Here is a 57,671-nt window from a genome sequence, read left to right on the forward strand (position 1 = left end):
ATGATAAACATGATGTTATCATTCTTAACTTTGCAAACTGTGATATGGTTGGCCATTCTGGGATGATGGAACCAACAATTAAAGCAGTAGAAGCAACTGACGAATGTTTAGGAAAAGTTGTAGAAGCGATTCTTGCAAAAGATGGTGTAGCACTTATTACTGCTGACCATGGTAATGCTGATCAGGAGTTAACTGCTGATGGTGGACCAATGACAGCTCATACAACTAACCCGGTTCCTTTCATCGTTACAAAAAATGATGTAGAGCTTCGTGAAGGTGGTATTTTAGGAGATATCGCCCCAACAATGCTTACACTTTTAAATGTAGAACAACCGAAAGAAATGACAGGTAAAACAATTATTAAATAATTTGCTTATATAAAAAGGAGAGAATTTATTATGTCAACAATTATTGATGTTTATGCTCGCGAAGTCCTTGACTCTCGTGGTAACCCAACTGTAGAAGTAGAAGTTTACACAGAAAGCGGCGCATTCGGACGCGCTATCGTACCAAGTGGTGCATCTACTGGTGAACACGAAGCAGTAGAATTACGTGACGGTGACAAATCTCGTTACCTTGGTAAAGGTGTTATGAACGCAGTAAACAACGTTAACGAAGCAATCGCTCCAGAAATCGTTGGTTTCGATGTAACTGACCAAGCTGGTATCGACCGTGCTATGATCGAATTAGATGGCACTCCAAACAAAGGTAAACTAGGCGCTAACGCTATCCTTGGTGTATCTATGGCAGTAGCTCACGCAGCAGCTGACTTCGTAGGTCTTCCATTATACCGTTACCTTGGTGGATTCAATGCGAAACAATTACCAACTCCAATGATGAACATCATCAACGGTGGTTCTCACGCTGATAACAATGTTGACTTCCAAGAGTTCATGATCTTACCAGTTGGTGCTCCAACATTCAAAGAATCAATCCGTATGGGTGCTGAAGTATTCCATGCACTTAAAGCTGTATTACATGACAAAGGTCTTAACACTGCAGTAGGTGACGAAGGTGGATTCGCTCCAAACCTTGGTTCTAACCGTGAAGCATTAGAAGTAATCATCGAAGCTATCGAAAAAGCTGGTTACAAAGCTGGAGAGAACGTATTCTTAGGAATGGACGTTGCTTCTTCTGAGTTCTACAACAAAGAAACTGGTAAATATGACCTTGCAGGCGAAGGCCGTACTGGCTTAACTTCTGCAGAAATGGTTGATTTCTACGAAGAGCTTTGCAAAGACTTCCCAATCATCTCTATCGAAGATGGTTTAGACGAAAACGACTGGGATGGTCACAAATTATTAACTGAGCGTATCGGTGATAAAGTACAATTAGTTGGTGACGATTTATTCGTAACTAACACTCAAAAACTTGCTGAAGGTATCGAAAAAGGTATCTCTAACTCAATCTTAATTAAAGTTAACCAAATCGGTACTTTAACTGAGACTTTCGAAGCAATCGAAATGGCTAAACGTGCTGGTTACACAGCAGTTGTATCTCACCGTTCTGGTGAAACTGAAGATGCTACAATCGCTGACATCGCAGTTGCAACTAACGCTGGCCAAATCAAAACTGGTTCTATGAGCCGTACTGACCGTATTGCTAAGTACAACCAATTATTACGCATCGAAGACGAACTAGGCGAAATCGCTGTTTACGATGGTTTAAAATCTTTCTACAATATCAAACGATAATTGTAGAAAATAACGACAGACCGTGAGAAATCACGGTCTGTTTTTTTATGCTAAAATTATTCATCTGCCATAAGTGACATGAAGTATTTAAAGAAAAGCTTATAATCAAAATCGATAGCAATGTATTGCGAGGAAGAGGGCCATCGTATCATCGATTCCAGGATCGCAAAAAATGAGAACTTTTTTAGACATATGTTCACCACCTATCCTGTTATATATATGTGTGCTAGGTAGAGGACAGAATATAAACAGAGTGAAGGGTTTTGTTTTATTGAAATAGTAACCGTTAAAATTCAGAAAATATAAACTTTATATATTAGGTCAAGGTTTTTGACGTAAATTAAGTTCAGAAATGCGGTCATATCAAGGGTGTAAGCGTATAACATGGCGGTTTTTTTGTGTCAATTTGATAAATTGCAGCTTTTTACAATTTATACTATGATAAAGATATTAACAGAAGATCGTATAAACATGAGGGATGATGAACATGAAATTTACAAAGATTCTTGTCCAAATTGCAGCTCTTTATGTGTTTTATATGGTTGGAAATTGGGTGCAAAAAATGTTAAATATTCCAATTCCAGGAAGTTTGATTGGGATGTTTTTTTTACTTGTTTTACTTAGCCTAAAAGTACTTCCAGTGAAATGGTTTGATTTAGGAGCAGAAACACTCGTTGCCATTATGCCGTTTTTATTAATTCCGCCAACGCTTGGCCTAATGAATTACGGTGCTTTTTTTATGAGTAAAGGAATTTCTCTTTTCATTACAGTTATAGCGAGTACGTTTTTAATTATTATTGTCGCCGGACATACAGGACAATATCTTGCGAATAGAAAGGAAAAAGAGACACAATGAGCCAAATATTAATCGGAATCGGTTGGGTTCTTTTTACGGTGCTATTATATCAATTATCTAAAAAAATCTATAAATTATTTCCAACACCATTTACCATTCCAATGCTTGTAGCAACAGGATTAATGGCTTTCTTATTTATAGTGCTTGATATACCATATCAAAATTACATGGAAAGCGGTGGTGGCTGGATTGCGAAGCTACTTGGACCAGGTGTTGTAGCATTTGCAATCCCGCTTTATAAACAACGTCATGTTTTGCAAAAATATATTGTACCAATTGCTGGTGGTGTATTAGTAGGTACAACGGTTGCTATTGCAAGTGATTTCGCTATCGCCTCACTTATGGGAACAGATAAAAGCTTAATTTTATCTTCTTTACCAAAATCAGTGACAATGCCAGTTGCAATGAGTGTATCTGAACAAGTTGGTGGTGTCCCGTCCTTAACAGCGGCCTTCGTCGTTATCGCAGGTATTACTGGAACGATTACAGGACCAATTTTATTAAAATGGAGCCGCGTTACAAACTCGGTTGGTAAAGGGATTGGCTTTGGATGTGCTTCTCATATTATGGGTGTTATGAGAGCGATGAAGAATAATGAGCATGAAGGTGTTATTGGATCGGTAACAATGACATTAACAGCAATTTTGACATGTTTGCTCGGACCGTTATTCGCAATGATGTTTATGTAATAGAAGAAAAGCGAGAGCAATTCTATAGCTCTCGCTTTTCTATAGGATTTATGCTACATTTAAAATAACTGAATCTTTGTAGGAGGTACGCCAAGTGCATACGTTATTATCAGTTTTACTTATTATTGTATCGATCTTAATGATTGTTATGGTACTTATGCAGTCTAGTAATAGCTCAGGCCTTTCAGGCGCTATTTCAGGTGGTGCAGAGCAATTGTTTGGTAAGCAAAAGGCACGTGGAATTGAAGCGGTATTAAACCGTATTACAGTTGTTTTAGCTGTATTATTCTTCGTACTAACAATTGGTGTTACGTACTTCAATTTATAGAATTAAAAAGAAGAAGCGTTAGCTGATTTGTGCTAATGGTTCTTCTTTTTTTAATTTGTTATTCGAAAAAAGTTTCTAATTAGATTATAGAATTATAAATATGGTACACTAAGAATAGAAAAAATACGACTAGATTACAGAAGAGAAAGAGGAGAAATACATGATGAAATTAGCATCTCCAAAACCATTTACATTTGAAGGTGGAGACCGCGCGGTTTTATTATTACATGGATTTACAGGGAACTCAGCTGATGTACGTATGCTTGGACGTTTTTTAGAGAAGAAAGGCTATACTTGTCATGCACCAATTTATAAAGGGCACGGTGTACCACCAGAGCAGCTTGTTCATACAGGTCCTGAAGACTGGTGGAAAGATGTAATGAATGCCTACCAGCATTTAAAAGATCAAGGTTACGAGAAAATAGCTGCGGTTGGATTATCATTAGGCGGAGTATTTTCATTAAAACTTGCTTATACATTACCGATTTTAGGTGTTGTACCAATGTGTGCACCGATGTACATTAAGAGTGAAGAAATTATGTATCAAGGTATATTGGCATATGCACGCGAATATAAAAAACGTGAACAAAAATCACCAGAGCAAATTGAACAGGAAATGTTTGAATTTAAACAGACGCCGATGAATACATTAAAAGCATTACAAGAGTTAATTCGTGACGTACGCAATAATGTTGATATGATTTATGCTCCAACATTCGTTGTACAAGCACGCCATGATGAGATGATCAATACAGATAGTGCTAACATTATTTATAACGGTGTAGAATCTACGTTAAAAGACATTAAATGGTATGAAGACTCTACGCATGTCATTACACTTGATAAAGAACGTGATGTGCTACATGAGGATGTATATAACTTCTTGGAGCAACTAGATTGGTAAGATCTAGTTGCCTCTTTTTTTCATAAGGGAATTTTTTATCCTGATTGGCGTGGGCTAATAATCAGTTGAGATGGACAAAATCCCAACTAACAAAAGTTTCACTTTATACATCCCCTATCTTTCGGATACACTAAATAATATAAGGGTTTAAAGGAGGTATTTCTACTTGGAAGAAATCATACAAGAACATATTGATAAGTTGTTATTATTTATGAGAGAAGAAGCGTATAAACCGTTAACGATACAAGAATTAGAAGCTGCATTTGGAATCGAAGGCTCTGAGGGCTTTAAAGATTTCGTAAAGGCACTTGTAATGATGGAAGAGAAGGGGCTTGTTGTTCGTACACGTAGCAACCGCTACGGTCTTCCTGAAAAGATGAATTTAGTACGCGGTAAGTTAATTGGACACGCACGTGGCTTTGCTTTCGTCGTTCCAGAGGAGAAGAAAACGGGAGACGATGATCTTTTCATCCCGCCTACAGAATTAAATGGTGCACTTCATGGTGATACAGTATTAGCGCGTGTTAGCTCGCAATCAAGTGGTTCACGTCAAGAAGGTACAATTATTCGCATTTTAGAGCGTGGAACGAAAGAACTAGTTGGTACATATACAGAATCGAAGAACTTTGGGTTTGTTATACCTGATAATAAGCGCTGGACAAGTGATATTTTCATCTTGAAAAGTGCATCTATGGGCGCTGTAGAAGGTCATAAAGTAGTTGTGAAAATTACGAGCTACCCAGAGAACCGTTTAAGTGCGGAAGGTGAAGTTATTCAAATTCTAGGTCATAAAAATGATCCAGGGGTAGATATTTTATCTGTTATTCATAAACATCATTTACCTTTAGCGTTCCCTGAAGAAGTGATGGAACACGCAAATAGTGTACCAGAAACGATTTCAGAAGAAGATTTAAAAGATCGTCGTGATTTGCGCGATCAAATGATTGTTACAATTGACGGTGCAGATGCAAAAGATTTAGATGATGCTGTTACAGTAACGAAGCTTGAGAACGGTAACTATAAGCTTGGCGTTCATATCGCGGATGTAAGTCATTACGTTCAAGAAGGTTCTCCAATTGATGTGGAAGCAGCTGAAAGAGCGACAAGTGTATATCTTGTTGACCGTGTAATCCCAATGATTCCACATCGTTTATCTAACGGTATTTGTTCATTAAATCCGAAAGTAGATCGTCTTACACTATCATGTGAAATGGAAATCAACAATTTAGGTGATGTTGTAAAACACGAGATTTTCCAAAGTGTTATTAAAACGACAGAGCGTATGACGTATGCTGATGTAAGAAGCATTTTAGAAGATGAGGACGAAGAGTTAATCAAACGCTATGAGCCGTTAGTACCGATGTTTAAAGAGATGGGCCAATTGGCACAAATTTTACGTGAAAAGCGTATGCGCCGCGGTGCAATCGACTTTGACTTTAAAGAAGCAAAAGTGCTAGTAGATGAAGAAGGAAAACCGACTGATGTTGTCATGCGTGATCGTTCTGTATCAGAGAAGTTAATTGAAGAGTTTATGCTTGTTGCGAACGAAACAGTAGCAGAGCATTTCCACTGGATGAACGTACCGTTTATGTACCGTGTCCATGAAGATCCGAAAGAAGACAAGTTAGAGCGTTTCTTCGAGTTTGTAACAAACTTCGGATATGCGGTAAAAGGACGTGCGAATGAAATACATCCTCGTGCATTGCAGCAAATTCTTGAAATGGTTCAAGGGCAGCCTGAAGAAGTAGTAATTTCAACAGTTATGCTTCGTTCTATGAAGCAAGCACGTTACGATGCGGAAAGCTTAGGACACTTCGGTTTATCAACGGAGTTCTACACGCATTTCACATCACCAATTCGTCGTTACCCAGATACGATTGTTCATAGATTGATTCGTGAATATATCATTAACGGTAAAGTCGACAACGAAACGCAAGCGAAATGGCGTGAAAACTTACCTGAGATTGCAGAGCATTCATCTAATATGGAACGCCGTGCTGTTGAAGCAGAGCGTGAAACAGACGAACTGAAAAAAGCAGAATATATGCTTGATAAGATCGGTGAAGAGTATGACGGTATGATTAGCTCTGTAACAAACTTCGGTTTATTCGTAGAGCTGCCAAATACAATTGAAGGTCTTGTACACGTTAGCTACTTAACGGATGATTACTACCGTTATGACGAGCAGCATTTCGCAATGATCGGAGAACGTACAGGTAACGTATTCCGCATTGGTGACGAAATTACAATTCGTGTTATTAACGTAAATAAAGACGAGCGTGCAATCGACTTTGAAATCGTTGGCATGAAAGGTACACCTCGTCGTAAGTTCAAAGATCGCCCAGTCGTGATTGAACAACCAAGAACAGGTAGAAAGAAACGCGGTAGCCGTAGCGAGCGTAGTAATGAGCGCGGCGGTGAACGCGGCACAGGAAGAAAGTTTGATCGTGGTGGCAAAGGAAAAGGAAGAGGATCAGCATCCGCGTCCGCTAGTCAGCCAGGGAAAAAAGATGGTAATGGCAAGAAGAAAAAAGCATTCTTCGAAAATGTACCAGGATTTAAGAAGAAAAAGAAAAAGCGTAAGTAAGAAAAGAGTGGCTTCGCTTCGATGAAAAGCGGAGCCGTTTTTCTTTTTTGTTGGAATCCAGCTACAGTGGCTAGAATCTATTGGTCATTTCGCTCCCTCGTATGAAGCAAAAAGCGCTGCTCTGTCGGGAGCTAGGGTGTCCAAAGATTCTGAGCGAGCCACTTTCGCTTTTTGTTCACATTTGTTACAATAGTAAAAATAGAGGAGGGACGTTATATGCCAAAAGGTACAGGTAAGGTTATTGCACAAAATAAAAAAGCATTTCATGATTATTTCATCGAAGAAACATACGAAGCAGGGCTTGTCCTTCAAGGAACGGAAATTAAGTCGATTCGCGCTGGACGCGTGAACTTGAAAGATGCGTTTGCACGTATACATAATGGTGAAGTATGGGTTCATAATATGCATATTAGTACGTATGAACAAGGGAATCGTTTCAATCATGATCCGCTACGTACAAGAAAATTACTTCTTCATAAAAAAGAAATTGATAAGCTGGCAGGAGCTGTAAAAGAAACAGGTTACGCATTAGTTCCACTTAGAATCTATTTGAAAAATGGATTTGCAAAAATGGCACTTGGTTTAGCAAAAGGTAAGAAGCAATATGATAAGCGTCACGATTTAAAAGAGAAAGAAGCAAAACGTGAAATTGCACGCGCGTTCCGTGATCGTCAAAAGATGTAATACAAATATTTACATTTGTAAAACGGCGCGCGTATGATATAATAACTTATGTAAGATTGTTGCACATTGAAAAACAGCTCTTAGTAGCTATCACGATATTTCTTCGTATGCTCCATTTCTATCATGGGGACGTTACGGATTCGACAGGGATAGTTCGAGCTTAAGTTGCGAGTCGAGGGGATCGGCCTCGTTAAAACGTCAAAGCCTATAATTGGCAAACAAAACAATCTTTCTTTAGCTGCTTAATTGCACTAAAGGTTCCTCCCTCCATCGTCCATGTGGTAGGGTAAGGGACTCAAACTAAGTGGACTACGCCGGAGTTCGCCGTCTGAGGACAAAGGAAGAGAACAACCAGACTAGCAACTTGGAAGCCTGTCGATAGGCCGAAGAGTTCGCGAAATGCTAATATATCGACTACACTCGTAGAAGCTTAAGTGCCGATATTTTTGGACGTGGGTTCGACTCCCACCGTCTCCACCAATACATATTTGGTGGTTTTTTTATTTTGTGTGTAACAAGAAGCATAAGATGGCCGTTTTGGTCAACTTATGCTTCTTTTAGTTTACGGCCAACTTATGCTTCCAGGATTTGAAGAATATTTTTAATGTCGCCTTTAAATAAAGTCGCGACTTTTAGGGATAGCATCACATTGCCATCAATCTAAGAATAGCAAATACCCCAAAACGAAAAAAATGGCATTTCTAGGTGAAAATGTACATTTTTTTCGTTTTTGGGGCGCTATAAAATTCTCAAGTCGATAGACATATGGCGGCTCATTTTTAGAATTGTTTTCATGTGTCAATGATAGAAATATATTTTTTATTATGGCTACTTTTCAACTAGTACGATATCATCAAGATAGACATCGCCGTATTTACCTGGAGATCCAGCAATTTGTAAGTAGAATGGAAATGGATGAGTATTATTTAGAATAGTAAATTCGACCGATTGTTGTTCATACTGTGAGGAAGTAAAATCCAAATAAGGTGTGCCTATTACAGAAGGAGGAAATACCTGTACCCCTACCTGTGCACGTTTACGAGGAGTCGTTACTTTTCCAGATGCGGACAGTATGTATGTAGTATTAGGCTTCAAAGTTACCCTCTCCATAAGTCCACCGCCTGTTCCATTTAAATGAAGTCCTTTAGAATTATTTACTCCTGCATGCTCTTCAATATTGTAATTTATAGTACCAAATGGTTGAAAAGTTTCTAAACTTGAATTGTGGTCAAAATCAATATTAATAATATAAGATTTCTCCTTTTCCTTTAATTGTACATTATCAAACTTAACCCTCCCATTTGCTGTAGAAGCAAGTTTGACACATCTTCCCCTGTTTTAAACTTCATCTCATGATGTTCGGGCTTAAATCCTGTATACTGCTTCTTTGTTAATGGAACGATTTCTTGATTGGCATTCAGATTACCTACTGTTACTTCTGATGGGGAAACTATACTTCCCGCTATATCAAATGTTAATGTATATTCTGTATTCGGCTTTACAGTAACAAGCTGATAGGCTGTGTCTGCATGTATTAATTTCAGATAATGATTGCCTGGTTCAGAAGTGCCGATATTCTCGGTAGAAGAATTAGGATTAGATAAAATCCAGTTATTTAGCCCATCCTCAAAATCTCCATTCTTAACTTGTTCATTTGCAGATGGACTATCTGCTGATACAATACCTGAAAAACCTATACTGGCACTTAATACAATTGCTGTAGAAAATACTCCTATACCGAATTTTTTAAACAATTTCTTCATCTCCTTTGGTCAGATTAAAATTTATTTTTTCATACTTTCTATATATATTTGGATAAACCTGCCAAAGAACATCTTTATTAATAAATGATTTATAGGTTATTTTCATTTGAAAAATCTTCAACATATACAAGGGCACCTTGCTCAAATTGAACGGGTAAAGAAAGCATATCAAGAGAGCAAAGTGACCTATTAACTAACGAAAGTGTCAGTTCCACTTGCTCGTTTATTAAGGTTATGAGTATCAATTTGACCAAACATTATTCCAAAGCTACATTAATAAAACACATGGCAAGCTTATGGGTTAATAATTAACACACGGCCAACTTATGCTTCCAATATAAAAGTGGCCTTTTAATCAAAGTTTTTAAAAACTAAATGCAGGCTTAACATCACCTTTATAAGGTTCATGCTCAACGAATACAGTTATGTCCTTACCAGCTTGGTCTTTACCAGTTCTTTTATACGTAAATTTATTATTATTAAGTTCGGTAAGTTCAAGAGCGGCACCATATTTATTATTACCAATTGATACATGAGCTCTTATTTTATTTTCATGTAAAACATCGAAGTAGCCATAGTCACCGCGGCTTTGACCTGTTTCAGCATTGAAGAACTCGTATTTATTAGACTTGTCATCAAATTTTGCTAGACTTATAAAATTCGAATTAAACTGTGTTACATCATTACCAGCTTCATCTAATACCTTTGTTCCGTGCCAAAGGGTGCCGCCTAAAATTTTATCTCCATCAACGTTTTTAACAATATCCCCTGTAGTAGTGTTCAGCTGCTTGTCCGGATCAGTGAAAGAAAGTTCTTTTTCTTTATACGGAACATGCTCAACGAAGACTTCTACATCTTTACCGTTAGCATCTTTCCCCATTCTTTTATAAGTAAATACATTTTTATTTAGCTTTGTCATGTCAACAACAGCTTGATACTTCATTGATTCTGAAATTAATATTCTCTTCTTCCCATCATTTGTTACAAAGAAAGTTCCTTTATCGCCACGGCTTTCACCTGTCTTAGCATCAAAAAATTCATATCTTCCTGACTTCGCATCATACTTTGCAAGGCCGATGAAGTTTGCATTCTCTTTTGTTAAGTCATTTTTATCTTTGTCATACACTCTTGTACCCTGCCAGTTTGTATCGCTAAGAATGTTAGCCATTTTTTGTCCTTTAGTTAACTTATTTTCCTTTTTTGTCTCTTTAGCAGCTTGTTCTTGTTTTTGTTTACTATGAGTTTCTTCGGCTTTAGTACCAGCACACCCTGTTAATGCTAATGTGAATCCGAGCAGTATTGATGATAGTGCTTTAGTTTTTTTGTTCATTTTTTATCGTCTCCTCATTTTATGATTTTTGTGTTATTCACATGGTTTAAAGTAGTACGGTTTGCGATTATAGTAGCAGTTCGTCTTTCTGATTTTTTGTTATAAGCTATATATGACAAGACTCAGATTGAATCAATGAACTTAATTACTACGTTTATTATGTTAATCCCTGAGTATAAACTCCCTCTAAATAAATCATTAAAAAAAGATAAACTAATTCCTAAAATTTTTTCATATTTATAAAAAATAAAAAGAAACTAGTATTTTTATCTAGTTTCTTTTTATATAGATGAATGTATAAAAACGATGAAATTGGTATGGTAACAATAATTAAAAAGAGAAATATGAATATTATCTTTTTAATCCACTATTAAATCCATCAAATACTCCTTTTTATAAATAAGTATATAAATGCTTTACTCTTTCCAAAACTGTTCCAGTAGAATGACAATCATGGTACCCACGAGTAATCCATTACTTAAAACATATTGTAAGGAAGAAAGAATTCCGCTAAATGCACTTTCTGGAAGAAACATTATTCCCAGACTGATTAATAATGTAATTCCTAATATAGTTAATCGACGTTGATTTAATTCTTCACGTAAAATCGATTGAAATGAAATTCCTATCATTTGGACAAATGTTGCTAGAAGTGCGGCATTAGCAATAGGGCCTGGTAGCAAGGATATAAAGTTTACAATTGAGGGAATAAAAGAAATCCCTGCTAATATGAGGCTTGCTATAAGGAACGACTTTACTTTTCTTTGTCCTGTTAGTTGAATAAATCCTGCTGATGCAGGTAATGGTACAATTCCAATTGTAGAGAACAATGACGAGATAATATGTGATATACCTCCGACCCATACGCCACGGTTCAGTGTTTGCTTTTCATTTTCTTTAGATAACGGAGCCACTTGTTTTACAGCCGAAATAGCAGCAATCGTATTTGCAACTAAAAGAAATGTAAATAAAGTTGCAGTTAGAGTCATTCCAATATCGAATTTAGGTGTGCCCCAAGCAAATAGCTCTGCTAACTTAACTAACGATGTATGAGAAGGCATATGAGACGATTTTCCTAATAAAGCATACAAAAGCCAACCGCATGAAATCCCAAGTAACACAGCGTAACTTTTCATCCATCCTTTCCCTTTAATTGATAAGAAAGTAATAATGAAAAAAACAAAGAGTGCAATAGTAGCTGTTGTATAATCAGGATGATTTGCAGTTCCTTGTAATCCCATCATTCCTTTTAGTAACACACCACTAAGTTGAAGAGCTAAAATTAAAAGAAAAGTTCCAGTAACCAAAGGTGTAAATAAACGTAGAATTCGATGCACAAGTCCTGTTATACCAAGAACGAAGAGTAATATACCTGCAATAATTAATCCACCTTCTAAAAGTTGTAACACATTTTTTGCACTTTGCCCTTGATGCATAGCTACTTGTCCCAGTATGACAAATATACTTACCCATGAACCAGCTGGACCATCCGCAATGGGATAGCGATGCCCAAACCATGCTTGTATAAATGAACTTACTCCCACAACTAAAAAAGTTCGCTGCATTAATGTTGATATATCTTCTATTGATAAATGGAATATGCCACCAATAATGATAGGCAATGCAATTGCATTTGCTAATAAAAACACAAACCACTGTAGAATACTAAAGCTCGTATCGAAGTATTTTTTATTCATATTATTCTCCCTTGTATAAAAAGAATCTCATAGTAAAAATCCATCCTTGTTATACAGTTAGATTAAAAAGGATGGATTTTTTAGGTCTATAAAATTATTTTAATTATATAGATAGATTTTTAATTAATTACCATGTACGGAAGGGTAAGAATTTCCCATTAAGTGTAATAACGATACGAGGATCGCCACCTTTTGGATCTTCTTGTGTGTCCACACCTAGATTGAAGTTAATTGCACTCATTACACCTTCGCCAGCTTTTTCTAAGATTAATTCTCTAAGAGTTGGTGCGTATTGTAACATCATTTCATATAATCGATATAAGATTGGGTCAGTAGGAGGCATTTGTATTACTTGACCTCTAAGTGGAACTACTGTTAATGCTTGAACTACTTCTTCATCTAATTCTAATAGTTTACCGATTTTTTCTGCTTCTGAACGTGTCATTGTAGCTTGTCCTAATAACGCTGTTACAACCCAAGTCTCAGAGTTTTTACTTACTTTTGAAATTTCTTCCCATGTTAAACCTTTTTTAATTTTTGCTTCCATAATTTTTTGCGTAGCTTCTTGTCTATTCATATCTAATAACTTCCTTCCATTTAAGTAATAATAATTAATTTTTCATACCATTTAATGTTTTATATCCATCAACTACTAAATCTAATTTACCTGTGTGAGGATCAATAACTAAACCATGTACAGGAACATCTTTTGGAATAAGAGGATGATTTCTTACTAAATCAACATTAGCTTGAGTTGAATGACAGACATCATCGAATCCAAATAACCATTTTTCAAGGTCAACACCAGCATATTCAATCGCTGATAAAATTTCTGGTGAAGCTACTCCACGGTCTAATATTTTTTGAAGTGTTCCTTTTGGATTAGTTTGACTCGCACCACATCTATGGTGTCCGATAAGGAAGATTTCATCTGCATTTAAATCATATACTGATGCTACAACACTTTGCATAACACTATCGAAAGGAGAAGCAATTTTACCACCTGTATTTCTGATAACTTTTGCATCACCATCGTGTATATCTAAAGCTTTTGGAAGTAGCTCAATTAAACGAGCATCCATGCAAGAAACAACAACCATACGTTTTTTAGGTATTTTTGTCGCTTCACGAGGAGCGTATTCCTTATTTTCTACAAATTGTTCATTGAACGATAAAATATCTTGTAATAACATATTTGTAACCTCCTTTAAATCTAGATGTATTTTTTTGTTGCGTCCTCTATGTTATAAGTAAATATAACTGATAAATAATGTGATGTAAGAGGATAAACTAAGTATAGTGAACTGTATCGATAAGCAGAATAAGTTGGCGAAACACTTTCTGGCTTTCTACTTTCACGGTGAAAGGATTGGTTTATATCATTGATCAAACAGATTTTGAGATACTGAAATTATTAGGAGAAAACTCAAGAATACAATGGAAAGAACTTGGCCAAAGAATACATATGACGGGGCAGGCTGTAGGAAATCGAATTCGAAGATTAGAGGATTTAGGGATTATTGAACAATATACAATCGCAATAAACCGAATCAAATTAGGACAAGTAGTGACTGCATTTGTTACTTTATTCGTAACAACAGCTAATCATCAAGAGTTTATGAATTTCTTTCAAAAAGAAGAAGGAATTTCTGAAGTACACCGTATAAGTGGTGAGGGGTGTTATTTATTAAAAACACATTTTGCTTCTAATGAAGACTTGGATAACTTTCTAGGACGACTATTAAAGTACGGGAATTATCGTGTTAACCTATCAATAGGAAAGCTAAAATAAGGTTGACGGTTATAGTAACATTATTTGCTAACCTCTATTTGTATAGAGATAATAAAGTAGTTTAATTTTTATCCCGCATTAACGGTGAAGAAAAAAACCACTGATTAAAGTTTCACTTTATTTTACATAGTCAGAGCCTTACTACAATTTGTGTGTAGTAAGGCTTTTTAAAGTTGTTTAAAAGATGCGAGTCATCCTATTCAACAATCGGGCTGAATTGTTGAGGGAAACATGAGACGATTTTTCAAGGGAATCATAAATAATTTTGCTATAATGAACAAGTACTTATACGAAGGGGAGTTTAAAGAGAAAATGAAATCATTTAACATCGATCATTTTATTGCGAGTGTTTTACAGTGGATATTAAATACTGCTCTAATCATATTATCCATTGTCTTATCCATCTTTTTAATTAATGAGACGATTACTTTTATTCAATACATATTTTCGGCGAAGAAGTATACATCTTATAAATTAGTTGAAAGTATTATCGTCTACTTCTTATACTTTGAGTTTATCGCATTAATTATTAAGTATTTCAAATCGAATTATCATTTCCCGTTACGTTATTTTATTTATATCGGAATTACGGCATTAATTCGATTAATTATTGTATCTCATGATGAACCGTTTGAGACGTTATTATATGCAGGATCCATTCTTGTTTTAGTCATTGCTTTATACATATCAAATTTGAGAGATTTAAGAAAAGAGTAGTAGTGCAGACATAAGTTTGCACTACTTTTTTACGTCTTGACCTTCAAGTAACTTGAAGGTTTACAATGTAATTAGGGCGTTTGAAATCGAAAAAAATAGAGAAATTAAGTGAAGAGGTTTCTTTTACTTGGGGGTTATAGGAATGAGTCAGGAATTGAAGTTACGTCCATTAGAACGAGAAGATTTAAAGTTTGTACACGAACTTAATAATAACGCACATATTATGTCTTATTGGTTTGAAGAGCCGTATGAGGCATTTGTGGAGCTGCAGGATTTATATGATAAACATATACATGATCAAAGTGAACGCCGGTTTATCGTTGAGAAAGATAATGAGATGGTTGGATTGGTCGAATTAGTAGAAATTGATTATATTCACCGTAGAACTGAATTCCAAATTATTATTGATCCTAATTATCAAGGGCACGGTTATGCAGCTGATGCAACGCGTTTAGCGATGGATTACGCTTTTTCTGTATTAAATATGCATAAAATATATTTAGTTGTCGATAAAGAGAATGAAAAGGCTGTACATGTGTATAAAAAGGTTGGATTTATGGTGGAAGGTGAGTTACAAGACGAGTTTTTCGTTGATGGCACTTACCATAATGCGATAAGAATGTGTATGTTCCAAAAGGCATACTTAGGAGCAAAATGATTGAGTGATAAGGCTATAGACAATGATTTGTCTATAGCCTTATTATTATGTTAAACAACAACTATTTATCGTTTTACGATAAATAGTTGTTGACTTATAATGTGGGTGGATTTATTATGATGGTAGCAAGCATAGTGAAAAGGAGAGTATATTATGAAAAGTAAATATTTAGTATCTATAGCTTTAATGCTTTTAGGGGCTACTTGTTTAACAATTCATGCGACAACTAGTAAAGTAGCAGCAAATGGTTTGCTTGTAGAACCATTCTTTTTTCTAGTACCAATAAGTTATTTACTGTTCTTTAGTGGTATTGGAGTGTCGCTATTTGGAATTATTACTTCAAAGTTGAAAAAACAGTAATAGATACACACTGTTAGTTCAGGAGGTTATTTTGTGAAACAAAAAGAATTGTCATTATGGCTAAAGTTGATTATCGTACTTTGTGGATGTTTTGGTTTATTGTTCTGTATATATATTGGGCCAGAAACGGGAAGAGCGGTATTGTTAGCTTCAGAAAGTTTGAAGGGGCTATATAAGCCATTCGTAATATTCATTTGGATCACAGGAATTCCATTTTTCAGCGCTTTATTTTTAGGATGGAAAATATGTTCAGATATTGGTTCAGACAAAGCCTTTACTGTAAAAAATGCGAATAGATTAAAGATAATTAGCATCTTATCGATGACTGAAGGTGTTTTATATATCGGAGCATTATTATATATTTTCGTAGCTGGAAGTTATCATACGAGCGTTTTAGTTATTCTGTTACTTATTTTGTTCTTCTCGGTCGTTATATCTATTTTTACTTCCTTACTTTCTCATTTGGTTAGAAAAGCAAGTGAAATAAAAGATGATAATGACTTAACGATTTGAGGTGTTCTGTTATGGCGATTGTAGTAAATCTCGATGTAATGTTAGCGAAAAGAAAAATGAGCGTGACAGAGCTATCTGAGAAATTAGGAATTACAATGGCGAATGTCTCGATATTAAAAAATGGAAAAGCAAAAGCAATTAAATTCTCAAGTTTAGAGAAAATATGTGAAGTTTTAGAGTGTCAGCCAGGTGATATTTTAGAGTATGAAAAGGAGAAATTATGATGAAGAAAAAGTATTTATTAGCGTCTAGTCCGATATTTTTAGGAGTGCTATGTATAATTATGTTTAATATAATTGGTTCGGAAGTGAAGCCGGATGGAACTTTAGTGGAACCATTTTTCTTAATTCCATTAGCTTATTTATTTGTTTTAATTGGAATTATTACGATTTTGTTCGTAGCTATTTTCTCGATGTTTAGAAAAAAACAGGTATAATTTTATCACGCATTAATGGGCAGCCCGATTGATGAGGGCTAATAATCAGTGGGGATGAACAAAATTCCCACTGATTAAATTTTCACTTTATATGTAATTGAAAAGACCGTATTTTTACGGTCTTTTATGTTTTTTTACTTTAGTATGGAGTAGGAAGCGGGGATCCTGGTGGTCTCCACCAAGATTCAACGGTTTTCCAAGCGGTATTATAATCGTAACCTCTTCCAAGTAAGTAGCCGATAGCAACAGCTTCGGTTAATGCGTGTTGATAGCCGAGATGAGCAGCTTCACGTAATCCGTGAGAAACAGCAGGACCAATTATAGCGATTGTTTGGTGCTTTAATGGATTCTGGGGATGCCAATGTTGATCTCGATAATAGTTATCTTGAGTAAAAGGCTGTTGTTCGTAGAAACTCATATTTTCACGCCCTTTCATATATTGGTGGGCATTTATATACTCTATGAAGGTGTTTTATGTAAATTTAAAACACTCACATCGTATGTAAACATAACATGTAAAAGGAATTTACTCTGTATATAAAGTGAGCTGAATAATGATGAACCATTATTTTTACACTGGAAGACAAGCAGGGCCGGCTATTACACTGGCCGGGGCACAGGAGACAATTCAAGCAGTACATCAGGCTATTCAAATGCAACAACAAGCACAGATGGGGCACATGATGCAGAGTCAGTATATGCCGTATACACAGCCTCCGATGCAAATCGTGCATTATAATGTGTATCCAGCTGGTTTATTTTCAATTCCTTATGGTGCAACATACTTTTTATGAAAGAAAGCGACTGATAAGAGTCGCTTTCTTTTTTATATTCCGCCTAACTTCATCCCAAGGAATGCGAATGTGATACCGATTATATAAGCAGCACTTAAATATAAAAAGAAGGTGCAAAAGTTTTTACGATTAAGTAGCTGGATGGACTCTAATTTAAATGTGGAAAATGTAGTGAAGGCGCCCATGAACCCTGTGCCTAATAATAATTGCCAACTTGTAGTTATCCCTTTGCCAATTATATATCCGAGTAAAAATGCTCCCGTTATATTAATGAGAAATGTAGCAATTGGAAATGAAGTTTTGTTTCTTTCTTTAAACCAATTGCTAATCGCAAATCGTGTGATGGCACCGAAGAATCCGCCGACTGCTACTAATAAAGTACTAATCATGATTTTCCACCTTCCCCAAGGCGTTTTTGTAGTGAAAGGTTGCCAAGTTGATAGCCGAGTCCAGACATAATTAGACCACCTAGCATGCTGCATAATACATATAAAAAGGCGATACCTAACTCAGAATGATTGATTAGTTTTACAGTTTCGACGCTAAATGTTGAAAACGTCGTAAATGAACCGATAAAGCCGGTTCCAATCCCTGTGATAACTTCGGAAGGTAAGATGTTTAACCGAGCAATATAAGTGGTCAACCAAGCTAGTAAGAAACAGCCAATTAAGTTAATCGTTAATGTAGCGAATGGTAATGAATGATGCCAAAACATATCGATAGTAAGGCCTAAATAATAACGGGAAAGGGCGCCTAATACACCAGCTATGCCAACAATAATATATATCAATTTCTTCACCTCTCTAATAGTTTACTCAAAAAAAATAGACTCCTACCAGTGTACATACTGGTAGGAGTCATTAGCTATGCAGCGGTTATGGCGAACTCCATCGCCTATAAGTTCTATTTATAGTGTACTAAATATTATTTTGGATTGCCAATAAATATGTTAATGTTAAGTTTTTCTTATGGTAAAATATTTCTTGTGTTTTTAATGTGCTTTCATTTAACTAAAAATGCAGAAAAGCAAAATATTATTTCGTGAATAAAGGAGTCATATGTTTTGAAGAAATTTTTAAAAATAGTATTAATATTTATTTTAATAGTGGCTTGTATTCTAGGTGGATTTTTAGCGTATATGACACTTACAAAAGAGCGGCCGGCGGACGTTATAGACGTAAAGGTTGAAAATAATAAAGAGCGCGTATTACAGCCAGGAAATGAATTTAAAGTTACAACATTTAATATTGGATATGCTGGATTAGATAAGGATCAAGATTTCTTTATGGACGGGGGAAAAGGTTCGGGTTCGAGTAGTAAGGAGCAAACCGAGACTAATTTAAAAAATATACTTTCGTTTTTACAAAGTGAGAATAGTGATTTTACATTGTTACAAGAAGTTGATAAAAAATCTCTTCGCTCATTTGATATAAATGAGCATGAATTTTTGAAACAAGGATTATCAGATTATGCTACAACGTTTGGGAAGAATTATGATACCAAGTGGATTCCTGTACCGGTCACAAAACCGATGGGATATGCTGAGGGAGGACTAAGTACATTTTCTAAATACACAGTTCAAAAAACAACGCGATTCCAGCTGCCAGGAATGGAGCCTTGGCCGAAGCGTTTATTCGATTTAGATCGGGCAATTGTCGAACATAAAATCCCAGTTAATAATGGTAAGTATGTTAGGCTCGTAAACGTACATTTATCTGCTTATGATGAAGGCGGAAAAATTAGAAAGCAACAAGTAGAATATTTAAAAGAATATATGAACAAGTGTTATCAAAATGGTGATTACGTAATATTAGGTGGAGATTGGAACCAGTTACTTTCTAATGTCCAATTAAGTGATCCTAAGTTTGTAAAAGAGCGTCCCGAATGGTTAGTAGAGTTGCCAAAAGACTTTGCGGACGGAGGATTTCAATGGGCTGTAGATCCTTCTGTTATGACGGTAAGGGATGATGTGAAGAAATATGTGGAGGGTGAAAATTTCGTCACTATTATTGATGGTTTTATCGTTTCGCCTAATGTCGAAATTGTAAATGTACAAGGCAAAGATTTAAAGTTTGAAAATAGTGATCATAACCCAGTGAGTGCAGTATTTAAACTGAAGTAATCGAAACGTATAAGTGTAGGAACAGAGTAGCATAAAGGATGTTACATATGGTTAATCAGCAAGTGGAGTCGTTAGAAAATATTTTAGAAAAACAATTTCACTTTAAAAGAGCACAAATGATGTGCTCTTTTGCATTTAAACGAATACTTGGTAGGAATTTAATTGCTTTTCTCTTCGTTTTCTGCCAAGCTTAAGGAGATAAAATACTTCAAAGAAAGAATTATATAGGTGACGAATATGATTGAAGTTAAGACTTCTGAACTTAGTGATGGAGAATTTAATAGAGGTGTATTTGCAACTCGTGATATTAAAAAGGGTGAGTTGATACACGCAGCACCAGTTATCTCTTATCCGAATGAACAGCATGAACATATTGAGAAAACATTACTTGCTGACTACGCATTTGAGTATGGGATAAATCATACGGCAATCCTTTTAGGATACGGTATGTTATTTAATCATTCATATACGCCGAATGCAACGTATGATATTGTTTTCGAGAATCATACGTTTAACTTCTTCGCTTATAAAGATATAAAAGCGGGAGAAGAGATTCTAATCAATTATAATGGTGAAGTTGATAACGATGAACTGTTATGGTTTGATAAAGAAAAAGAAGAGAACGAAAAGTAAATTAAAGAGTATAGAAAGAGTGCATTCTGTTGGATGTACTCTTTTTTGTTGATGAAAATAAAGTAAAGATTACAAAAAAATACCACTTTTCTTTCGTGTGGTATAGTAAGATACTGAAGGATAGTGCTTTGAAAAACCTATATATTTTACAAATTGTTGTCTATATGGTTACATGTCAAGTTTAGTAGCCCATTTGGGTTGCTTTATTATGCGATATATATTTTAATATGAGTGGAACCTCTTATAATTTAAGAGGTTCATAGGTGTGTTTTATGTACACTTTATCTACCACTTGAGCTTTTTATTTGTAGTGCGTTTTTTATGTGGGGATATTATGGGCCCGTAGATAGCGGGATAAAAAGATTATAGAAATAGAGGAATCGTAAAATGAATATGCAAGAGGTTTATAAATATTTAAGTACAGTATTGCCTGAAGGTCATGTGAAGCAAGATGAAATGTTAAAGAATCATACGCATATTAAAGTAGGAGGAAAAGCGGATGTGTTCGTTGTTCCTACGAATTATGATGAAATTCAAGAAGTTATAAAGTATGCAAATCAATACAATATTCCAGTTACGTTTTTAGGAAATGGCTCTAACGTTATTATTAAAGATGGCGGTATTCGTGGTATTACAGTAAGTTTAATTCATATTACAGATGTTACTGTGACAGGAACAACAATTGTTGCGCAATGTGGTGCGGCGATTATTGATGTATCACGTATTGCATTAGACCACTGTTTAACAGGACTTGAGTTTGCTTGTGGTATTCCAGGTTCAGTTGGTGGGGCGTTATATATGAATGCTGGTGCGTACGGCGGTGAAGTAGCGTTTGTATTAACAGAAGCTGTCGTAATGACGGGTGATGGAGACTTACGTACTTTAACGAAAGATGAATTTGAATTTGGCTATCGTAAGAGTGTGTTTGCGAACAATCATTACATTATTCTTGAAGCGAAGTTTGAACTTGAAGAAGGTGTACGTGAAGAAATTAAAGGAAAAATGGATGATTTAACGTTTAAGCGTGAATCAAAACAACCGTTAGAGTATCCTTCATGTGGTAGTGTATTTAAGCGTCCACCAAATAACTTTGCTGGCAAGCTTATTCAGGAATCAGGATTGCAAGGTAAGCGAATTGGCGGTGTAGAGGTTTCTCTAAAACACGCTGGATTTATGGTGAATGTGGATAACGGAACTGCACAAGATTACATCGATCTAATTCATTTTGTACAAAAAACAGTTGAAGAGAAATTCGGTGTGAAATTAGAGAGAGAAGTAAGGATTATTGGAGAAGATATATAATAATCTTTGAACTAAAAACGTATGAACTATTTTAAAATAACATTTGGGTATTGTTGACAATTTGTTTTTAATTGAATATAATGGCTAATAATTTAACATATGAAATACGTTGAAAGAGCCCAGTAGCAGTTTGTCACTGTTATCGAGAGAGCTAGGGGTTGCTGGAACCTAGCACAAACAAACTTGTGAATTACACTCTGGAGTATCTTAGGTAATGCTAAGCGGAGTAGCAATCGATATTATTGCTAAGAGTGGTATGAATAGCTATGCTATTTATGCAAACTGGGTGGTAACACGGTGAATAATCGTCCCTATGTCTATCGTAGACATAGGGGCTTTTTTGTTTTTAAAAAATAAAGGGGATGGCAAGAGATGAATATTATTGATGAATTAGAATGGCGCGGTGCTGTTAATCAACAGACGGATGCAGAAGGATTACGTAAGCTAGTAGAAGAGAAAGAGATTTCGTTATACTGTGGGGTAGATCCGACCGGTGATAGTATGCATATCGGACATTTGATTCCTTTTATGATGATGAAAAGATTTCAATTAGCTGGACATCATCCGGTTATTTTAATTGGTGGGGCAACAGGAACAATTGGTGATCCGAGTGGACGCCAATCAGAGCGTCAATTGCAAACTTTAGAAGTGGTGCAGCATAACGTAGATGCGTTAACAGCGCAAATGAAAAAGCTATTTGATTTCGGCGGGAATAGCGAAGTGAAGATGGTAAATAACTACGACTGGACACATGAAATAAACATTATCGAGTTTTTACGTGATTACGGCAAAAACTTTAGTATCAATAGTATGTTAGCGAAGGACATTGTAGCAAGTCGTTTAGATACAGGAATTTCTTTCACAGAATTTACGTACCAAATCTTGCAAGCGATGGACTTCCATCATTTATACACAAAAGAAGATGTTCAATTACAAATTGGCGGTAGTGACCAATGGGGAAATATTACGAGCGGTTTAGATTTAATTCGTAAGTTAGAAGGTCATGAAGCGAAAGTATTCGGATTAACGATTCCGTTATTATTGAAATCAGATGGTACGAAATTTGGTAAATCGGCAGGTGGTGCAGTTTGGCTCGATCCTGAAAAAACAACACCGTTTGAATTTTACCAGTTTTGGGTGAATACAGATGACCGTGACGTAATTAAATACTTGAAATACTTTACGTTCTTAACGAAAGAGCGCATTGATGAATTGGCAGTGAAGGTGGAAACAGAACCACATAAACGTGAGGCGCAAAAAGTATTAGCGGAAGAAATGACGAAATTCGTTCACGGAGAAGAGGCATTTTTACAAGCTGTGAAAATTACATCGGCATTATTTAGCGGAGATATTAAATCGTTAACAGCTGATGAAATTGAACAAGGATTTAAAGAGATGCCGACATTCCAATCTTCAAAAGAGACGAAAAATGTTGTAGAGTGGCTAGTTGATTTAGGAATTGAATCATCTAGAAGACAAGCACGTGAGGATATTAATAATGGTGCTATATCTATGAACGGTGAAAAAGTAACGGATGTCAGCACGGATGTTACTGTAGAAAATTCTTTTGATGGAAGATTTATTATTATTCGTAAAGGGAAGAAGAACTACAGCTTAGTGAAACTGGGATAATAGTTTTTGTGGAAGAGTGGAAGTAAGGAAGATACTTTCACTCTTTCCTATACACAATTTCGACGCGAAAAAGTCAGTATATTTAGATAACTAAAGAGGGTTATAGTATTCCTCTGCCGAATATAAGTAAGTAGCGAAAATTACGGATAAAAATAGCCCGAACCATGCAGGGCATGATTCGGGCTTATATTCAGATTAGTAAGCTAAGCTGAATAGGCCTTTAATGTGTGATAAGTAACGAACGTTACTTGCTTCTTTCATTAATGATGCTGGTAAACCTTTAAGTGGAGTATTGCTTGCTCCAATTGTAGCAACAGCATCTTTACGCCCTAGACTAGCAAGTGTTCCAGAGTTTACAGGTGCGAACTCTTCGAATGCTTTGCCTTCTAGTGCTGCGTATAAGTTGTATCCAATTAACTCACCCATTTGCCAAGCGATTTGTGCAGTTGGTGGGTATGGACGACCGTCTGGAGAGAAGACAACAGCGCTGTCTCCAGCAACGAATACGTCTTTGTGAGAAGTAGATTGTAGGTATGCATCAACTGTTGCACGACCACGGTTTACTTCAAGACCTGATTCACCGATTAATGGGTTACCTTGTACGCCGCCTGTCCAAACGAATGTGTTAGCAACTAGTTTTTGACCGTCTTTTAAGTCGATTTCATTGCCAGCAACGTTTGTTACAGGAAGACCTGTTAAGAATGTAACGCCGCGTGCTTCTAAGCTAGTAGTTGCACGTTCGATTAAGTGGTCTGGTAATACAGGAAGGATTTTTGGACCTGCTTCAACAAGAAGAAGTTTAACTTCTTTTGGATTTACGCCGTGGCTTTTTGCAAGTTTAGGCATGATGTCAGCAAGCTCACCAACTAGCTCAACGCCAGTTAATCCGCCACCACCGATTACGATTGTAGCATCAGCTTCGTTTTTCGTTTTAGCGTATTCACGAATACGGTCTTCAACGTGTTTGTAGATTTTGTTTGCATCAGCAGCAGATTTTAATACCATGCTGTTTTCTTCTAGTCCTGGAATACCGAAGTAAGCAGTTTTACTTCCTAAAGCAACTACAAGTGCATCGTAAGATAAAGTAGTGCCACCAGCTAGTTTGATTTCTTTGCTATCAACTGAGAATGACTCAACTGTTGCAATTTTAAGATCGATGTCTTTGCCTTTGAAAAGCTTTGTAAGTGGCATTGCAACTGCTTGCTCAGCAACGTTACCAGCTGCAAGGCGGTGTAGTTCAGTGATGATTTGGTGTGTTGGGTATTGGTTAATCACTGTAACTTGTGCTTCTGATTTGCTGTAATATTTACGTACGTTTAAAGCGGCAAGAAGACCGCCATAACCAGCGCCTAAGATGACAATTTGTTTTGACATAGTATGATATCCCCCGTCTTTACTAATTGTTGTTATAAGTTAAATTATTTATTATTACGTTCTGCACTAACTTGAAGATATGCGTTTACAAAGCGGAACATTTTTTGTGCTTGTGGGTCTTTTAATAATTTTAATAGACCGAACAGGCCGATAACTTCGCTGCTTTCATCAGCGCGATCTTTCGCTTCGATAGCAGTTGCAGCCATGCTTTTCACTGTATCTTTTACAGGTTCTACAATCTCTTGGATTGCGCTAACAGTGTCGCTTTTTAATACTTCGTCAGTAGCAACAGTTTGAGCGAAGTCATAAGACTTAGTTAAAATGTTAACAAGCTCAGTTAATTTTGGAAGCTGCTCCACTAGTGTTGTTAATGATTCTTGTACCTCAGGTTTTAACAACTGATCAAGTACATCAAGTTGTCCTTGGCTAGCAGAAATTTGTACAGTTTCTTGTTCTGGCTTTGTTTGAGTCATAGTTTCTGGCATCTCCAATTCTCCTTTACGATAGCAATACTCTTATTTTTTTGGAATTAATATCCCTGGCATAGGTAAGGACAGAAAAAGTTTGCGAAACTTTATACAAAGTTTCACAAAACATAATAAAATGCCTTTAAATTTATGAGGGCAAATAAGCCGAAATCATAAATCTAAAACCATAATGTCTTACCTATTATCTATGAACTGTCCGATACATGGCTTGTCCGCATAATGGAAAGTTCCCTTATCGGAAAGTGTATATAATATATAACCTATATTATATACTATATACACGTATGTTAACATAAAAATGATTCCTAATTATTTGATATTGAGTCCGTAACCTAGTACTGACAAGGCATGAAAGCGCATAAATTATTTTGTCTAGGTTAGAAATGTACATATATATGTAGAAAAAAAGGAAAAAAAGAACAAATTTTTGTTCTTTTTTTCCTTTTTTCTTATTGTTCACCCTCTGTAATTAACATGGATGTGTTGCCGCTTTTTTCAAGATGGCATTCGCCCCAAGTACAAAGAGAATCAAGAATCGATTCTAAAGACCACCCGTAGTCAGTGAGGGAATATTCTACTTTTGGTGGTACTTGATTATATACCTTTCTGTGAATAACGCCATCTTCTTCTAATTCACGTAATTGCTGCGTTAACATCTTTTGTGCAATACCAGGCATTAAACGTTTTAGTTCACTCGTTCTCTTTGTACCTTTCGTTAAGTGGCAAAGGATAACGACTTTCCATTTTCCGCCGATAACCTCTAAAGTTGCCTCCACAGGAATATTATATTTCTTCATATAAAAATCTCCTTTGATGAACATAGATTTCAGTTCTTCAATAAAAGAAGCTAAATAAACTTAAATGTTACTTTTTAGTGCCTATAGCACTTTAAAGTGCGTACTTTTTATCGTGTTGAATATGTTTCATAATAGCATACGTAAGAGGGAAATGAGTAGTACGGTACTAAAAAGTGCCTATGTTACTTTTTGGTACCTATCGTACTTTAAAGTGCGTTCTTCAAAAAAAGAATGAAACCAATCATAATAGTATTTATAAGCAATAAAGTTATTTTTGTAGAAGATAAAAAGGCCTTTTTATCATACTATTATGATTGGATTTCTTGCATTAAGGAGGAGTTCAATTGAATTCATATACAGTATCTTCTTCGGCTGTTCAGACGAATCGAAGAAGTATGTTAGCTTTATTAGCGCTAGCAATTAGTGCGTTTGGGATTGGTACAACCGAGTTTATTAGCGTTGGTTTATTACCGTCTATTTCAGAGGATTTACATGTTTCTGTTACAACAGCGGGCTTAACCGTTTCTTTATATGCATTAGGAGTAGCGTTTGGCGCTCCTGTGTTAACGGCGTTAACAGCTACTATGTCGAGAAAGACGTTATTAATGTGGATTATGATTGTTTTCATTATTGGTAATGGAATTGCAGCGGTAGCAACGAGTTTTACTGTTTTACTTATCGCAAGGGTTGTCTCTGCATTTGCACATGGTGTTTTTATGTCAATTGGTTCAACGATTGCAGCTGCAATCGTCCCAGAAAATAAACGTGCTAGCGCAATTGCTTTTATGTTTACAGGTTTAACCGTTGCGACTATTACAGGTGTTCCTATTGGAACATTTATTGGTCAACAATTTGGCTGGAGAGCATCGTTTATGGTGATTGTATTAATTGGAATCGTTGCCTTAGTCGCAAATAGTGTGCTAATTCCGTCTAATTTAAAAAAAGGTACGTCTGTATCATTTCGTGATCAATTCAAACTAATCACGAATGGAAGACTATTACTTGTTTTCATCATTACTGCATTAGGATACGGGGGGACGTTTGTAACATTTACGTATTTATCTCCGCTATTACAAGAAGTGACAGGGTTTAAAGTAAGTACCGTTACAATGATTTTGTTAGTGTATGGAATCGCAATTGCGATTGGAAATATGATTGGCGGGAAGTTATCAAATCATAATCCAATTCGCGCATTATTTTATATGTTTTTCATTCAAGCAATTGTATTATTCGTACTAACATTTACAGCGCCATTTCAAGTAGCTGGGCTTATTACAATTATTTTCATGGGACTATTCGCATTTATGAACGTTCCCGGGCTACAAGTGTATGTCGTTATATTGGCTGAACGTTTCGTGCCGAGTGCCGTTGATGTTGCATCAGCAATTAACATTGCAGCGTTTAATGCAGGGATTGCCCTCGGTGCTTATTTAGGGGGCATTGTAACGAACTCGTTAGGGCTAATTCATACAGGCTGGGTAGGCGGCATTATGGTAGTAGGCGCTGTTATTTTAACAGCATGGAGTATGAGCTTAGAAAAAAGAGATCAAGTGAAATAAGGGAGAGAAGAGTATAATGAAAAATTTACAAAGTAAAACAGTATTGCATAACGGTGTAGAAATGCCTTGGTTCGGTTTAGGTGTATTTAAAGTAGAAGATGGACCGGAACTGGTAGAGGCTGTGAAATCGGCAATTAAAGTAGGATACCGTAGTATTGATACGGCTGCGATTTATGGAAATGAAAAAGCGGTTGGAGAAGGCATTCGCGCTGGTATAAAAGAAGCAGGAATTTCGCGAGAAGATTTATTCATTACTTCAAAAGTATGGAACGCAGATCAAGGGTATGAAACAACACTCGCTGCATATGAAGAGAGCTTAAAAAAATTAGAGCTAGATTATTTAGATCTATATCTTGTTCATTGGCCTGTTGAAGGGAAATATAAAGATTCGTGGAGAGCTTTAGAAACACTTTATAAAGAAGAGCGTGTACGTGCAATTGGTGTAAGTAACTTCCAAATCCATCACCTGAAGGATGTAATGGAAGGTGCGGAAATTAAACCGATGATTAATCAAGTCGAATATCATCCGCGTTTAACGCAAAAAGAACTACAAGCTTTCTGTAAAGAGCAAGGTATTCAACTGGAAGCATGGTCACCGCTTATGCAAGGTCAACTATTAGATAATGAAACATTACAAGAAATTGCTAATAAATATGGTAAGACAACAGCTCAAGTTATTTTACGATGGGATTTGCAAAACGAAGTTGTAACAATTCCAAAATCAACGAAAGAACATCGTGTTATTGCAAATGCTGATATATTTAACTTCGAATTAACGAAAGAAGATATGGAAAAAATCGATGCGTTAAACGAAAATCACCGTGTTGGTCCAGACCCTGATAACTTTGATTTCTAAATTTATAGTGGAGAGAAAGAGTGCAAACAGTTAGCACTCTTTTTTTATTTTTTTTGTTTTGCTTATGCATAAAAAAATGTTCTAACTAAATAATAAACAGTAGTAAATTTGTTATTTTATAAGGGGTTGTAGACATGAATATAAAACGATCGTCCAAGCTAATGGCTGCTTTTTTGAGTGTTTTATTTGTATTTACGAACTTATTATTCCCACTTCAAAAAGCATCCGCAGAAGTTATGGACCATACAAAGTATGAAATGGATTGGAGTTATAGTAGGACAAAGAAGAAGCCAATTCGAACAGAACTTATTAAAACTGCAGATGGTAAAATTGCTTTTTGCTTAAATGTAGATTTGAAATCTCCAAGCGGTCAAGATTTACCGGAAATGGGGAAAGTGGATATTGAAGTGTACCGCGTATTATTAAACGGATATCCACAGAAGAGTCCGCAAGAATTAGGTGTTTCTGATTGGCGAGAGGCACATTACGCAACGCAGCTTGCGGTGTGGAATGCGTTAAAACAAATTGATATTAACGATTTAGATTTTCGTAATAAAAATGTAGAAAAAGTAACGAAAGATATAGTTGCAAAAGCAAGCGCTAGTGAGGAATTACAAGAAATTACGATGAGTGTAAATCCTACAGAAGAACAAGAAGCAGTATTGAAAGATGAGTTTTTTGAAACTGGTTTATATACAGTGCAAACAAACGCTAAAAGCGGAACGTATAAAGTACAAGCAACAGGTGCACCAGAAGGCGCGAAGTTCGTAAATGAAAAAGGTGAAGCGAAAACTGAATTTAATGTAGGAGAGAAATTCCGCATTTTAATTCCGAAACAAACGCCATCGGGTGGATTTAGCTTTAAAGTATCAGGAAATTTAACGAAATTACAAGGGATTGCGCATAAAGGAACGCCGACGATTCAAAATGCAGTTGTGTTACTTGAGCGTAGTGAAGAAAAAACGAGTCCAGAGTTAGCGGTAAGTTGGAAGAAGGCTGAAGGGCCACATAAACCAAATAAACCGAATCAACATAAAAGATAAAGGAGAAAGCATTGGCATTTGCCAATGCTTTCTCTTATGCACACATCATTAATTATATTAGGGAAATATAATTAATGATGTAATACAAGATGATGTTAAGCAGACAGAAGAAGTGTTCTTTAAAATTACAAAGCAAGGTTTTGAAAGAACAGAAGGTATACAAGAGGTAAATGCTTAAAATAAATAAAAAAGGCTCGTAAACATAATGTTTACGAGCTTTTTTTATTACTCAGCTTCAGAAACAACTGTGAAGCGTTCATTTATATGTTTTGGATTTTCGATTTCATCAAGTGCTGCTACTGCGAAGTCTTCGTAACTTACGTAGCTATCACCTTTTGCGTTAACAAGAAGGTTGTCTTTACCAGCTTTATAAGAACCAGTGCGTTTTCCTAGTGCAAATAGCGCAGAAGGGCTGATGAATGTCCAAGTAATATCGTTTGTTTGTTGTAAGATTTCTAAGTTTTTACCTTGGTTTTGAGCAGTTGCTAGGTATTCTTTTGGGAATCCTGGTGTGTCGAATACACGTGTTGTTTTCTCTTCGTCTACAAATAGGCTTCCAGCTCCGCCCACTACAAGTAATTTTGTATTTGGTGCACCTTTTAGGGCTTCAATTAGTACGTTTCCTGCATCTACGTGAAGATGCTCTTCACCCGCTGGAGCACCGAATGCATTTACAACAACATCGAATGCTTGTAGGTCATTAGATGTAAGGTTGAATACATCTTTCTCTAAAACTTTTACATTGTCTTCTGTAATTTTTGCAGCGCTTCTTACGATGGCAGTTACTTCATGTCCGCGATCTAATGCTTCTTTTAAAATACGACTTCCTGCTTTTCCGCTTGCTCCGATAATTCCAATTTTCATAATAATTCCCTCCAAAGTGTTTTGTTAAAGTGTATATCTGAAAATGAATGAATTTAATGTAATTAGGTTTGTTACAACCTGTTGTAATCATTATAGTTACAGGTCGGTTTTTTTGTCAATGCATTTGTTTATGGAATTATTTCTTGTTTTAGTATGTACAGTTCGTAAATATAGAGTCATAAATCATAACAAATAACACCATTATGTTATAAAACCTAACATATGGAAGTAATACCCTGTCGAAAAATGTTGATTTTTGAATATTTTTTGAATATAATTCAATTTATGAAGAAAAAAGGGAGGGGACTAATTGTATGAATATTTTAGAACAGTTCGTTTCATCAACGAATACAATTCTTTGGTCATATATTCTTATTGCAATGTTAATTGGTTTAGGGCTTTATTTTTCTATTAAATTGAAATTCGTACAAATTACTCATTTAGGGGAAATGGTTCGACTAATGAGTGATGGATTAACTGGAAAGACACGTAAAAAGGGCAGCGTATCGTCATTCCAAGCTTTTTGTATGAGTTCAGCAGCTCGTATTGGTATCGGGAACTTAGCTGGGGTAGCACTAGCTATTTCTATGGGAGGACCTGGAGCTGTATTTTGGATGTGGGTTATTGCGATTATCGGGGCGTCTTCAAGTTTCGTAGAAAGTACGCTTGCGCAAATTTATAAAATAAAAGACGGCAGTGGCTTCCGTGGTGGTCCTGCTTATTATATGGAAAAAGGTTTAAATAAACGTTGGATGGGAATTTGGTTCTCTATTCTTATCACAATTAGTTACGGTTTAATTTTCAACTCAGTACAAGCAAATACAGTGACATTAGCATTTAAAAATGCTTTTGGCATTGAGCGTTATATTGTAGGGATTGTGTTAGCTGTATTAGTCGCGGTTATTATTTTTGGTGGTGTGAAAAGTATTGCGCGTATGTCAGAAATGATCGTTCCACCAATGGCAATTATTTATATTGCAGTAGCTATTTTCGTTGTTATTAAAAACTTCTATTTACTACCAGATGTGTTCACAGAAATCTTTAAAGGTGCATTCGGTTTAGATTCAGCTGTAGGTGGCGGTATCGGTGCTGCGATGAAATATGGTATCCAGCGCGGATTATTTGCGAACGAAGCAGGTATGGGTAGTGCGCCGAACGCAGCAGCAACAGCTGATGTAACGCATCCAGCGAAACAAGGTTTTATTCAAACGATCGGTGTTTTAGTAGATACGTTCTTAGTATGTACATCAACAGCATTTATCGTATTATGTTCTGGTGCATATAAAGCGACAAATTTAGAAGGTATTGAATTAACACAAAATGCATTAAGTTCACAAATTGGCCCATGGGCAAGCAGCTTCTTAGCGATTATTATTTTCTTATTTGCGTTTAGTTCACTTCTAGGAAACTACTATTATGGTGAAACGAATATTGAATTCATTAAACAAAGCAAAACTTGGTTAACAATTTATCGTATTGCGGTAGTGGGAATGGTATTATTCGGTTCTGTTGCGACGCTTCAAGTCGTATGGAATATGGCAGATTTATTCATGGGTCTAATGGTAATCACAAACTTAATTGCGATTACACTTCTTGGACGATTTGCGTATGCTGCATTAGCGGACTATGTAAGGCAAAAGAAACAAGGGAAAGATCCAGTTTTCAGTGCAGATTCTATTCCTGGTTTAACGAATACAGAGTGTTGGGATAAGCCAGCGGTAGCGGATAAAGAAAAAGCTGTATAATAAAAGATGAAACGAGCATCAAAGAAATTTGATGCTCGTTTTTTTATGGTGATAAACTAAGGAGAGAGGTAAAAGACGAACATTAACGTGGTTTTATAATAAAATGTAATTTTTTTAAGGGAAATGCAGATGTGAGTTATAATTTGTGTTAGAATGGTTAATGGCCTTGGAATAAGAGGTTAGATGACTTTTTATATTCATTTCTATGTTTTTAATGATAAATGGAAAGTTCGGATTATTTCTTATTTCGAGTTGTCAGACGTTCAACATTAAAGAAGAGTTAAATGGAGGATTTTATTAATGAAGTTTGTTATGTTTCTTGTAGGACTACTCGTTGTATTTGTACTCGGTTTTCTTATAAGTGCGGATCGAAAGAAGATTAAGTATAAACCAATCATGGTTATGCTTGTTATTCAGTTAGCGTTAACGTATTTCTTATTAAATACACAAATTGGTTATATTTTAGTAAAAGGAATTTCGGATGGATTTGGGGCACTTCTTGGATATGCGGAAGCTGGAATCGTTTTCGTATTTGGAGGTCTTGTTAATAAGGGAGAAGTTTCATTCTTCTTAACGGCATTATTACCAATCATATTCTTTGCGGTATTAATCGGAATTCTGCAGCATTTTAAAATTTTACCGATATTTATTCGTGCTATTGGTACTTTGTTAAGTAAAGTAAATGGTCTAGGAAAACTAGAATCATATAATGCAGTAGCAGCTGCGATTGTTGGACAAGCAGAAGTATTCATTACAGTAAAAGATCAATTAAGTAAAATCCCGAAGCATCGTTTATATACACTATGTGCATCTTCGATGTCGACAGTATCGATGTCAATCGTTGGTTCTTATATGAAAATGATTGAGCCAAAATATGTAGTAACAGCACTTGTATTAAATTTATTTAGTGGTTTCATTATTATTCATATTATTAATCCGTACGATATTACGGAAGAAGAGGATACACTAAAGTTAGAAAATAAGAAAAAGCAATCATTCTTTGAAATGTTGAGCGAATATATTATGCTTGGTTTCACGATTGCGATTACGGTAGCAGCAATGTTACTTGGTTTCGTAGCATTAATTACAGCAATCAATAGCTTGTTTGATTCAGTGTTCGGTATTACATTCCAAGCTATTTTAGGATATATTTTCTCACCATTAGCGTTCGTAATGGGTATCCCGCAATCAGAAATGGTAACAGCGGGACAAATTATGGCAACGAAATTAGTATCGAACGAATTTGTTGCGATGCTTGATCTAGGAAAAGTAGCTGGTGATTTATCAGCTCGTACAGTCGGTATTCTTTCTGTATTCCTTGTATCATTTGCGAACTTCTCATCTATCGGAATTATTGCAGGTGCAACGAAAGGAATTGATGAAAACCAATCAAACGTTGTTTCATCATTTGGATTACGACTTGTATACGGTGCGACACTAGTAAGTCTTTTATCAGCGATTATCGTTGGTGTTATGTTATAAAGAGGGTTAGATGGTCTCGGTATAATACCGAGATCATCTCTTTTTGAGGAATAAATTTACATAAAAAATCTTTTTAAAATTATATTGCATTTCGGCTAGATAACGCTTACAATTTGATTTGTAGGTGGTATCAATTTCAGACTTTCAATACGGTAGGAGAGAAGAGGCTACCTTTTATAAATTGCAATTTATGTAAACGCTTACTGATTTTAGATAACAGTTGAATAGTATTTAGGGATTTTAAATTTTTTTAACACCAATGGTCAGACGTCATTCGTTATACGTTATACGACCAATAACTCGTGGGAGAAGTGGAGGATTCACATATGAAACTAGTAATGTTTCTAGTCGGTTTACTTGTAGTGTTTGTACTAGGTTTCCTTATAAGTTCAGATCGTAAGAAAATTAAATATAAACCAATTGCAGTTATGCTTGTCATTCAATTGGTACTTGCGTATTTCTTACTCAATACAAAGGTCGGATTTGTATTAGTAAAAGGGATTGCAGATGGATTTGGTGCTATTTTAAAATTTGCGGAAGCTGGGGTTAATTTCGTATTTGGTGGTTTAGCGAACGATGGACAAGCACCATTCTTCTTAACAGTATTATTACCGATTATTTTCTTAGCAGTATTAATCGGGATTTTACAACATATTAAAATTTTACCGATTATCATTCGTGCAGTCGGTTTCGTATTAAGTAAAATTAACGGTTTAGGAAAATTAGAATCATATAATGCAGTAGCAGCTGCAATTGTTGGTCAAGGTGAAGTATTCATTACAGTAAAAGACCAACTAAGCAAATTACCGAAAAATCGTTTATACACACTATGTGCATCTTCAATGTCAACAGTATCGATGTCAATTGTCGGTTCTTACATGAAAATGATTGATCCAAAATATGTAGTAACAGCACTTGTACTAAACTTATTTAGTGGATTCATTATCGTTCACATCATTAATCCATATGACGTAAAAGAAGAAGACGATATTTTAGAATTACAAGAAGATAAGAAACAAACATTCTTTGAAATGTTAGGCGAATATATTATGCTTGGTTTCTCCATCGCTGTAACAGTAGCGGCGATGTTAATCGGTTTCGTAGCATTAATTACAGCAATTAACGGTGTATTCGATTCAATTTTCGGAATCACATTCCAAAGCATTTTAGGATATATCTTCTCACCATTAGCATTCATAATGGGTATTCCAACATCAGAGATGCTACAAGCAGGACAAATTATGGCAACGAAATTAGTAACAAACGAATTTGTTGCGATGCTTGATTTAGGAAAAGTAGCTGGCGATTTATCAGCTCGTACAGTAGGTATTTTATCTATCTTCCTTGTATCATTTGCGAACTTCTCATCTATCGGAATTATCGCAGGTGCAACGAAGAGTATCGATGGAAAACAAGCAAACGTTGTATCTTCTTTCGGATTAAAACTTGTATACGGTGCAACGTTAGTAAGTATATTATCAGCGATTATCGTTGGAGTTATGCTTTAATAAATTAAGAAAAGCAATGAGCGCGGGCTCATTGCTTTTTTTGTTATTCAGCTGGAGGCGTAAATGTACGCTTCTCTAATTCAGCATCTAGCATAAATAGTGCATTTGAATCGTTTGTAATACGCTTTAATTTTTGAATGATGCTATCGAATGAAGCTTCTTCTTCTACTTGCTCGTCAACGAACCATTTTAAGAACGTAATTGTTGCGTGTTCGCGCTCATCCCAAGCGATATCAGATAAGTTATAAATGCGTTTCGTTACTTCACGCTCGTGCTCAAGTGCGACTTCAAAAGCGTTTAATACAGATTCATATTCGTTGTTAGGATTATCGAATCCAGTAATAATAGCGCGCTCGCCGCGGTCATTAATATAGTTGTAAAGTTTCATTGCGTGGAAACGCTCTTCTTCAGCTTGTACAAGGAAAAAGTTAGCGAATCCATCATAGCTCTCGGCTGTACAGTAAGCAGCCATTGCCATGTAAGCGTGGGCAGAGTAAAATTCAAAGTTCATTTGATCGTTTAGTGCGTCGTGCAATTTTTTAGATAACATAAAATCCCCCTTATTATTTTGACAAGAACATTATATCATAATTGATAATATTCTCATTTAGTCACTTCGAACCTTTTCGAAAGCTTTGTGACGTGTGCTTCCATAATGTCTTGTAAATCTAAATCATATTTTTGCGAAAGAATAATAAGATTCGCAAGAACATCCCCAAGTTCTTCTTTTAATTCTAACCGTAATTCCTCTTGTCCTTTCGTTTGTTCATCAGGACGATCACGACCAATTTCAATTGCGCGTACAACGCGTGAAACTTCCCCAACTTCTTCAGTTAAGAAATTTAAGCGAATAAAGGAATTATACTGTGACCAGCTCCGCTTTTCGTAGAATTCCTCAACCCATCTTTGAAATGCAACAATATCCATTTCTTCCTCATCCCTTCAATATGTTGTACAATATTCATTGTATCATGACAATATATAGTTTCGGGGTGTAGGAATGAGAAAGATTTGTGTGTTTGCAGGTTCAAATTTAGGGGAAAGACCAGAATTTAAAGAGCAGGCAATTCAATTAGGGAAAATGTTTGTTGAGAATGATTATGAGCTTGTATACGGTGGTTCATGCGTTGGATTAATGGGAGAAGTAGCAAACGAAGTTCTTCGCTTAGGTGGACGCGTAACGGGTGTTATGCCGCGTGGTTTATTCCGCGGTGAAATTGTTCATACAGGATTAACGGAATTAATTGAAGTAGAAACGATGCATGAGCGTAAGGCGAAAATGGCAGAGCTTGCAGATGCTTTCATTGCATTACCAGGCGGATATGGAACGTTTGAGGAATTATTTGAAGTTGTATGTTGGTCACAAATTGGTATACATAATAAGCCGGTTGGTTTATTAAACATTAAAGATTTTTACAAACCAATTTTACAAATGATTAACCGTGCAGCTGAAGAAGGCTTTATGAATCCATCGAATAAAGAGTTAATCGTTTCAGCTGAGACGGCAGATAAATTAATTCATGAAATCCAAAATTACGAGCGTCCTGTTTTGGGGACTAAGTGGAAGCAGTTATCATAGTACATTTTTATAGAAACACATGTCTTTTTTATCGTAAAAAGGCATGTGTTTTTAATTTGGTTAAATATGTTAATGTTTCAATGTAACATCTGTTGAGAGAGGTAAAGGAGATGAAGGAATTTATATATTTACAGCCAGTTTTTAAAAGTATTTTAGCGGCATCGGTCCTTGTAATGTTAATCATTTTAAGACAGAAAAAAGAACTGATTAATGAATTTTCACTTTGGTTTATTTCAATTATATGTATTAGTGTTTCTGCGATAACACTTTTTATGTCTGGGTTTATCGTTGATGAGTATAATGTAGGCGGAGATCCAGAATCGTTTTATATGTTTATTGGGATTGTCTTTATTAGCGGTTTGAATTTAATTATTTATTATAGACGGCAATAAAAAGAAGGCATTCCATATTACTTTGGAATGCCTTTATCACTTTGATTACTTTGTTTTTTATACAGGTACCAGCCACCCCAGCCGCCACCAATTGCTACAACAACGAGGAAAGGATAGTCTTTAACCTCGACATGTATGTTGAAAATATTAGCTATAAGTAAGAGAATCCCAACTGTTATTAACGCGAAAAATGCCCTAATTAAGTAGTCTTTCAACTGAACCACTCCCGTCATTTAAGTCGTAAATGATGAACTTGGAAAAGCTTTTTGGATCTAGTTACTAAAGGATGTTTTCTATATTTTAACATAAAAGGGATTGTAATATATTAATAAAAGTAGAGGGGAGGGGGCTAACATTGTCGCTATTTGTCACAAAGTAGATATATTTGAAAAATCGCCGATATATTTGATGAAACGGTCGATATAATGAAAAGATCGCTGATATAATTTCATGTCCCACCATGCGCGATCACTCTATTAAAAAAAGCGACTCTAACCGAGCCGCTTCCGCTTTTAAGTTATTATTGATTCAAGAATGCACGTAGCATCCAAGCGTGTTTTTCTAGTTCTGTGTAGATGCCAAGTAGTAAGTCTGATGTCATTTCGTCGTCAGAGTCTTGTGCAATTTCCATACCTTTTTTCAATTCGCCTAGCATCATTTCGTAGTCTTTCATGATTGCTTCGACCATCCCTTCTGCAGTTTCTCCGTAAGCTGCTTCTTGAATAGAAGATAGTTCTAAGTATTCTTTCATTGTTGCTACTGGTTTGCCACCAATTGCTAAAATGCGTTCTGCAATTTCATCGATGTGAGTAGCTGATTCTGTGTAAAGCTCTTCAAATTTCTCATGTAGTGTGAAGAATTGAGGTCCTTTTACGTACCAATGGAAGTTGTGTAGTTTTGTAAATAAAACGCTCCAGTTTGCTACCTGTTTGTTTAATACTTCGATTACTTGTTTATTCATTATGATCAATCTCCTTTTGAGTTGTTATGTTATATCAATTACTAATTTATAATTATTATAATCTAGTAATTTGTATAAATCAACCCTTTTGCTGGAATTAATTTGAACAAATTATGAACTGTTGTAAATAAAATCCCTATTACTGTGAAGTAATAGGGATTTTATTGATATCCAGCTCCAGCGAACATTTTGAACGAGCCGCTTCCGCTTTTAATTGTTATACAGCCTGCTGTTTTTCTTCTACATCTTGCCCATCCCAGCACTCCGTATTTTTTAAGTCAGGGATAGAACTTGCATAGAAAACAGGATCTTTTCCTTGTTTCTTTTGCTTAATATAGTCTACTAATGCTGCATAGGCGAACTTGCTAAGGAATGAGATGGCAATTAAGTTTGTAAATACCATTAGTCCCATAAAGAAATCAGCTAAACTCCAAACTGTTTGAAGGGCAGCGATTGATCCGAAGAACACCATTCCGACAACTGCAACGCGATAAATCATTAACCATGTTTTGCTTTCTTTAATGAATGCGATATTTGTTTCACCATAATAGTAGTTTCCTAGTAAGGAACTGAAAGCAAATAGGAAAATAATAATCGCTAAGAAAGTGCTTGCCCACGGTCCGATTTGTGAACTTAATGCTTGTTGTGTTAATTCAATTCCTTGTAAATTTGATCCTTTGTAAAGTCCAGAACATAATACGATAAATGCTGTTGATGTACATACTAAGAATGTGTCTACGAAAACACCTAATGCTTGAACAAGTCCTTGTTTTGCAGGGTGAGATACATCTGATGTTGCAGCTGCATTAGGAGAGCTACCCATACCTGCTTCTGTCGCGAATAAACCGCGCTGAATTCCGAACTTGATTGCTGCTCCAATACCACCAGCGATGGCTTGGTCTAAACCGAATGCACCGTTAAATATTTCTAGAAAAATGCTTGGTAACATATTGAAGTTTTTAATAACGACAAAAATAGCCACACCAATATAAACGATTGCCATTGGAGGAACAATCATTTCTGTAATACGTGAAATGCTCTTAATACCGCCAAAAATAATAACTGCAACTAATAAAGCTAATAGAGCTCCTACGATAGTTCGCTCTAGTCCAAAAGCATTTTCAAACGCTATTGTTACTGTATTTGCTTGTACTGAATTGAAAATTAATCCGTACGCAACTGTAATGAGAAGTGAAAACCAGACACCCATCCAGCGTTTGTTTAACCCTTTTTCCATGTAATATGCTGGGCCACCACGGAATCTGCTTCCATCTTTTACTTTATAAATTTGTGCAAGCGTACATTCCACAAAACTAGTAGCTGCTCCGAGAATAGCGATAAACCACATCCAAAATACTGCGCCTGGTCCACCCATGGAAATTGCTAATGCTACACCAGCTAAGTTTCCGATACCGATGCGTGCCGCTGCACTTAAGCAAAATGCTTGGAATGGGGAGATGCTATCTTTTTTCTTTTCTTTTTGACTGAATCCTTTACTAATTAAACTGACCATCTCACCGAAATGCGTAATTTGGACAAATTTCAATTTAAAAGAGAAATAAAGACCGAAGCCGATTAACATTGCAATAAGAATATATGACCACAAAATATTATTCGTTACCTCAAGGAATCTGCTAAAGATATCAACCATATAATACACTTCCTTTTTTTCATAATAAGAAAATTATATGCAAAAAATATACCAGAATCAAATTTTCTGAAAAAACATGTTACTTAAATATGTTTTATGTTATGATTAAGTTACATCGTAATATTTTTAGAATTATTTACATTTTAAAAAACTAAATTTAAAGCGAAAAAGAGGGGATAATTTGAAAGAAGAATCTTTATTGAAAGTAAGTCTTGAGAGTTTGAAAATGAGAAGTAATGTATTTTTTATCATTACGTCTTTAAGTATCTTTTTAGGGGCCACTTATTATTACAATAAAAGATTTCCAAATCACAAGTACCCTGAATGGTTAGAATTTCTAAAATTGATTGGATGAATAAAAGACAGAAAAACAGAAAATTCAAATAAAATTGTTGTGGAGGAGCTAAATATGAATATTAGAGAAAGTGAACTTCCGGGTATTGGGTATAAGTTTCAAATCGTTACGAAAGGTAACGAAAAGATGGTGATTGTCATTCATGATGATGGGCGTAGAGAAATGTATCATTTTGACTCAGATCATGAAGAAAGTATCTCAAGTATTTCACTGCGTGACTCAGAGGCAAGACAAATTGCAGCAATATTAGGCGGAATGGTGTATAAACCTCGAGCATTAGAAAATGTTGAGATGGTTTTTGAAGGTTTAGCGATTGAGTGGTTCAAAGTGGAGAATGCAGCTCCAGCAATCGGAAAAACAATTGGTGATCTTGAAATAAGAAAAACATATAGCGTAACGATAATTGCAGTTATGAAAAAGAATATGAAAAAGCTATTTAATCCAGGACCAGAAACGGTAATTGAAGAAGGAGATATGCTTGTAGTTTCAGGTGAGAGAGAAGAAATTAAAAAAATTATTAATGAATTACTTTCAAATAGGGGGACTGACTAGATGGATACTTTAATTTTTGAAGTTGGTACAGCGTTAATATTAGTTGCAATTGCTGCGGTGATTGCTGGAAAGTTTAAATTCTCAGTAATTCCTTTTCTAATTGTGCTCGGAATGTTAGTAGGGCCGCACGCGCCGACAATAGGTGTTATCGATCTCAAATTTATTGAAAGTGCAAGTGTGATTTCCTTCCTTGGAAGGATTGGCGTTCTGTTCCTTCTTTTTTATCTAGGATTAGAATTTTCGATGAAAAAACTAATTAAATCTGGACGCTCTATTGCGATTGGTGGAACGATTTATATCTTAATTAACTTTTCGCTAGGATTATTATACGGATTTATAATGGGCTTCCCGTTACTTGAAATCTTAATTATTGCGGGTATTATTACGATTTCTTCTAGCGCTATCGTTGCTAAAGTGTTAGTTGATTTAAGAAGAACTGGTAATAATGAAACCGAACTAATTTTAGGAATTATTATGTTTGAAGATATATTCCTTGCTGTATATTTATCGGTAGTTTCTGGCTTAGTCCTTGGGGATCACGCTTCATTCTTAGGTGCTCTCACTTCAATTGGAATTGCTTTAGGATATATGCTTCTATTCTTTATTGTAGCTAGAAAGGCTACGCCGTTATTAAATAAACTGTTGAATATTAGTTCAGATGAAATCTTTATTATTGTAGTATTTGCTTCGTTATTCTTTATTGCAGGTTTTTCAGAAACAATTCACGTTGCAGAAGCAATCGGGGCACTTCTTTTAGGACTAGTTTTCTCTGAGACAGAGCATAGTGATCGAATCGAACATCTTGTTGTTCCATTTAGAGACTTTTTCGGAGCTATTTTCTTCTTCAGTTTCGGGTTAAGTATAGATCCGTTCTCATTAGGTGGAGCGATATGGCTAACGTTAGGGGCTGTACTCCTTACAATAATCGGTAACTTTGTAGCGGGAATGATTGCAGGAAGACAAGCTGGATTATCTCATAAAGCATCGACAAATATTGGTCTAACAATTGTTTCAAGAGGAGAATTCTCTATCATCATGGCCAATATTGGTATTGCGGGTGGTTTAATGTCAGTATTGAAGCCATTCTCTGCGCTATATGTGCTCATCCTATCCATTTTAGGACCGCTTCTTACTAAGGAATCAAATAATATATATAAGTTCTTGAATAAAATCTTTAAGTGGAATACAAAGACTACCTAAACTTAGAAAAAACAAAAGTACAAGATGTTCACTTCTTGTACTTTTATTTTGGATAATGAAAACAGTAAAGAGAGAGGTAAAAGATGTTAGGAGATTTAATTCATTCAGTTTTAGTTTTTCTAGAAGGACTCGGTTATTGGGGAATTATGCTTGGATTAATGCTGGAAGTTATCCCAAGTGAGATAGTGTTGTCGTATGCAGGGTATTTAGTATCAACAGGAAGCATTACATTTTGGGGTGCTGTTGCATTCGGTACAATTGGCGGTGTAATCGCGCAACTGTTTATTTATTGGATTGGCCGTTACGGGGGAAGACCAGTTCTTGAACGTTATGGGAAATATATTTTAATTCAAAAGAAACATATTGATTATGCGGAAGCGTGGTTTAATCGTTATGGAACAGGTGTTATCTTTACAGCACGTTTTATTCCTGTTGTACGTCATGCTATTTCGATACCAGCAGGTATTGCGAAAATGTCGCATGTTAAATTTATTACGCTGACTACACTTGCTGTTATTCCGTGGTCAATTGTATTTGTGTATTTAGGCCTAAAATTAGGTAAAGAATGGGAAAGTATCAATAAAGTAGCTGGCCCTTATGTTAAATATTTTGCACTTGCGGCTATAGGGTTTGGCATTTGTTATTTCGTGTTGAAAAAAGTACGAAAACAGAGTAACAAATAGGAATATATTATGTATAAAGCTTTGCTTTGAAAAATTGACATATAAGATCGGATTTTATAAAAATCATTATCGTGAAGGAATCTATTGATAAATAGATTCCTTTTTTACAAGAAATAGATATGACGCCACATTGGTTAGAGAGGGATATGTTTAATATTTACCATATTGTGGCATATATATAAGAAAAGGGAGTTTGGGAAGGGGATTATAGAGAAATGGAACTCCAGTTTCAAAATGTATATCGACAAGTTGAGAATTGGTATGTGTTGGATTCGGAGCTTCCTTGGGATGTCAAAAGGATTAGAAATGATTTGTTTTCTCTTATTGAAGTAAGTAAAACACCAGTTATTTTTTGTGATACGTGTGATGCAAATAATGTGCTTTTAGCATTAGGGGAAGAAGAAGAGGAGTTTTTATTCCCAGTAGGTGGTTTTTATCATAAGGAAAAACAATTAATTTTCGTTTGTATGTGGGAAGAGTATGAACAAGTGCTTAAAACACTTTTGCATGAATTTCGCCATGCGATGCATCATAAGAGGGATGTATTGTATGTTGGAAGTGAATCGTACGAAGAGAGATGGATTGAGAAAGATGCGAGGAATTTCGCGGAGAGGAAATTATATGAATATAAAAATAGAAAATTGATGTAAAGCATAGTGGAGAAATAGTGCTGTGCTTTCTTTTTGCTTACTAAAAATAAGTGTTTGACTTTTATAAAGTTTAGTTCTAAACTAATAGTATCAAACGAGCGAGGTGATGGAATGAAAGCAGAAGAAAGACTTGGATTACTATTATGGTTTCGTCTATCACGCTTTTATAATAGAAGTATTCGTGAGACAAATCAGCATTTGAAAAAGTGGAATGTATCTGCTGCTCAGTTTGATGCATTAGTTCAAATTGGAGGCCACGATCGTTTAACGCAGCAAGAGCTTGGAAATAAGCTATTTGTTACGAAAGGAAATGTCACTCAGCTTTTAAATAAAATGGAGCAGCTGGATTGGATTAGGCGTGAACAAGAAGGTACTACGAAATATATTTCGTTAACAGAAAAGGGAAGAGGTTTATATGAGGAAATCGTCCCACCTCAAGAAACGTTCCAAGCGGAGCAGTTTCATAATTTAAATATAGAAGAACAAAATCAATTATTAAAATTACTAAAAAAATTACAGTAAGAAAAAATTTTAAAATAAATCTTGAATTCGAGATAATATGAGGTGAAGGATATGTTTAGAAAAGTTGATCATAAAAATATGGGAAGAGCAAATCACGGCTGGTTAAATACACATTTTCATTTTTCCTTTGCTAATTACTATAATCCAGATAACATGAGCTTTGGAGCATTGCGTGTGATTAACGATGATCTAGTAGTGGCACAAACTGGTTTTGATATGCATCCGCACCGCGATATGGAGATTATTTCGTACGTTGTAGACGGTGCTTTAACGCATGAAGATAGTATGGGAAATCGCGGGACAATTGAGCGTGGACATGTTCAATATATGAGTGCAGGTACTGGTGTATTTCATAGTGAGCATAATTTAGGAAATGAAACATTACGTCTATTACAAATTTGGATTTTGCCAGACCGCGCTGGTCATAAGCCAAACTATGGTGAGTTTAAATTTGATTGGAGTAAACGTGAAAATGAGTGGTTCCATATGGTATCTCCTTCTGATGGAGATGCACCGATTCGTATTCACCAAGATGCGAATTTATACTCTTTATCATTAGAAGCTGGTAAAGAAATTCATTTTCCTGTTACAGAAGGACGTCAATTGTACCTTGTACAAATTGAAGGTAGCAGTGTTGTAAACGGTGAAACACTTGTAATGCGTGATGCAGCGGAGGCTATAGAAGAGGATATTCACATTCAAGCGAGAGAGAAGTCTCATTATTTAGCAATTGAAATGAAGGTGCAATAAAGTGAAACTTTAATCAGTGGGGGTTTTTCAGCATATAAATAACGGGATGAAAAGTTAGAGGAAAGAGGACATCTAAAAAAGATGTCCTCTTTTTATGGGTTGAATTATCAGAAAAAACTTTCTCAATTTTTGGAAACAGGTATCGGGAGGACTATTCAGAATTCTATAAAGGTGTCAAAAACTTTTAGGGGAATGGGGAGTGTTAGATTGAAAAAGCAAGTAATTTCATCAGCATTAGCGTTAACTGTTATCGCAAGTGGGTTTGGGGCATTTGGAGCAACTACGACGAAAGCAGAAGAGCAAAAAATCCAGTATCACCAAGAGTTTAAAACACCAGCTTACATAGGTGAAGAATGGAAAGCACCAGAAGGGCTAGATAAAAAAGAGACAGTATTTCAATATTTAGAGAGCAAAAAGGATATGTTTAAATTAGCAGGAAATATTGAAAAACATTTCAATGTCGTTGGTGAAGAAAAAGACGATGAATCAGGTACGACACATGTGAAGTTAGTTGAAAAGCATAATAATGTTCCTGTGTATGGATCAGATCAAACTGTTACTCTTGATAAAGAGAATAATGTAAAAGCATTTTTCGGACAAGTTATTCCGAATTTAGAAGATAAAAATATTCCAGCGGCAGCAAGTATTACTGATGAGCAAGCAGAAACGATTGCAAAGGCTGATATTGAGAAAGAAATTGGTAAAGTAAATAATTATGATGGTATGAAAAAAGATTTATTTGTGTATGAAAAAGATGGAAAGTACTATCTTGCATACCTTGTTAAAGCGTCAGTTTCAAAACCAGCTCCAGGATATTGGCATTATTTTGTTGATGCGACAAATGGAAATATTATTGAGAAATATAATGCTGTAGATCAAATTACTGGATTTGGTTATGGCGTATTAGGCGGTAAACAATCATTTGAAATCGCTCAAGATACGAAAACAGGAGTGTTCAACTTATTTGATGGTAAACGAGGACAAGGTATCCATACATTTGATGCAGAGAATATGGACGAAAACTGGTTTAATTTATTCTCACAATGGCTTGGATATACAGGAGAAGAAGTTGAAAGTAAATCTAAGTTCTTCGAAGATAAAGCGGCAGTTGATGCGCATGTGAACGCAGGAAAAGTATACGATTACTATAAAAAGACATTTAATCGTAATTCCTTCGATGATAAAGGTGCAAAACTTATTTCTACTGTTCACGTAGGTACAGCATGGAATAATGCGGCTTGGAACGGTGTGCAAATGATGTATGGTGATGGTGATGGAAAGACATTTATTCCATTATCAGCTGGCCTAGACGTTATTGGCCATGAGTTAACGCATGCTGTAACTGAACATACAGCAAATCTTGTTTACAAAAATGAGTCAGGTGCGTTAAATGAATCGTTATCTGATATTATGGGTGTCATGGTTGAGAAGAAGAGCTGGGATTTAGGTGCGGATATTTATACACCTGGAAAACCTGGTGATGCGCTTCGTTCTCTGAAAGATCCAGCATCTATTCCAAATCCATTAAAACCAGGTGAAGGTTACCCAGATCATTACAATAAACGCTATACTGGAACAGCTGATAATGGCGGCGTTCACATTAACAGTAGTATTAACAATAAAGCTGCATACTTAGTATCTGACGGCGGAGAGCATTACGGTGTGAAAGTAACTGGAGTGGGCCGTGAAGCGACAGAGAAAATTTATTACCGTGCTCTTACTAAATATTTAACTGCAAACTCTGACTTTAAAATGATGCGTCAAGCTGCACTTCAATCAGCAGAAGATTTATATGGTAAAAACTCTAAAGCTGTACAAGCTGTAACGAAAGCTTATGACGCTGTAGGAGTAAAATAATAAGAGAAAAAAGACCTGACTGGATTGTCAGGTCTTTTCTTTATTTAATCACGGATACCTAATGCGATTTTTGCCATGCGTGACATACGTTCTTTCGTCCACGGTGGATTCCATACAACGTTTATTTCTATTTCATTTACTTCAGGTACGTTCGTTGATAATACCTTTTTAACGTCTGATACGATTTGGCCAGCCATTGGACAACCGATAGAAGTCATCGTCATTGTAATGACAACATTATTATTTTCATCGGCTGTAACGTCATAAACTAATCCAAGATTGATAATATCAACACCTAGCTCTGGATCAATAACAGCCTCTAAATTTGCATACAATTTCTTTTCAAATGCTTCTTGTGACATGAGTAGCACCTCCTACACATTAATGATATCGATTCTCATTATAACGGAAATACGTGCAATGTGCAGGGAATGAGCTCAAAAAAAATTCCTCCTTGGAAGAGGGATTTTTTTGAAAAGCTATTCAGTTTTAAATTGAGATACAAGTTGATCTAATTCTTCAACCGTTTGTTTCATTTGTTTTGCAGTTAGAGACATTTCATTCATAACAACGACTTTCTGTTCAGCCGATTGCGCTGTTGCGGCCGTTTCACTTGATACTTCATTAGAAATTGAAGCAATGTTATTGAGTGAAGCATTCATTTCTTCAGCACTTGCAGCCATCTCTTCAGCAGTTGCTGATATGTCTTGAATTTGAGTGGACACTTTATTCACTTGACCAACGATTGTTGTGAAAGAAGAGCCGGCCTCACGAATGACGTTAATACCTTCAAATGCTTCGGAACGACCTTGAGACATCATAGAGCTAGCAGTTTCTGTATCATTTTGAATTTGATGTAGCAATTGGTTAATATCTGTCGCAGCTGTTTTTGATTGTTCAGCAAGTTTACGAACTTCATCTGCTACGACAGCAAATCCCTTCCCTTGTTCGCCGGCACGAGCCGCTTCAATAGAAGCATTTAAAGCAAGTAGATTTGTTTGCTCAGCGATATTAGAAATAGATTGTACAGCTGTATCAATATATTTCGTATGAGTGATTAGACGTTCGACTACTTCGGATGTAGCATTTACGGCTTCGTGTATCGTTGTCATTTGTGAAATGGATTTTTGGATTACAGTACTTCCTTCGTTAGCATGTTCAGATGTGACTACAGCTAGTTCGGCTACAGACGAAGCGGATTCTGCAATACGTTGAACACTTATTGACATATCATCCATTGCAGTCGAGCTTTCTTCCATACTAGAAGTTTACGATTGAATGCTTGCATTTAAATTAGACATCGAGTTTTGAACTTTTATTGTCGCATCAAGCGATGTATTGGTCTTTTCTAGCATATTTTCAGAAGCGTTTTGTACTTCCACAGAAGTTTTTTGAACACGATTAATGATATGTTGCAGATTTTCTAACATTTTATTAAATGATGTTGCAATTGCACCGATTTCATCATTGCTATTTACTTGTAGGCGAGCTGTTAGGTCACCCTCTTGAGAGGATAATTCTTTTAGTTTAGTATCAATTTGCTGAATTGGTTTTACAAGCTTACCAGAGAACCACCATGCAAGAATAATTGCAACGACAATACATATAACAAGTGATAAGAATATAACGTATTCAATGAGTAGTGCTGATTGATCAATTTTTTCAATGGATTGTTCACGTAACTTAGCTTGTTCGTTGCTATAGTTTTTAAAATTACCAATAACTTTATAAACAGTGCCATTTTCTGAAGAAGCAACTTGTAATGCTTCGTCCCACTTTTTTTTTTGCAAGAGAGAAAACTTTTTCTTCAATAAATTTTCTCCAAGTAGAGCCTAATTCCATTGTACCTTTCACGGATTGGGATACGTTAGGGTTAGAAAGAAGTTGTGCTTTCTTATCTTCAAGAAGCTTACTCATTTCATGAAACTTGTCTAATTCGACCTGATCGTGTTGCAGTAAATAACCTCTTAAAGCAGAAAGTTGAACTTGATAAGCGTCTCCACGCTCTTTTAATTCTGTTGCAAGGGGGGGAATTTCTTTTTGCAGTGCTTCAGCCTTACGAGTTTGATCAATAGCAAAGAATAGAATAAAAGCTAGGGCGATGCCAAATAAAGCGCAAACCGTTCCCATCATGAACATTAATTTTTTTCGAATGCTAATAAAATTCATATGATAAAAAAGTATCCTTTTAAAATATTAATATTAGGATTAATTTATATTAAAAGTTAAAAGAAAGCTTCACTCCTAAAGGAACAAAGCTTTCTTCTTTCCTTTAGGCATTATAGCAGACAGAAGGGGAGAGAGAAAGATATATTTAAAAGTAAAAAAAGAGGGGCTAAAATGAGAAATCCTTCTTTTTTACTTTTATGCATTTGTTTTGAAATGAGAAACGAGACCTTCAAGTTCTTGTACTGCAGTTTTCATTTCTGATGACTTTGTAGCAATGTCTTTCATTACACTTACTTGGTCACCAGCTGAATGAAGTTATTAATCTGTTCAATGAAAATTATAGTAGGTAATGGAAAGAGGCAGATGAGTATGAGTAAATGTTCTTAAAATGTATACATTTATATATCAAAAATTCTTAAATAAAAATAAGAAATACTATTGTAATTCGAAATAATATCATGTATACTTCTAATTAGTTGATAACGATTATCACTATCAACTGAAACATTACTCTTCGTTATGTTGGTCATACCCCTTTTTGACGACGTAAGTCAGAGACGAATGTTGAAATATCTTGTGTCCTATTCTACAGAATTATGGTAATCTCCAACCTCAACTTATATGCGTAAGCATGCAAAAAAAAGGATCCTATCCGTGAAGGGATCCTTTTTTGCATGTTGTCGCAATTAATGTATATAGACCTGGTATACGTTCTTCAATTCCTTCGGGTGCAGTAGGAGGGAAGACCCATCTTTGATGAGGTCCATGTTCTTCAATTAGCTTTTCGACTTTGAAATTTGTTTCTGCCATTGCCGTAATAATTTCTCCAAGTGTCCAGCGCCTAATTTTTGTTCTCGGTAAAGCTTCTTTCTGTGATTCAGTAAGGAGAGTACTATAAGCCACGTCATCTTCAATAAGTTCCTCACCAAAATAATTTCCATTTGCTCGAAATGCTGGATGATCTACTCCTAATAATTTTGTATAAACAGGATGATAGTCGCGCAGTATAAATGTCCCATCTTGTTTTAGTAAGTTAGAGATTATATGAAAGAGTGGCTTTAAGTCTAAAAAGTAATGGAGTACGCCAAGTTCCAGTAATACGATATCAAATGATTGGGATAGATTTAAATCTAGTACGTCGGAAACGATATACTTAATAGAGACTCCAGCAGCTTTTGCTAATTCAGTTGCATATTTTTCATTGCTTGCTGAAATATCTACAACTGTTACATCCGCCCCTAAAAGGGCAAGAGCAACTGCTTTATTTCCTTTTGATCCGAGTAAATTAATAATACGCTTCCCCTTTGGAGAGTGTATGTAAGGTAAATAATAAGCTACTTCATGAACAGGATCTTGCATGAGCTTTTTTGCATATTCTGCCGGTGCACCGTGGCGATTTGTCCAGGCTTCATAGGCAGCTGCATTCCAGCTTTTTTCATTTATAATACTAAGTTGTTTTTGATTCAAGTCCATCACTCCTTTTGTAAACGTATACTTATTCGGTGGGAGAATGAGATTTCCTGTTCTTTTCGAATTAAAGTTTGATTTTTCTGCACTTTAGTCGTAAAATACGTGTTATACATAAAAGCGTTGAAAAGGAAAAGTAGAATGAAACCATTCTTTCCAGAGAGCTTCGGTAGCTGAGAAGAAGCAAGAATATTCATTTGAACAATGGCCTTTGAGCTTCGTCCTGAACTTATCAAATGATAATAGTAGGCGGCGACGAGAGTTGGTACTCGTTATCAAAACCACAGTATAAGAGCATATAGCTCCGTACTTGTTAAGGTTAGTTATGTGAATGACTGACGAAATAAGGTGGTACCGCGACTGTTTATACAGCCCCGCCCTTATCTTTTTTAAGATAGGGGCGGGGCCTTTTATATTTTTAAGGAGGAATGTAAGATGAGTATTTTTATTGGAGGCGCTTGGCCGTATGCAAATGGTTCGTTACATCTTGGGCATATTGCAGCTTTATTACCAGGAGATATTTTAGCTCGTTATTACCGGGCTAAAGGTGAGAGTGTGTTGTATGTTTCAGGAAGTGATTGTAATGGAACACCGATTGCAATTAGAGCAAAACAAGAAGGGGTTACAGTAAAGAAAATAGCTGATCAATATCATGAAGAATTTGAGCGATGTTTTCATAATCTTGGTTTTACGTATGATTGCTATACACGTACAGATAGTGAACACCATCATGAAACTGTTCAAAAAGTTTTTTTGCGACTATTAGAAGAAGGTCATATTTATAAAAAAATAGTCGAACAAGCTTATTGTGAAACGTGTACGCAATTTCTACCTGATCGTTATGTGGAAGGTATTTGTCCGTATTGTCATGAAGGGGCGAGGGGGGATCAATGCGATGCTTGTTCCGCTATTTTAGATCCACTCGATTTGTTAGAAAAGAAATGTAAGTTATGCGGTAGTACGCCATCAGTACAGGAAACCGAGCATTTCTATTTTGCATTGCATAAGTTCCAGCAGCAAATTAAAGCGGCTGTAGAAATTGCAAAGCAGAAAGGAACATGGCGCGACAATGCGATTCAATTAACAGAGAGATATTTAAAGGAAGGATTACAAGACAGGGCAGTATCACGTGATTTACCAATCGGGGTACCAATTCCAGTGGAAGGATATGAGGATAAGAAAATTTACGTATGGATTGAAGCGGTGACAGGATATTATTCAGCGAGTAAACATTGGGCTGAAGAAACAGGGAAAGATGATCAAGAGTTTTGGGATAGAGATGCGAAAACATATTATGTGCACGGAAAGGATAATATTCCGTTTCATTCAATCATTTGGCCGGCGGTATTACTTGGAATAGGAGAAGAAGCGATCCCTCGTCATATCGTCTCGAATGAGTATTTAACAGTAGAAAAAAGGAAGTTATCTACAAGTAAAAACTGGGCAGTATGGGTACCTGATATATTGGAACGCTATAATCCAGATTCTATTCGTTACTTTTTAACAGTAAATGCACCAGAAAATCGTGATACTGATTTTTCATGGCGTGAATTCATTTACAGTCATAATAGTGAATTATTAGGGGCATATGGGAACTTTGTGAATCGGACGTTAAAATTCATTGAAAAGTATTATGATGGCATTGTACCAAAGGGGAATATTAATATAGAGCTGAAAGATAAGGCTGAAGGATTATATAAAAGTGTAGGAGAGGCGATTGAACAAACTAAATTTAAGGTGGCGCTAGAAACAATATTTGATGCAGTACGCTTTGCAAATAAATACTTTGATGAAAAGCAGCCTTGGAAACAAAGAGAAGACGACCCAGTTTCATGTGAGGAAACAATTTATAATTGTGTTTACCTTATCGCTAATTTTGCAAATCTCCTTGAACCATTTTTACCGTTTTCCAGTGAAAGAGTTAGAAACACATTGTCGATTGTTAAACAAAGTTGGGAACCACAAAATACGTTGCCAAACCGAATTGATAATGTACAGCCATTATTTGAGCGAATCGATGTAAAACAAATTGAGCATGAGGTAGAGAAGTTATATGGAGCGGTAAAGTGAAATATAAGGAAAAGACCTTTCAAGTAAATGAAAGGTCTTTTGTTATGCTGTATGACTTCTCTCAAAAAGATTTACTTAGCTCTAATTATATACCATATGCTAATTTTATTTATACTTTCATACAAGTGTCATGTTCTCTCATGCGCTATGCATTGTATTATGTTTTCTCTCTTTCCTATAATCAAGCAGTTGCGGTGTGAAAATACCAAGCAATATGAAAATAATACCAAGCCACTGCATAGGTGATACGACTTCATGAACGAGTGTAATGGAAGCGATAATTGCTGTTGGTAATTCAGCTGCACCTAATATGGTACCAAGTCCTGTTCCTACTTTGGGTACGCCAATTGAGAAGCAAATGACAGGTATAATAACTCCGAAAAATCCAAGAAAGAATGCGTATTTCCAAAGGCCAGCTTGCAAGGCACCGTCTGTTAAAAAGGTCGGTGGGAAGAATAAGCATACAATGATTGTAGCACTTGTTGTCATAAGGAAGCTTTTCGTATAAGGCGGAACATCTGTAGCGACTCGCCCGCTTGCGAAAACATAAAATGAAAAAGAGACGGCAGCTAATAGCCCGAAGATGATACCTTTCGTAGAAAAATTTTGTCCAAGATCTTCAAATACTCCACCTGCAAATAGAGTACCAGTAAATAAAATAATAATAGATATAACTTTCTCACGGCTTGGCAACGTGCGATTTGCAATTGCTTCGATAACTACACCAATCCATGTGAACTGGAAGAGTAAAACGACAGCGATAGATGCTGGCAGTTCTTCTACAGAAATAGCATAGAAAATACCAGTCATACTCATTGTTGTGCCGACCGTTAGTAACGAAAAGAATTGTTTTTTTGTCACTTTATGACGCGAAAAGAAAAGAACGAGAAAAAGTAGTCCAATCCAACCGAAGACATATTGTCCACCTAATAGCTGATGGGCTGAAAAGCCATCCATAAAACCGAGCTTAAAAATAGTAGAAAGTACACCGTAGCTACAAGCTCCAAATAAAACGAGTAATGAATACTTAAACTTCTCCATAAAGATCCTCCTTATAAAGTGAAACCTTAATCAGTGGGGGTTTTGTTCATCCCCCACTGATTATTAGCCCACACCAATCGGGCGTTTACGAGCAGTTGATCTCCCACCTAACTTTTTTGTTCCAGCTGAATTTTGAGGTGGGAGTCTTACTGCCCGCAAATAGCGGGATAAGAAATAAAAAACGCCCGCTATCCAAATAAGGACAACGGGCGAACGAAACAGAGTAAGACACTCTACAAAATTCCGCCACTCATACGAAGTATGAGTTTGGGGTATGAAATTATAGTAGTTTACATTGCTTTTGGAAAAACAATCGAGCATTTTACACCTTGAGGTGTGTTTTGTATTCCATAAGGAAACTGATGTTTATCTAGTATTTGTTTTACAATATATAAGCCAAGGCCGCTACCTTGTACTAAACCATTGTTTCCAGGGTTAGCACGATAGAAAGGCTCAAATAAATGAGCGAGTTTGTCTTCATCGATTTGTGAACCTGTATTTAACACTTCTAATGCGTAACCGTTTGGTTTTTCATACAGCTTTATATATACATGCTGATGATCGATTGTATAATGAATTGCATTTGAAATAATGTTAAAAATAGCAGTTTGAATAAACTGAGGATCAGCTGAAATTTGTACATCTTGTTTAATATTAGATTGAACATTTAATTGCTTTACAGATATAAAGTAATCTACTTTTTTCATAACGTCCTCAATGATATTAGATAGTGAAATAACTTCTAAATTCGGTTTAAATTGAGGGTTTTGTATTTTGGATAATTCTGACATTTTTTCCGTTAATATGTTAATATCTTGCATCATCTCGTAGGATCGCTTTAAGTATTTGTCTCTATCTTTGTAAGCACCGATTCCGTGAATCATGCCATCTAGTTGTCCCATAACGGCTGCGATTGGTGTTTTTAATTCATGGGACACCATAGACATAAATTCTTTCCGAGATTGTTCTAATTGTTGTTCTTTCTTGAGTTCATTTCGTAAATCTTTATTTGTTTCATGTAAATTCTTCACAATATGTGGGACCTGTGAAGCGGCTACTTGCAAATTAAAATCTGTTTGATCTGCATTTTTGTTAAGTGATTGTTTATCTGAAAAGTCCAGCTTCATAATGTCCTTTAAAGTATCACTCATATATTGAAAAGGCTTGGCAATTAGTTTTGCATAAACTAAAGAACCGAGCAAAGATAATGCAAGCATTGTTGCACCAATATGCGGAGCTAATTGGTGCAGAGCATCTGCTAAACTTGGATTATCATGCGATTCACTTGTTTTATTCGTTGCATTTTGCGTATGTAAGGCATTATTGCTAGCGGCGTTTTTTTTAAGTCCAGTAGGTGAATCCGTTTTGTTACTTTTTCCCGAAATATTTTGCGTATTTTCTTTCGCGTTTGCTTTTGCAGTTTGACTAGGCTGCAAAATATGATTGATGGCTGTCGAGAGTGTTTTAATATCTATACTAGAAGGCTGAAAATTCGAGATGCTACTCTCTGATACAGCCTTATTTTGTTCCTTTTTACTTTGATCGTTTTTCTTATCTGACTCCGCATGTTCTACATTTTGTGTTTCAGGATTTTTCGTATAATGCCCTTTATCGTAGTTTGAGGCTAAAAAATAAATAATTTGATAAAGGCAAAGTGATAAAAGGATACAAAACAATAAGGTTTTGATGAAAATATTTTTGGTGATGTTGTCTTTGCTACGCTTCGATTTTGTAGCCAATGCCTTTCACCGTTTTAATATAATTAATTCCTAATTTTTTTCTTAAGTTTTTAATATGTGTATCTATTACTCTTACATCACCATAATGCTCATAGCCCCATACCTTATTCAACAAATCACTTCTTGATAATACTTTTCCACGATTTTGTAGCAAAGTATATATAATTTCAAATTCTTTTGTTGTTAATTCAATTTGATTACCATGAACATAAGCTGCGTATGCTGTAGAATTTAACATCAATTCATGGAATTGTAGTATAGTTGCGGTTTCAGCTTCCTTCGTTGTTGTCCTTCTTAATACAGCTTCTACTCGTTTAATAAATACCGCGTAATGGAACGGTTTCGTAATATAGTCATCAATACCTAACTCAAATCCTTTAATTTCACTTTCTTCATTATGTAAGCCTGTTAACATAATGATTGGTACATCAGATTGTCCTCGCATAATTTTACAAATACTATAGCCATCTATATCTGGTAACATTACATCGAGGAGGACAAGATCGTATGAGTTTTTTTGGAAAAGAAGAATGCCTTCTGTTCCAGCACCAACTACATCAACAGTAAAGTTTTGTGCCATTAGAAATTCACGAATAAGTTCTTGTATATCTGGGTTGTCTTCAATCACCAGTATATGCGTCATAGTAACACCTCCTAAATAACGCTTTTTACTGCAATATTCGAATTCATCATTCTTTGGATGACTCAGATTGTTTATACATATAATAAGCCCCCGCTATAAAATAATCATGAAAGTAGCAAGGGGAATTGTTTATTGGAACTGCATGTTTCAGAATCACAGTAGTTCTATTATAGTATGTAATGCAAAATTTATAAAATATTGTAACTGTATAATTTTAATATCCATTTTTATCAATGTTTTAATGATATTTAGTACAATCTACTCTCATTATATATGCAAGTATAGTTGTTTCGCTACTGTAAATGAATAAATAAAAAAAGCCAAGACATAAAATTCTTGGCTTTTGTTCATAGGTTATTTTACAGTGACAGTGGCTTGTTCATGAATACGCTCAAATAACCAATGTATATCATTGTTATACATGCGAATACAGCCAAGCGTTGTAGCTTTGCCAATCGCCTGATTATTGTTAGTCCCGTGAATCGCATATGTTGTTCCGTATGTTCCTGCCATATTTAATCCGAGCCAACGGTCACCAAGTGGATTACGCGGATCGCCGCCTTTAATTCCCCTTGTATAATAAGGACGGTTTTTAATTTTATTTACGATTTGAAAAGTACCTTTAGGTGTAGGCGTTGCTGTTTTTCCAGTAGCGACAGTGAAGCTTTTTATGAATTTCCCATCTTGATAATAATCCATTTTATTTATCTGCGTGTTTACGATAAGCTGATCTTTCGTTGTAGCTGCCTCTGCAGTAGTGAATGGAAGAGTTAAAAATCCTAATGATAATAGCGCACTTAATAATAATTTTTTCATTATATTCTCCTTTTACTATTTTAGTAGTATTACATACAATGAATTTGTAATCCACGTAATGCTTGATGGACGTTTTCATTTAATGTTTCAAAAAATGTAGTGATTTTTGTATTGTGTTTGTTGTTTTTATCGATGAGCAATCTTTCATTTAGTAAAAGTTCACCGTGTAGTCCGAAGCTCTGTACTTGAATAGTCATTTCATTTTCTGTTTCAGAAATGATAGGTAAGAAATAATGAAACGCTTTCGTTGGAAGGATATAGCTTTTTCCAATCATGCTTTCTTGATTAGAATTAGTCCATTTTTTCGTGACAATCTTAATATTCTTTTTAGAAACGACAAAAGATAGCGTTGTGGATTTTGTTAAACTTACTTCAAACTCGTTTGTTTCACATATGTGTAAATTAAAAACGGTTTCATTTTGATGAGATTCAACATTTGTATTAATAAAATCATGCATTTTATAAGCTTCCATTTCTTATTCACCCTTTTTTCAATTTCGAAAAGCGACTTATATTTATTCAATTTAATGTTTAGTCATATATTGGTTAAATTTTTCAACAAATTTCGATATAATCTTACAATACGTATATGAAGCTAATATGAAGTTCGTATGAGTTTGTGATGGTTTTTTATAGGGAACAAAATAAGGTCATCTTCGAGTGTTAAAAATTGGGTAAAAATGTATATTAATGGATTTTATCCGTACGATAGATAGTTGTTAGCTTGTTTTAAAATGATAATGGATATAAGCAAATAGAGAACAGAAAATTTTAGTGTTAGCCTTACAAAAATGTAATAAAAATGTAAGCTATTGTGATAGTTATTTCGACAATTTTTTTATACAATAATAGTAAGAAGTTGCACGTGATTGAAAGGAGAGATGACATGGAATGGGTTCATGAATTATTTCAGCAGTACGGGTACTACGTTGTACTTGTTGGCTTGCTGTTAGAATATATTGCACTTCCGTTTCCGGGAGAGCCAACATTAGCATATGCGGGATTTTTAGCACAGAAGGGTGATTTAAGTTTACCGATTTTAATTATCCTATCCTTTATTGGGACAAGTGTAGGAATGACAATTCAATACTTTTTAGGAAATAAATTAGGTATGCCTTTCGTTCAAAAATATGGGAAATACGTATTTTTAACACAAAGAAAAATTGATTTAACGAGAATGTGGTTTGATAAGTATGGATATTTTCTTATCTTTATCGGCTTCTTCATTCCAGGCGTACGCCACTTTACAGGATACTTCGCAGGAATTATTAACCTACCATTCCGGCGCTTTGCAATCACAATTTATTCCGGTGCTTTATTTTGGGTATCATTCTTCTTAATCGGTGGCTACTGGCTAGGTGGTAACT

General features: G+C 35.6%; 61 protein-coding genes, 1 other RNA gene, 3 pseudogenes, 1 riboswitch and 2 other annotated features (2 of these 68 running past the window's edge). Of the genes and pseudogenes, 39 read left to right on the forward strand and 26 right to left on the reverse strand.

All coding sequences use genetic code 11. From position 1 onward, the window contains the following. The 9 genes from gpmI to ssrA all read left to right on the forward strand — a co-directional run. Positions 1 to 368, forward strand: partial view of a 2,3-bisphosphoglycerate-independent phosphoglycerate mutase gene (gpmI, locus tag U860_RS0108805; RefSeq protein ID WP_025148229.1) — the 3' portion only. 1,162 nt of this gene lie to the left of the window's left edge; only the last 368 of its 1,530 coding nucleotides appear in the window; the start codon falls outside the window, past its left edge; it ends in the stop codon at positions 366 to 368. Between the two features lie 30 nt (positions 369 to 398). Then, entirely contained in the window at positions 399 to 1,694 is a 1,296-nt protein-coding gene (gene eno / locus U860_RS0108810; protein WP_002124088.1) for a phosphopyruvate hydratase, read from the forward strand. 478 nt (positions 1,695 to 2,172) lie between these two features. After that, positions 2,173 to 2,550 carry a CidA/LrgA family holin-like protein gene (locus U860_RS0108815; protein ID WP_205206301.1) on the forward strand — a complete coding sequence of 126 codons (378 nt, stop codon included), beginning with the start codon at positions 2,173 to 2,175 and terminating at the stop codon, positions 2,548 to 2,550. Continuing rightward, positions 2,547 to 3,239 carry an LrgB family protein gene (locus U860_RS0108820; RefSeq protein ID WP_025148231.1) on the forward strand — a complete coding sequence of 231 codons (693 nt, stop codon included), beginning with the start codon at positions 2,547 to 2,549 and terminating at the stop codon, positions 3,237 to 3,239. The genes U860_RS0108815 and U860_RS0108820 overlap by 4 nt, the downstream gene beginning before the upstream one ends. A 94-nt stretch (positions 3,240 to 3,333) precedes the next feature. After that, positions 3,334 to 3,567: a preprotein translocase subunit SecG gene (gene secG / locus U860_RS0108825; protein WP_002174164.1), complete on the forward strand. Its 234-nt coding sequence runs from the start codon at positions 3,334 to 3,336 to the stop codon at positions 3,565 to 3,567. Between the two features lie 163 nt (positions 3,568 to 3,730). After that, positions 3,731 to 4,471 carry a carboxylesterase gene (locus U860_RS0108830; protein WP_165615140.1) on the forward strand — a complete coding sequence of 247 codons (741 nt, stop codon included), beginning with the start codon at positions 3,731 to 3,733 and terminating at the stop codon, positions 4,469 to 4,471. A 166-nt stretch (positions 4,472 to 4,637) separates the two neighbouring features. Further along, positions 4,638 to 7,058, forward strand: a complete 2,421-nt coding sequence (rnr, locus tag U860_RS0108835) for a ribonuclease R (RefSeq protein ID WP_025148233.1) — start codon at positions 4,638 to 4,640, stop codon at positions 7,056 to 7,058. A 216-nt stretch (positions 7,059 to 7,274) separates the two neighbouring features. Further along, positions 7,275 to 7,742: an SsrA-binding protein gene (gene smpB / locus U860_RS0108840; RefSeq protein ID WP_025148234.1), complete on the forward strand. Its 468-nt coding sequence runs from the start codon at positions 7,275 to 7,277 to the stop codon at positions 7,740 to 7,742. A gap of 125 nt (positions 7,743 to 7,867) precedes the next feature. Continuing rightward, positions 7,868 to 8,222, forward strand: a transfer-messenger RNA (tmRNA) gene (ssrA, locus tag U860_RS33010). A gap of 348 nt (positions 8,223 to 8,570) precedes the next feature. On the opposite strand, the pseudogene U860_RS31325 reads toward ssrA, so the two are convergent. The 6 genes and pseudogenes from U860_RS31325 to U860_RS0108870 all read right to left on the reverse strand — a co-directional run bounded on the left by U860_RS31325 (position 8,571) and on the right by U860_RS0108870 (position 13,725). Beyond that, a pseudogene (locus tag U860_RS31325) lies at positions 8,571 to 9,496 on the reverse strand (choline-binding protein A). Then, the gene (locus U860_RS35805; protein ID WP_205206303.1) at positions 9,489 to 9,629 is read right to left on the reverse strand and encodes a hypothetical protein; all 141 of its coding nucleotides are present in this window, start codon (positions 9,627 to 9,629) and stop codon (positions 9,489 to 9,491) included. Before U860_RS35805 ends, U860_RS31325 begins: the two are co-directional and overlap by 8 nt. Before the next feature lie 240 nt (positions 9,630 to 9,869). After that, a complete protein-coding gene (locus U860_RS0108855) occupies positions 9,870 to 10,835 on the reverse strand; it encodes a DUF4822 domain-containing protein (RefSeq protein WP_025148235.1) in 966 nt (321 codons plus the stop codon). A gap of 416 nt (positions 10,836 to 11,251) precedes the next feature. Next, positions 11,252 to 12,532: a purine/pyrimidine permease gene (locus U860_RS0108860; RefSeq protein ID WP_025148236.1), complete on the reverse strand. Its 1,281-nt coding sequence runs from the start codon at positions 12,530 to 12,532 to the stop codon at positions 11,252 to 11,254. 127 nt (positions 12,533 to 12,659) lie between these two features. After that, positions 12,660 to 13,109 carry a cyanase gene (cynS, locus tag U860_RS0108865; RefSeq protein WP_025148237.1) on the reverse strand — a complete coding sequence of 150 codons (450 nt, stop codon included), beginning with the start codon at positions 13,107 to 13,109 and terminating at the stop codon, positions 12,660 to 12,662. Between the two features lie 34 nt (positions 13,110 to 13,143). Further along, a complete protein-coding gene (locus U860_RS0108870) occupies positions 13,144 to 13,725 on the reverse strand; it encodes a carbonic anhydrase (RefSeq protein ID WP_025148238.1) in 582 nt (193 codons plus the stop codon). Between the two features lie 167 nt (positions 13,726 to 13,892). Here U860_RS0108870 and U860_RS0108875 point away from each other — a divergent pair, with 167 nt between their 5' ends. From U860_RS0108875 to U860_RS0108905, 7 genes and pseudogenes are all read left to right on the forward strand, one after another. Next, positions 13,893 to 14,324, forward strand: coding sequence for an Lrp/AsnC family transcriptional regulator (locus U860_RS0108875; RefSeq protein ID WP_025148239.1), 432 nt, complete (start codon positions 13,893 to 13,895; stop codon positions 14,322 to 14,324). 312 nt (positions 14,325 to 14,636) lie between these two features. Then, positions 14,637 to 15,041, forward strand: coding sequence for a phosphate-starvation-inducible protein PsiE (gene psiE, locus U860_RS0108880; protein WP_025148240.1), 405 nt, complete (start codon positions 14,637 to 14,639; stop codon positions 15,039 to 15,041). Between the two features lie 142 nt (positions 15,042 to 15,183). Continuing rightward, entirely contained in the window at positions 15,184 to 15,699 is a 516-nt protein-coding gene (gene speG, locus U860_RS0108885) for a spermidine N1-acetyltransferase (protein WP_025148241.1), read from the forward strand. 153 nt (positions 15,700 to 15,852) lie between these two features. Further along, positions 15,853 to 16,059 carry a DUF3955 domain-containing protein gene (locus U860_RS0108890; protein WP_025148242.1) on the forward strand — a complete coding sequence of 69 codons (207 nt, stop codon included), beginning with the start codon at positions 15,853 to 15,855 and terminating at the stop codon, positions 16,057 to 16,059. 33 nt (positions 16,060 to 16,092) lie between these two features. Then, the gene (locus U860_RS0108895) at positions 16,093 to 16,572 is read left to right on the forward strand and encodes a DUF2975 domain-containing protein (protein ID WP_025148243.1); all 480 of its coding nucleotides are present in this window, start codon (positions 16,093 to 16,095) and stop codon (positions 16,570 to 16,572) included. 11 nt (positions 16,573 to 16,583) lie between these two features. Then, positions 16,584 to 16,810, forward strand: a pseudogene (locus tag U860_RS0108900) (helix-turn-helix transcriptional regulator); the annotation flags it as partial. Continuing rightward, positions 16,796 to 17,008: a DUF3955 domain-containing protein gene (locus tag U860_RS0108905; RefSeq protein WP_025148245.1), complete on the forward strand. Its 213-nt coding sequence runs from the start codon at positions 16,796 to 16,798 to the stop codon at positions 17,006 to 17,008. The pseudogene U860_RS0108900 and the gene U860_RS0108905, both read left to right, overlap by 15 nt. Positions 17,009 to 17,147: 139 nt before the next feature. Here U860_RS0108905 and U860_RS0108910 read toward each other — a convergent pair whose 3' ends face one another. Continuing rightward, complete coding sequence (locus U860_RS0108910) at positions 17,148 to 17,426, reverse strand: hypothetical protein (protein WP_002144954.1); 279 nt, start codon at positions 17,424 to 17,426, stop codon at positions 17,148 to 17,150. 136 nt (positions 17,427 to 17,562) lie between these two features. On the opposite strand from U860_RS0108910, the gene U860_RS0108915 reads away from it, so the two are divergent. Beyond that, positions 17,563 to 17,802, forward strand: coding sequence for a DUF3947 family protein (locus U860_RS0108915; protein WP_025148246.1), 240 nt, complete (start codon positions 17,563 to 17,565; stop codon positions 17,800 to 17,802). Between the two features lie 32 nt (positions 17,803 to 17,834). Here U860_RS0108915 and crcB (U860_RS0108920) read toward each other — a convergent pair whose 3' ends face one another. Both crcB (U860_RS0108920) and crcB (U860_RS0108925) read right to left on the reverse strand, forming a co-directional pair. Next, on the reverse strand, positions 17,835 to 18,191 hold the full coding sequence (gene crcB / locus U860_RS0108920) for a fluoride efflux transporter CrcB (RefSeq protein ID WP_025148247.1): 357 nt from the start codon (positions 18,189 to 18,191) through the stop codon (positions 17,835 to 17,837). After that, complete coding sequence (crcB, locus tag U860_RS0108925; RefSeq protein WP_025148248.1) at positions 18,188 to 18,592, reverse strand: fluoride efflux transporter CrcB; 405 nt, start codon at positions 18,590 to 18,592, stop codon at positions 18,188 to 18,190. Before crcB (U860_RS0108925) ends, crcB (U860_RS0108920) begins: the two co-directional genes overlap by 4 nt. Before the next feature lie 54 nt (positions 18,593 to 18,646). Further along, positions 18,647 to 18,706, reverse strand: a riboswitch (Fluoride riboswitch). A 159-nt stretch (positions 18,707 to 18,865) separates the two neighbouring features. Between crcB (U860_RS0108925) and U860_RS0108930 the strand changes: the two genes are divergently transcribed. The 5 genes from U860_RS0108930 to tyrS all read left to right on the forward strand — a co-directional run bounded on the left by U860_RS0108930 (position 18,866) and on the right by tyrS (position 23,491). After that, positions 18,866 to 19,924 carry an endonuclease/exonuclease/phosphatase family protein gene (locus U860_RS0108930; RefSeq protein ID WP_025148249.1) on the forward strand — a complete coding sequence of 353 codons (1,059 nt, stop codon included), beginning with the start codon at positions 18,866 to 18,868 and terminating at the stop codon, positions 19,922 to 19,924. Between the two features lie 47 nt (positions 19,925 to 19,971). Next, positions 19,972 to 20,118 carry a hypothetical protein gene (locus U860_RS35610; RefSeq protein WP_162790997.1) on the forward strand — a complete coding sequence of 49 codons (147 nt, stop codon included), beginning with the start codon at positions 19,972 to 19,974 and terminating at the stop codon, positions 20,116 to 20,118. A 43-nt stretch (positions 20,119 to 20,161) separates the two neighbouring features. Beyond that, positions 20,162 to 20,557, forward strand: a complete 396-nt coding sequence (locus U860_RS0108940) for an SET domain-containing protein (protein ID WP_025148250.1) — start codon at positions 20,162 to 20,164, stop codon at positions 20,555 to 20,557. 387 nt (positions 20,558 to 20,944) lie between these two features. After that, positions 20,945 to 21,859, forward strand: a complete 915-nt coding sequence (gene murB, locus U860_RS0108950; protein WP_025148251.1) for a UDP-N-acetylmuramate dehydrogenase — start codon at positions 20,945 to 20,947, stop codon at positions 21,857 to 21,859. Between the two features lie 100 nt (positions 21,860 to 21,959). Beyond that, positions 21,960 to 22,175 (forward strand) — a binding site (T-box leader). 56 nt (positions 22,176 to 22,231) lie between these two features. Further along, positions 22,232 to 23,491, forward strand: coding sequence for a tyrosine--tRNA ligase (gene tyrS / locus U860_RS0108955; protein ID WP_025148252.1), 1,260 nt, complete (start codon positions 22,232 to 22,234; stop codon positions 23,489 to 23,491). A gap of 195 nt (positions 23,492 to 23,686) precedes the next feature. Here the strand turns inward: tyrS and U860_RS0108960 are convergent, their stop codons facing one another. The 3 genes from U860_RS0108960 to U860_RS0108970 form a co-directional block, all read right to left on the reverse strand. Next, positions 23,687 to 24,865, reverse strand: a complete 1,179-nt coding sequence (locus tag U860_RS0108960) for an NAD(P)/FAD-dependent oxidoreductase (protein ID WP_002174140.1) — start codon at positions 24,863 to 24,865, stop codon at positions 23,687 to 23,689. 44 nt (positions 24,866 to 24,909) lie between these two features. Next, entirely contained in the window at positions 24,910 to 25,350 is a 441-nt protein-coding gene (locus tag U860_RS0108965) for a DUF1641 domain-containing protein (protein WP_002174139.1), read from the reverse strand. Positions 25,351 to 25,802: 452 nt separating this feature from the next. After that, positions 25,803 to 26,150 carry a helix-turn-helix domain-containing protein gene (locus tag U860_RS0108970; protein WP_025148253.1) on the reverse strand — a complete coding sequence of 116 codons (348 nt, stop codon included), beginning with the start codon at positions 26,148 to 26,150 and terminating at the stop codon, positions 25,803 to 25,805. Between the two features lie 395 nt (positions 26,151 to 26,545). Here U860_RS0108970 and U860_RS0108975 point away from each other — a divergent pair, with 395 nt between their 5' ends. From U860_RS0108975 to U860_RS0108985, 3 genes are all read left to right on the forward strand, one after another. Next, on the forward strand, positions 26,546 to 27,709 hold the full coding sequence (locus U860_RS0108975) for an MFS transporter (protein WP_205206306.1): 1,164 nt from the start codon (positions 26,546 to 26,548) through the stop codon (positions 27,707 to 27,709). Positions 27,710 to 27,722: 13 nt separating this feature from the next. Beyond that, a complete protein-coding gene (locus U860_RS0108980) occupies positions 27,723 to 28,565 on the forward strand; it encodes an aldo/keto reductase (protein ID WP_205206307.1) in 843 nt (280 codons plus the stop codon). 134 nt (positions 28,566 to 28,699) lie between these two features. Then, the gene (locus tag U860_RS0108985) at positions 28,700 to 29,608 is read left to right on the forward strand and encodes a thioester domain-containing protein (protein WP_025148256.1); all 909 of its coding nucleotides are present in this window, start codon (positions 28,700 to 28,702) and stop codon (positions 29,606 to 29,608) included. A gap of 225 nt (positions 29,609 to 29,833) precedes the next feature. Here the strand turns inward: U860_RS0108985 and U860_RS0108990 are convergent, their stop codons facing one another. After that, positions 29,834 to 30,472 carry an NAD(P)-dependent oxidoreductase gene (locus tag U860_RS0108990; RefSeq protein ID WP_025148257.1) on the reverse strand — a complete coding sequence of 213 codons (639 nt, stop codon included), beginning with the start codon at positions 30,470 to 30,472 and terminating at the stop codon, positions 29,834 to 29,836. A gap of 314 nt (positions 30,473 to 30,786) precedes the next feature. On the opposite strand from U860_RS0108990, the gene U860_RS0108995 reads away from it, so the two are divergent. The 3 genes from U860_RS0108995 to U860_RS0109005 all read left to right on the forward strand — a co-directional run bounded on the left by U860_RS0108995 (position 30,787) and on the right by U860_RS0109005 (position 35,207). After that, on the forward strand, positions 30,787 to 32,217 hold the full coding sequence (locus U860_RS0108995) for an alanine/glycine:cation symporter family protein (RefSeq protein ID WP_025148258.1): 1,431 nt from the start codon (positions 30,787 to 30,789) through the stop codon (positions 32,215 to 32,217). A 300-nt stretch (positions 32,218 to 32,517) separates the two neighbouring features. Beyond that, the gene (locus U860_RS0109000) at positions 32,518 to 33,699 is read left to right on the forward strand and encodes a nucleoside transporter C-terminal domain-containing protein (RefSeq protein ID WP_025148259.1); all 1,182 of its coding nucleotides are present in this window, start codon (positions 32,518 to 32,520) and stop codon (positions 33,697 to 33,699) included. Between the two features lie 326 nt (positions 33,700 to 34,025). Further along, the gene (locus U860_RS0109005) at positions 34,026 to 35,207 is read left to right on the forward strand and encodes a nucleoside transporter C-terminal domain-containing protein (protein WP_025148260.1); all 1,182 of its coding nucleotides are present in this window, start codon (positions 34,026 to 34,028) and stop codon (positions 35,205 to 35,207) included. A 43-nt stretch (positions 35,208 to 35,250) separates the two neighbouring features. Here U860_RS0109005 and U860_RS0109010 read toward each other — a convergent pair whose 3' ends face one another. Together U860_RS0109010 and U860_RS0109015 are read right to left on the reverse strand one after the other, a co-directional pair. After that, positions 35,251 to 35,757: a ferritin gene (locus U860_RS0109010; protein WP_025148261.1), complete on the reverse strand. Its 507-nt coding sequence runs from the start codon at positions 35,755 to 35,757 to the stop codon at positions 35,251 to 35,253. Positions 35,758 to 35,810: 53 nt separating this feature from the next. Beyond that, complete coding sequence (locus tag U860_RS0109015) at positions 35,811 to 36,134, reverse strand: MazG-like family protein (RefSeq protein WP_002174128.1); 324 nt, start codon at positions 36,132 to 36,134, stop codon at positions 35,811 to 35,813. Between the two features lie 88 nt (positions 36,135 to 36,222). Between U860_RS0109015 and U860_RS0109020 the strand changes: the two genes are divergently transcribed. Next, the gene (locus U860_RS0109020) at positions 36,223 to 36,786 is read left to right on the forward strand and encodes a TIGR00730 family Rossman fold protein (protein ID WP_025148262.1); all 564 of its coding nucleotides are present in this window, start codon (positions 36,223 to 36,225) and stop codon (positions 36,784 to 36,786) included. A 110-nt stretch (positions 36,787 to 36,896) separates the two neighbouring features. Next, positions 36,897 to 37,178: a hypothetical protein gene (locus U860_RS0109025; RefSeq protein ID WP_025148263.1), complete on the forward strand. Its 282-nt coding sequence runs from the start codon at positions 36,897 to 36,899 to the stop codon at positions 37,176 to 37,178. A 17-nt stretch (positions 37,179 to 37,195) separates the two neighbouring features. Here the strand turns inward: U860_RS0109025 and U860_RS0109030 are convergent, their stop codons facing one another. The 3 genes from U860_RS0109030 to U860_RS0109040 all read right to left on the reverse strand — a co-directional run bounded on the left by U860_RS0109030 (position 37,196) and on the right by U860_RS0109040 (position 39,790). Then, positions 37,196 to 37,393 carry a hypothetical protein gene (locus U860_RS0109030; protein WP_025148264.1) on the reverse strand — a complete coding sequence of 66 codons (198 nt, stop codon included), beginning with the start codon at positions 37,391 to 37,393 and terminating at the stop codon, positions 37,196 to 37,198. A gap of 305 nt (positions 37,394 to 37,698) precedes the next feature. Next, complete coding sequence (locus U860_RS0109035) at positions 37,699 to 38,139, reverse strand: Dps family protein (RefSeq protein WP_002174124.1); 441 nt, start codon at positions 38,137 to 38,139, stop codon at positions 37,699 to 37,701. A gap of 217 nt (positions 38,140 to 38,356) precedes the next feature. Continuing rightward, entirely contained in the window at positions 38,357 to 39,790 is a 1,434-nt protein-coding gene (locus tag U860_RS0109040; RefSeq protein WP_025148265.1) for an alanine/glycine:cation symporter family protein, read from the reverse strand. A gap of 409 nt (positions 39,791 to 40,199) precedes the next feature. Between U860_RS0109040 and U860_RS0109050 the strand changes: the two genes are divergently transcribed. The 7 genes from U860_RS0109050 (at position 40,200) to U860_RS0109080 (ending at position 46,359) form a co-directional block, all read left to right on the forward strand. Next, positions 40,200 to 40,697, forward strand: a complete 498-nt coding sequence (locus U860_RS0109050; RefSeq protein ID WP_001026069.1) for a cation:proton antiporter regulatory subunit — start codon at positions 40,200 to 40,202, stop codon at positions 40,695 to 40,697. Next, entirely contained in the window at positions 40,698 to 41,897 is a 1,200-nt protein-coding gene (locus tag U860_RS0109055; RefSeq protein ID WP_025148266.1) for a cation:proton antiporter, read from the forward strand. An 83-nt stretch (positions 41,898 to 41,980) separates the two neighbouring features. After that, entirely contained in the window at positions 41,981 to 42,580 is a 600-nt protein-coding gene (locus U860_RS0109060; protein ID WP_025148267.1) for a DedA family protein, read from the forward strand. Between the two features lie 215 nt (positions 42,581 to 42,795). Further along, entirely contained in the window at positions 42,796 to 43,230 is a 435-nt protein-coding gene (locus U860_RS0109065; RefSeq protein ID WP_025148268.1) for a DUF3920 family protein, read from the forward strand. Positions 43,231 to 43,341: 111 nt separating this feature from the next. Further along, a complete protein-coding gene (locus U860_RS0109070) occupies positions 43,342 to 43,752 on the forward strand; it encodes a MarR family transcriptional regulator (RefSeq protein ID WP_025148269.1) in 411 nt (136 codons plus the stop codon). 51 nt (positions 43,753 to 43,803) lie between these two features. Continuing rightward, on the forward strand, positions 43,804 to 44,502 hold the full coding sequence (locus tag U860_RS0109075; protein ID WP_025148270.1) for a pirin family protein: 699 nt from the start codon (positions 43,804 to 43,806) through the stop codon (positions 44,500 to 44,502). Between the two features lie 207 nt (positions 44,503 to 44,709). After that, on the forward strand, positions 44,710 to 46,359 hold the full coding sequence (locus U860_RS0109080) for a M4 family metallopeptidase (RefSeq protein ID WP_033795394.1): 1,650 nt from the start codon (positions 44,710 to 44,712) through the stop codon (positions 46,357 to 46,359). 44 nt (positions 46,360 to 46,403) lie between these two features. Here the strand turns inward: U860_RS0109080 and U860_RS0109085 are convergent, their stop codons facing one another. The 3 genes and pseudogenes from U860_RS0109085 to U860_RS0109100 form a co-directional block, all read right to left on the reverse strand. After that, positions 46,404 to 46,721, reverse strand: a complete 318-nt coding sequence (locus U860_RS0109085; RefSeq protein WP_025148272.1) for a metal-sulfur cluster assembly factor — start codon at positions 46,719 to 46,721, stop codon at positions 46,404 to 46,406. A 117-nt stretch (positions 46,722 to 46,838) separates the two neighbouring features. Further along, positions 46,839 to 48,528: pseudogene (locus U860_RS31330) on the reverse strand (methyl-accepting chemotaxis protein). Positions 48,529 to 49,176: 648 nt separating this feature from the next. Continuing rightward, the gene (locus tag U860_RS0109100) at positions 49,177 to 49,995 is read right to left on the reverse strand and encodes a class I SAM-dependent methyltransferase (protein ID WP_025148273.1); all 819 of its coding nucleotides are present in this window, start codon (positions 49,993 to 49,995) and stop codon (positions 49,177 to 49,179) included. A gap of 114 nt (positions 49,996 to 50,109) precedes the next feature. Continuing rightward, positions 50,110 to 50,380 (forward strand) — a binding site (T-box leader). 50 nt (positions 50,381 to 50,430) lie between these two features. Between U860_RS0109100 and metG the strand changes: the two genes are divergently transcribed. Continuing rightward, positions 50,431 to 52,065 carry a methionine--tRNA ligase gene (gene metG / locus U860_RS0109105; RefSeq protein ID WP_025148274.1) on the forward strand — a complete coding sequence of 545 codons (1,635 nt, stop codon included), beginning with the start codon at positions 50,431 to 50,433 and terminating at the stop codon, positions 52,063 to 52,065. A 138-nt stretch (positions 52,066 to 52,203) separates the two neighbouring features. On the opposite strand, the gene U860_RS0109110 is transcribed toward metG, so the two are convergent. The 5 genes from U860_RS0109110 to U860_RS0109130 all read right to left on the reverse strand — a co-directional run bounded on the left by U860_RS0109110 (position 52,204) and on the right by U860_RS0109130 (position 56,777). Then, the gene (locus U860_RS0109110; protein WP_025148275.1) at positions 52,204 to 53,106 is read right to left on the reverse strand and encodes a DMT family transporter; all 903 of its coding nucleotides are present in this window, start codon (positions 53,104 to 53,106) and stop codon (positions 52,204 to 52,206) included. A 290-nt stretch (positions 53,107 to 53,396) separates the two neighbouring features. Continuing rightward, positions 53,397 to 54,845, reverse strand: coding sequence for a HAMP domain-containing sensor histidine kinase (locus tag U860_RS0109115; protein ID WP_025148276.1), 1,449 nt, complete (start codon positions 54,843 to 54,845; stop codon positions 53,397 to 53,399). Then, positions 54,823 to 55,488, reverse strand: a complete 666-nt coding sequence (locus tag U860_RS0109120) for a response regulator transcription factor (RefSeq protein WP_002174104.1) — start codon at positions 55,486 to 55,488, stop codon at positions 54,823 to 54,825. The genes U860_RS0109115 and U860_RS0109120 overlap by 23 nt, the downstream gene beginning before the upstream one ends. A gap of 354 nt (positions 55,489 to 55,842) precedes the next feature. Further along, complete coding sequence (locus U860_RS0109125) at positions 55,843 to 56,304, reverse strand: L,D-transpeptidase (protein WP_025148277.1); 462 nt, start codon at positions 56,302 to 56,304, stop codon at positions 55,843 to 55,845. Positions 56,305 to 56,333: 29 nt separating this feature from the next. Next, complete coding sequence (locus U860_RS0109130) at positions 56,334 to 56,777, reverse strand: DUF3978 family protein (protein WP_025148278.1); 444 nt, start codon at positions 56,775 to 56,777, stop codon at positions 56,334 to 56,336. Between the two features lie 413 nt (positions 56,778 to 57,190). Here U860_RS0109130 and U860_RS0109135 point away from each other — a divergent pair, with 413 nt between their 5' ends. Next, positions 57,191 to 57,671: the 5' portion of a DedA family protein gene (locus U860_RS0109135; RefSeq protein WP_025148279.1), read on the forward strand. 134 nt of this gene lie beyond the right edge of the window; the window shows 481 of its 615 coding nt (coding positions 1–481); it begins with the start codon at positions 57,191 to 57,193; the stop codon falls past the right edge of the window.

It is taken from the genome of Bacillus sp. H1a (assembly GCF_000633475.1).
Taxonomy (GTDB): domain Bacteria; phylum Bacillota; class Bacilli; order Bacillales; family Bacillaceae_G; genus Bacillus_A; species Bacillus_A paramycoides.

Bases quoted from the DNA above. Each gene is read 5' to 3' on its own strand.
- U860_RS0108915 (WP_025148246.1), top strand. From the start codon at position 17,563: ATGATGAACCATTATTTTTACACTGGAAGACAAGCAGGGCCGGCTATT.
- U860_RS0109130 (WP_025148278.1), bottom strand. From the start codon at position 56,777: ATGGAAGCTTATAAAATGCATGATTTTATTAATACAAATGTTGAATCT.
- eno (WP_002124088.1), top strand. From the start codon at position 399: ATGTCAACAATTATTGATGTTTATGCTCGCGAAGTCCTTGACTCTCGT.
- U860_RS0109035 (WP_002174124.1), bottom strand. From the start codon at position 38,139: ATGAATAAACAAGTAATCGAAGTATTAAACAAACAGGTAGCAAACTGG.
- cynS (WP_025148237.1), bottom strand. From the start codon at position 13,109: ATGAATAGACAAGAAGCTACGCAAAAAATTATGGAAGCAAAAATTAAA.
- U860_RS0108820 (WP_025148231.1), top strand. From the start codon at position 2,547: ATGAGCCAAATATTAATCGGAATCGGTTGGGTTCTTTTTACGGTGCTA.
- U860_RS0108830 (WP_165615140.1), top strand. From the start codon at position 3,731: ATGAAATTAGCATCTCCAAAACCATTTACATTTGAAGGTGGAGACCGC.
- U860_RS0108905 (WP_025148245.1), top strand. From the start codon at position 16,796: ATGAAGAAAAAGTATTTATTAGCGTCTAGTCCGATATTTTTAGGAGTG.
- U860_RS0108815 (WP_205206301.1), top strand. From the start codon at position 2,173: ATGATGAACATGAAATTTACAAAGATTCTTGTCCAAATTGCAGCTCTT.
- U860_RS0109065 (WP_025148268.1), top strand. From the start codon at position 42,796: ATGGAACTCCAGTTTCAAAATGTATATCGACAAGTTGAGAATTGGTAT.
- U860_RS0108890 (WP_025148242.1), top strand. From the start codon at position 15,853: ATGAAAAGTAAATATTTAGTATCTATAGCTTTAATGCTTTTAGGGGCT.
- U860_RS0109010 (WP_025148261.1), bottom strand. From the start codon at position 35,757: ATGTTATCTAAAAAATTGCACGACGCACTAAACGATCAAATGAACTTT.
- murB (WP_025148251.1), top strand. From the start codon at position 20,945: ATGAATATGCAAGAGGTTTATAAATATTTAAGTACAGTATTGCCTGAA.
- U860_RS0108870 (WP_025148238.1), bottom strand. From the start codon at position 13,725: ATGTTATTACAAGATATTTTATCGTTCAATGAACAATTTGTAGAAAAT.
- U860_RS0109005 (WP_025148260.1), top strand. From the start codon at position 34,026: ATGAAACTAGTAATGTTTCTAGTCGGTTTACTTGTAGTGTTTGTACTA.
- U860_RS0109110 (WP_025148275.1), bottom strand. From the start codon at position 53,106: ATGGAGAAGTTTAAGTATTCATTACTCGTTTTATTTGGAGCTTGTAGC.
- U860_RS0108940 (WP_025148250.1), top strand. From the start codon at position 20,162: ATGATTGAAGTTAAGACTTCTGAACTTAGTGATGGAGAATTTAATAGA.
- U860_RS0109000 (WP_025148259.1), top strand. From the start codon at position 32,518: ATGAAGTTTGTTATGTTTCTTGTAGGACTACTCGTTGTATTTGTACTC.
- U860_RS0108975 (WP_205206306.1), top strand. From the start codon at position 26,546: ATGTTAGCTTTATTAGCGCTAGCAATTAGTGCGTTTGGGATTGGTACA.
- U860_RS0109120 (WP_002174104.1), bottom strand. From the start codon at position 55,488: ATGACGCATATACTGGTGATTGAAGACAACCCAGATATACAAGAACTT.
- tyrS (WP_025148252.1), top strand. From the start codon at position 22,232: ATGAATATTATTGATGAATTAGAATGGCGCGGTGCTGTTAATCAACAG.
- crcB (WP_025148247.1), bottom strand. From the start codon at position 18,191: ATGATTAGTACTTTATTAGTAGCAGTCGGCGGATTCTTCGGTGCCATC.
- U860_RS0108970 (WP_025148253.1), bottom strand. From the start codon at position 26,150: ATGAAGAAATATAATATTCCTGTGGAGGCAACTTTAGAGGTTATCGGC.
- U860_RS0108985 (WP_025148256.1), top strand. From the start codon at position 28,700: ATGAATATAAAACGATCGTCCAAGCTAATGGCTGCTTTTTTGAGTGTT.
- U860_RS0109060 (WP_025148267.1), top strand. From the start codon at position 41,981: ATGTTAGGAGATTTAATTCATTCAGTTTTAGTTTTTCTAGAAGGACTC.
- U860_RS0109025 (WP_025148263.1), top strand. From the start codon at position 36,897: ATGAAGGAATTTATATATTTACAGCCAGTTTTTAAAAGTATTTTAGCG.
- U860_RS0109050 (WP_001026069.1), top strand. From the start codon at position 40,200: ATGAATATTAGAGAAAGTGAACTTCCGGGTATTGGGTATAAGTTTCAA.
- psiE (WP_025148240.1), top strand. From the start codon at position 14,637: ATGAAATCATTTAACATCGATCATTTTATTGCGAGTGTTTTACAGTGG.
- metG (WP_025148274.1), top strand. From the start codon at position 50,431: ATGAGTATTTTTATTGGAGGCGCTTGGCCGTATGCAAATGGTTCGTTA.
- U860_RS0108860 (WP_025148236.1), bottom strand. From the start codon at position 12,532: ATGAATAAAAAATACTTCGATACGAGCTTTAGTATTCTACAGTGGTTT.
- U860_RS35610 (WP_162790997.1), top strand. From the start codon at position 19,972: ATGGTTAATCAGCAAGTGGAGTCGTTAGAAAATATTTTAGAAAAACAA.
- U860_RS0109075 (WP_025148270.1), top strand. From the start codon at position 43,804: ATGTTTAGAAAAGTTGATCATAAAAATATGGGAAGAGCAAATCACGGC.
- U860_RS0109070 (WP_025148269.1), top strand. From the start codon at position 43,342: ATGAAAGCAGAAGAAAGACTTGGATTACTATTATGGTTTCGTCTATCA.
- U860_RS35805 (WP_205206303.1), bottom strand. From the start codon at position 9,629: ATGTTGAAGATTTTTCAAATGAAAATAACCTATAAATCATTTATTAAT.
- U860_RS0108990 (WP_025148257.1), bottom strand. From the start codon at position 30,472: ATGAAAATTGGAATTATCGGAGCAAGCGGAAAAGCAGGAAGTCGTATT.
- smpB (WP_025148234.1), top strand. From the start codon at position 7,275: ATGCCAAAAGGTACAGGTAAGGTTATTGCACAAAATAAAAAAGCATTT.
- speG (WP_025148241.1), top strand. From the start codon at position 15,184: ATGAGTCAGGAATTGAAGTTACGTCCATTAGAACGAGAAGATTTAAAG.
- U860_RS0109040 (WP_025148265.1), bottom strand. From the start codon at position 39,790: ATGGTTGATATCTTTAGCAGATTCCTTGAGGTAACGAATAATATTTTG.
- U860_RS0109085 (WP_025148272.1), bottom strand. From the start codon at position 46,721: ATGTCACAAGAAGCATTTGAAAAGAAATTGTATGCAAATTTAGAGGCT.
- U860_RS0109015 (WP_002174128.1), bottom strand. From the start codon at position 36,134: ATGGATATTGTTGCATTTCAAAGATGGGTTGAGGAATTCTACGAAAAG.
- U860_RS0109125 (WP_025148277.1), bottom strand. From the start codon at position 56,304: ATGAAAAAATTATTATTAAGTGCGCTATTATCATTAGGATTTTTAACT.
- U860_RS0108995 (WP_025148258.1), top strand. From the start codon at position 30,787: ATGAATATTTTAGAACAGTTCGTTTCATCAACGAATACAATTCTTTGG.
- U860_RS0109055 (WP_025148266.1), top strand. From the start codon at position 40,698: ATGGATACTTTAATTTTTGAAGTTGGTACAGCGTTAATATTAGTTGCA.
- U860_RS0108910 (WP_002144954.1), bottom strand. From the start codon at position 17,426: ATGAGTTTCTACGAACAACAGCCTTTTACTCAAGATAACTATTATCGA.
- U860_RS0108965 (WP_002174139.1), bottom strand. From the start codon at position 25,350: ATGCCAGAAACTATGACTCAAACAAAGCCAGAACAAGAAACTGTACAA.
- U860_RS0108855 (WP_025148235.1), bottom strand. From the start codon at position 10,835: ATGAACAAAAAAACTAAAGCACTATCATCAATACTGCTCGGATTCACA.
- U860_RS0108960 (WP_002174140.1), bottom strand. From the start codon at position 24,865: ATGTCAAAACAAATTGTCATCTTAGGCGCTGGTTATGGCGGTCTTCTT.